At 44.1% G+C, this 57,671-nt stretch carries 42 protein-coding genes and 1 tRNA gene (1 of these 43 only partly in view); 16 read left to right on the top strand and 27 right to left on the bottom strand.

The genetic code is table 11. From position 1 onward, the window contains the following. Nucleotides 1-1,449, bottom strand: partial view of a TonB-dependent receptor gene (locus tag ACTQ53_RS00435; RefSeq protein WP_441931631.1) — the 5' end (the start) only. The gene continues 1,485 nt to the left of window position 1, outside the view; the window shows 1,449 of its 2,934 coding nt (coding positions 1-1,449); its start codon is at nt 1,447-1,449; the stop codon falls past the left edge of the window. A 293-nt stretch (nt 1,450-1,742) separates the two neighbouring features. Here ACTQ53_RS00435 and aroB point away from each other — a divergent pair, with 293 nt between their 5' ends. Next, nucleotides 1,743-2,789, top strand: coding sequence for a 3-dehydroquinate synthase (aroB, locus tag ACTQ53_RS00430; protein ID WP_441931630.1), 1,047 nt, complete (start codon nt 1,743-1,745; stop codon nt 2,787-2,789). 39 nt (nt 2,790-2,828) lie between these two features. On the opposite strand, the gene ACTQ53_RS00425 is transcribed toward aroB, so the two are convergent. The 8 genes from ACTQ53_RS00425 to rfbD form a co-directional block, all read right to left on the bottom strand. After that, entirely contained in the window at nt 2,829-3,851 is a 1,023-nt protein-coding gene (locus ACTQ53_RS00425; RefSeq protein WP_441931629.1) for an AMP-binding protein, read from the bottom strand. 19 nt (nt 3,852-3,870) lie between these two features. Further along, complete coding sequence (locus ACTQ53_RS00420; RefSeq protein WP_441931628.1) at nt 3,871-4,947, bottom strand: o-succinylbenzoate synthase; 1,077 nt, start codon at nt 4,945-4,947, stop codon at nt 3,871-3,873. Nucleotides 4,948-5,011: 64 nt separating this feature from the next. Next, on the bottom strand, nt 5,012-6,541 hold the full coding sequence (locus ACTQ53_RS00415; RefSeq protein WP_294971413.1) for a bifunctional GNAT family N-acetyltransferase/carbon-nitrogen hydrolase family protein: 1,530 nt from the start codon (nt 6,539-6,541) through the stop codon (nt 5,012-5,014). Nucleotides 6,542-6,685: 144 nt separating this feature from the next. Beyond that, nucleotides 6,686-8,410 (bottom strand): phosphoethanolamine transferase, encoded by a 1,725-nt coding sequence (locus tag ACTQ53_RS00410; RefSeq protein ID WP_295346152.1) that lies wholly within the window; start codon nt 8,408-8,410, stop codon nt 6,686-6,688. 12 nt (nt 8,411-8,422) lie between these two features. Next, a complete protein-coding gene (locus ACTQ53_RS00405) occupies nt 8,423-9,502 on the bottom strand; it encodes a BamA/TamA family outer membrane protein (RefSeq protein WP_294971421.1) in 1,080 nt (359 codons plus the stop codon). 125 nt (nt 9,503-9,627) lie between these two features. Then, on the bottom strand, nt 9,628-10,593 hold the full coding sequence (locus ACTQ53_RS00400) for a PCMD domain-containing protein (RefSeq protein WP_441931627.1): 966 nt from the start codon (nt 10,591-10,593) through the stop codon (nt 9,628-9,630). 241 nt (nt 10,594-10,834) lie between these two features. Then, nucleotides 10,835-11,968, bottom strand: coding sequence for a dTDP-glucose 4,6-dehydratase (locus tag ACTQ53_RS00395; protein ID WP_441931626.1), 1,134 nt, complete (start codon nt 11,966-11,968; stop codon nt 10,835-10,837). Between the two features lie 96 nt (nt 11,969-12,064). Beyond that, a complete protein-coding gene (gene rfbD / locus ACTQ53_RS00390) occupies nt 12,065-12,937 on the bottom strand; it encodes a dTDP-4-dehydrorhamnose reductase (RefSeq protein ID WP_153123201.1) in 873 nt (290 codons plus the stop codon). 565 nt (nt 12,938-13,502) lie between these two features. Between rfbD and ACTQ53_RS00385 the strand changes: the two genes are divergently transcribed. Beyond that, nucleotides 13,503-15,140 carry a DUF6377 domain-containing protein gene (locus ACTQ53_RS00385; protein ID WP_441931625.1) on the top strand — a complete coding sequence of 546 codons (1,638 nt, stop codon included), beginning with the start codon at nt 13,503-13,505 and terminating at the stop codon, nt 15,138-15,140. Nucleotides 15,141-15,235: 95 nt separating this feature from the next. On the opposite strand, the gene ACTQ53_RS00380 is transcribed toward ACTQ53_RS00385, so the two are convergent. Together ACTQ53_RS00380 and ACTQ53_RS00375 are read right to left on the bottom strand one after the other, a co-directional pair. Then, entirely contained in the window at nt 15,236-15,991 is a 756-nt protein-coding gene (locus ACTQ53_RS00380; protein ID WP_217761429.1) for an SDR family oxidoreductase, read from the bottom strand. 143 nt (nt 15,992-16,134) lie between these two features. Then, on the bottom strand, nt 16,135-16,692 hold the full coding sequence (locus tag ACTQ53_RS00375) for a histidine phosphatase family protein (protein WP_441931624.1): 558 nt from the start codon (nt 16,690-16,692) through the stop codon (nt 16,135-16,137). Nucleotides 16,693-16,849: 157 nt separating this feature from the next. Here ACTQ53_RS00375 and ACTQ53_RS00370 point away from each other — a divergent pair, with 157 nt between their 5' ends. Next, nucleotides 16,850-17,512, top strand: a complete 663-nt coding sequence (locus ACTQ53_RS00370) for a DUF308 domain-containing protein (RefSeq protein WP_294971695.1) — start codon at nt 16,850-16,852, stop codon at nt 17,510-17,512. A gap of 49 nt (nt 17,513-17,561) precedes the next feature. Here the strand turns inward: ACTQ53_RS00370 and udk are convergent, their stop codons facing one another. Genes udk through ACTQ53_RS00355 form a run of 3 tightly spaced genes read right to left on the bottom strand, consistent with a single transcriptional unit; the run spans nt 17,562 to nt 19,833 of the window. Then, on the bottom strand, nt 17,562-18,191 hold the full coding sequence (gene udk / locus ACTQ53_RS00365) for a uridine kinase (RefSeq protein ID WP_294971691.1): 630 nt from the start codon (nt 18,189-18,191) through the stop codon (nt 17,562-17,564). A gap of 3 nt (nt 18,192-18,194) precedes the next feature. Then, nucleotides 18,195-18,764 (bottom strand): uracil-DNA glycosylase family protein, encoded by a 570-nt coding sequence (locus ACTQ53_RS00360; protein WP_441931623.1) that lies wholly within the window; start codon nt 18,762-18,764, stop codon nt 18,195-18,197. A gap of 1 nt (nt 18,765) precedes the next feature. After that, the gene (locus ACTQ53_RS00355) at nt 18,766-19,833 is read right to left on the bottom strand and encodes an endonuclease/exonuclease/phosphatase family protein (protein ID WP_441931622.1); all 1,068 of its coding nucleotides are present in this window, start codon (nt 19,831-19,833) and stop codon (nt 18,766-18,768) included. Nucleotides 19,834-20,109: 276 nt separating this feature from the next. Between ACTQ53_RS00355 and ACTQ53_RS00350 the strand changes: the two genes are divergently transcribed. From ACTQ53_RS00350 to ACTQ53_RS00325, 6 genes are all read left to right on the top strand, one after another. After that, nucleotides 20,110-22,713: a TonB-dependent receptor gene (locus ACTQ53_RS00350; protein WP_441931621.1), complete on the top strand. Its 2,604-nt coding sequence runs from the start codon at nt 20,110-20,112 to the stop codon at nt 22,711-22,713. Between the two features lie 56 nt (nt 22,714-22,769). Beyond that, the gene (locus ACTQ53_RS00345) at nt 22,770-24,104 is read left to right on the top strand and encodes a DUF5689 domain-containing protein (protein ID WP_441931620.1); all 1,335 of its coding nucleotides are present in this window, start codon (nt 22,770-22,772) and stop codon (nt 24,102-24,104) included. A gap of 57 nt (nt 24,105-24,161) precedes the next feature. Next, nucleotides 24,162-25,556: a carbohydrate binding domain-containing protein gene (locus ACTQ53_RS00340; protein ID WP_441931619.1), complete on the top strand. Its 1,395-nt coding sequence runs from the start codon at nt 24,162-24,164 to the stop codon at nt 25,554-25,556. Between the two features lie 594 nt (nt 25,557-26,150). After that, a complete protein-coding gene (locus ACTQ53_RS00335) occupies nt 26,151-26,402 on the top strand; it encodes a type B 50S ribosomal protein L31 (protein ID WP_006847266.1) in 252 nt (83 codons plus the stop codon). Between the two features lie 196 nt (nt 26,403-26,598). Further along, complete coding sequence (locus ACTQ53_RS00330; RefSeq protein ID WP_441931618.1) at nt 26,599-27,627, top strand: DNA/RNA non-specific endonuclease; 1,029 nt, start codon at nt 26,599-26,601, stop codon at nt 27,625-27,627. A 645-nt stretch (nt 27,628-28,272) separates the two neighbouring features. After that, a complete protein-coding gene (locus ACTQ53_RS00325; protein WP_441931617.1) occupies nt 28,273-29,304 on the top strand; it encodes a hypothetical protein in 1,032 nt (343 codons plus the stop codon). A gap of 163 nt (nt 29,305-29,467) precedes the next feature. Here ACTQ53_RS00325 and ACTQ53_RS00320 read toward each other — a convergent pair whose 3' ends face one another. After that, the gene (locus ACTQ53_RS00320) at nt 29,468-30,187 is read right to left on the bottom strand and encodes a hypothetical protein (protein ID WP_441931616.1); all 720 of its coding nucleotides are present in this window, start codon (nt 30,185-30,187) and stop codon (nt 29,468-29,470) included. Between the two features lie 281 nt (nt 30,188-30,468). Between ACTQ53_RS00320 and ACTQ53_RS00315 the strand changes: the two genes are divergently transcribed. After that, the gene (locus ACTQ53_RS00315; protein WP_441931615.1) at nt 30,469-34,434 is read left to right on the top strand and encodes a response regulator; all 3,966 of its coding nucleotides are present in this window, start codon (nt 30,469-30,471) and stop codon (nt 34,432-34,434) included. Between the two features lie 447 nt (nt 34,435-34,881). Beyond that, complete coding sequence (locus tag ACTQ53_RS00310; protein ID WP_153123368.1) at nt 34,882-35,436, top strand: glutathione peroxidase; 555 nt, start codon at nt 34,882-34,884, stop codon at nt 35,434-35,436. Between the two features lie 197 nt (nt 35,437-35,633). On the opposite strand, the gene ACTQ53_RS00305 is transcribed toward ACTQ53_RS00310, so the two are convergent. The 10 genes from ACTQ53_RS00305 to ACTQ53_RS00260 form a co-directional block, all read right to left on the bottom strand. Further along, nucleotides 35,634-36,995 carry a TrpB-like pyridoxal phosphate-dependent enzyme gene (locus tag ACTQ53_RS00305; RefSeq protein ID WP_294971102.1) on the bottom strand — a complete coding sequence of 454 codons (1,362 nt, stop codon included), beginning with the start codon at nt 36,993-36,995 and terminating at the stop codon, nt 35,634-35,636. Between the two features lie 443 nt (nt 36,996-37,438). Beyond that, nucleotides 37,439-40,843, bottom strand: coding sequence for a transcription-repair coupling factor (mfd, locus tag ACTQ53_RS00300; protein WP_295346133.1), 3,405 nt, complete (start codon nt 40,841-40,843; stop codon nt 37,439-37,441). Further along, nucleotides 40,843-41,583: a polyprenol monophosphomannose synthase gene (locus ACTQ53_RS00295; protein ID WP_441931614.1), complete on the bottom strand. Its 741-nt coding sequence runs from the start codon at nt 41,581-41,583 to the stop codon at nt 40,843-40,845. The genes mfd and ACTQ53_RS00295 overlap by 1 nt, the downstream gene beginning before the upstream one ends. A 22-nt stretch (nt 41,584-41,605) precedes the next feature. After that, the gene (locus tag ACTQ53_RS00290; protein WP_294971094.1) at nt 41,606-42,364 is read right to left on the bottom strand and encodes a lysophospholipid acyltransferase family protein; all 759 of its coding nucleotides are present in this window, start codon (nt 42,362-42,364) and stop codon (nt 41,606-41,608) included. 79 nt (nt 42,365-42,443) lie between these two features. Continuing rightward, nucleotides 42,444-43,703, bottom strand: coding sequence for a metallophosphoesterase (locus tag ACTQ53_RS00285; protein WP_441931613.1), 1,260 nt, complete (start codon nt 43,701-43,703; stop codon nt 42,444-42,446). 109 nt (nt 43,704-43,812) lie between these two features. Then, entirely contained in the window at nt 43,813-44,718 is a 906-nt protein-coding gene (locus ACTQ53_RS00280) for a vitamin B12 dependent-methionine synthase activation domain-containing protein (RefSeq protein WP_441931611.1), read from the bottom strand. Then, nucleotides 44,719-46,050, bottom strand: a complete 1,332-nt coding sequence (locus tag ACTQ53_RS00275; RefSeq protein ID WP_295346128.1) for a dihydroorotase — start codon at nt 46,048-46,050, stop codon at nt 44,719-44,721. Further along, a complete protein-coding gene (locus ACTQ53_RS00270; RefSeq protein ID WP_295346126.1) occupies nt 46,050-46,880 on the bottom strand; it encodes a DUF4369 domain-containing protein in 831 nt (276 codons plus the stop codon). The genes ACTQ53_RS00275 and ACTQ53_RS00270 overlap by 1 nt, the downstream gene beginning before the upstream one ends. 129 nt (nt 46,881-47,009) lie before the next feature. After that, nucleotides 47,010-47,450, bottom strand: coding sequence for a hypothetical protein (locus ACTQ53_RS00265; RefSeq protein WP_294971081.1), 441 nt, complete (start codon nt 47,448-47,450; stop codon nt 47,010-47,012). A 95-nt stretch (nt 47,451-47,545) separates the two neighbouring features. After that, the gene (locus tag ACTQ53_RS00260) at nt 47,546-47,896 is read right to left on the bottom strand and encodes an FtsB family cell division protein (RefSeq protein WP_264949706.1); all 351 of its coding nucleotides are present in this window, start codon (nt 47,894-47,896) and stop codon (nt 47,546-47,548) included. A gap of 114 nt (nt 47,897-48,010) precedes the next feature. Between ACTQ53_RS00260 and ACTQ53_RS00255 the strand changes: the two genes are divergently transcribed. Continuing rightward, nucleotides 48,011-49,840 carry a DNA polymerase III subunit gamma/tau gene (locus tag ACTQ53_RS00255; RefSeq protein WP_441931610.1) on the top strand — a complete coding sequence of 610 codons (1,830 nt, stop codon included), beginning with the start codon at nt 48,011-48,013 and terminating at the stop codon, nt 49,838-49,840. Nucleotides 49,841-49,975: 135 nt separating this feature from the next. On the opposite strand, the gene asnA is transcribed toward ACTQ53_RS00255, so the two are convergent. Then, the gene (gene asnA, locus ACTQ53_RS00250) at nt 49,976-51,013 is read right to left on the bottom strand and encodes an aspartate--ammonia ligase (RefSeq protein ID WP_294971074.1); all 1,038 of its coding nucleotides are present in this window, start codon (nt 51,011-51,013) and stop codon (nt 49,976-49,978) included. Between the two features lie 242 nt (nt 51,014-51,255). On the opposite strand from asnA, the gene ACTQ53_RS00245 reads away from it, so the two are divergent. The 3 genes from ACTQ53_RS00245 (at nt 51,256) to ACTQ53_RS00235 (ending at nt 54,990) form a co-directional block, all read left to right on the top strand. Further along, nucleotides 51,256-51,329, top strand: a tRNA-Arg gene (locus ACTQ53_RS00245). Between the two features lie 90 nt (nt 51,330-51,419). Next, nucleotides 51,420-52,643, top strand: a complete 1,224-nt coding sequence (gene pepT / locus ACTQ53_RS00240) for a peptidase T (RefSeq protein ID WP_294968575.1) — start codon at nt 51,420-51,422, stop codon at nt 52,641-52,643. 91 nt (nt 52,644-52,734) lie between these two features. Continuing rightward, complete coding sequence (locus ACTQ53_RS00235; RefSeq protein ID WP_295346122.1) at nt 52,735-54,990, top strand: cation:proton antiporter; 2,256 nt, start codon at nt 52,735-52,737, stop codon at nt 54,988-54,990. Nucleotides 54,991-55,072: 82 nt separating this feature from the next. Here ACTQ53_RS00235 and ACTQ53_RS00230 read toward each other — a convergent pair whose 3' ends face one another. Continuing rightward, nucleotides 55,073-56,011 (bottom strand): DUF5715 family protein, encoded by a 939-nt coding sequence (locus tag ACTQ53_RS00230; protein ID WP_441931609.1) that lies wholly within the window; start codon nt 56,009-56,011, stop codon nt 55,073-55,075. A 633-nt stretch (nt 56,012-56,644) separates the two neighbouring features. On the opposite strand from ACTQ53_RS00230, the gene ACTQ53_RS00225 reads away from it, so the two are divergent. Next, complete coding sequence (locus ACTQ53_RS00225) at nt 56,645-57,610, top strand: IS110 family transposase (RefSeq protein ID WP_441931608.1); 966 nt, start codon at nt 56,645-56,647, stop codon at nt 57,608-57,610. The last annotated feature ends 61 nt before the right edge of the window (nt 57,611-57,671 follow it).

Raw genomic sequence — 57,671 nt, 5'->3', positions numbered from 1 at the left:
CTGCACAAGATAGAGTTTTGCATTGTTGAGCGAGATGCTTTTGCTGTCATTATCAGTATATTTGGCATCCACACGGAAGGTGATGTTACGTCCCTTGTTGCCCAACTTGCGGTTTATCTGCAGCATACCATTGATATTGTTATTATCAGAGTAGGTGATGCCGTTGGTCAACTGGCTGTTTACCATAGCCTCAGCCTTCTCCATCTCTTCGATACCTTCTTCAGAAAGAGGATCTTTGGTGGTGATGGTATACGGATCCTTGTTATAGGAAGCCGACTGGCTACCACTCAAGCCATCGCTGGAACTCCAGGAGATGGAAGGACGGAAGAGGATATTGGTCATGGAATCAGGCATCCACTCCAGACGGATGTTACCATTCCAGCTGTTGCTGCGGGAATAGCTCTGACTCAAGCTGTTACTGAAGGAACTGCTGGTACCCATAAAGTTCTCGCTGGAACGGCTGCTCCATACATCGCCATCGCTGTGGTTCCAGCGGAGAGAGGTATTGAACTTGAACTTGTCTTTCAACTCATAGTTGTAGTTGGCGCCTATCATCTTGCTGGCATTCAAACCGTTGGCACCGCCCCAGAATCCTCTGCCAGGACCACCGCCGAATCCACGGTCACTGGTATTATTGGCATTGGCAAAGAGCATAAATCGGTTGTTGTTGGCGAAATAGCCACCCATACCACGCATATTATAGCGGTTCTTGTTACCCACACCCAGGTCGATATTGGAAATCACACCCTTATTCATCCCCTTCTTCACACCGAAGTCGAGCACGGTCTGTTCCTCACCGTCATCAATACCAGTCACCTTGGAGAGATCACTCTTCTCGTCGTATGCCTTGATCTTATCAATGATGCTGGTAGGCAAGTTCTTCAGAGCAGTCTTGGTATCGCCCGTCATAAACTCCTTGCCGTCTACCAGGATTTTCTTCACTTCCTTACCGTTGATCTTGATGGTACCGTCATCGCTGACCTCTGCACCCGGCAGACGCTTCACGAGTTCCTCAACCACCGAACCTTCCGGTGTGCGGTAGGCTGCCGAATTATAGACGAAGGTATCCTCCTTCAGACTCACCTTCTGAGCCATGGCGGTTACCACGGCACCTTTCAGCATGATAGCATCAGCACCAATGACCACATTCCCCATTGCCAGATTCTTGTCTTCAGAAATCTGGATTCGCTTAACGGTAGGCTTGTAACCTACACTGGTAATCTTGAGGAGATACTTGCCATTAGCCGGGGCATTGACATGGAAGAGTCCCCGCTCATTAGAAATGGCACCCGACACGTATGTACTGTCGGTTTTGAGTAGTTGAATCGTTACTTGCTCAACAGGGTCCTTGGTATCGCGGTCTGTTATCTTACCGCTAATCAAGCGCTCTTGAGCTAAGGATGCTATTGCAACGAGCATCAACAGCATCGATAGAATTGATCTTTTCATTATTTGTTGAATGTTATTTATTATTTCTAAATTGTATATAGACTTGCTTTTATATGATTAGACCCGATTAGAGCGCAATTGTAAAAAACAGATGCACTTTTTGGGGCATTTTGCTTCATTTGACGAACGAAATGTATCAAGGTTTAAACTTTTATTGATAAAAAAGTGCTTATTTATTTTGTTTTGTCTTCATTTTAACGTACCTTTGCAGCCAAAATAGCCGTGGCGTTGTCCTTTCGGGACTTCCCAACGGCCCTATATAAATTCGTCTTTTTTAAAAACGTTAGTAAGTTATGAGTCAAAGAGTAATCATATCAACCCATCTGGAGAGCGAACTGGTAACCGCTCTCGCTGAGTGCGAGCACGACAAGCTGTTTGTGCTTACCGATACCACGACCCAAGAGCTGTGTCTGCCAGTCATCAAGAACTTCTATAGCCTGAAGCACATACAGGTAATCACTATTCCTGCAAGCGACAGCCATAAGGACATCGAAAGTCTGATGATGGTATGGAAGGGACTGCAGGAGGGTGGCGCTTCACGCCATTCATGCATGATTAACCTGGGAGGCGGTATGGTAACCGACCTGGGTGGTTTTGCGGCCAGCACCTTTAAGCGTGGCATCAACTTCATCAATATCCCTACTACCCTGCTTGCCATGGTAGATGCATCGGTAGGCGGAAAGACCGGTATCAACTTCGGTGGTTTGAAGAACGAAGTGGGCGTATTCAACGACTCTAAGTACGTGATTCTCGACACAGAATTTCTGAAGACTCTGGATGCCGAGAACATCTGTTCGGGCTATGCAGAAATGCTGAAGCACGGCTTGATTTCTACCGAGGCGATGTGGGAAGAACTGGTAAGCTTCGACCTTGACCAACCAGATTTGAAGCAGTTGCAGCGCATGGTGGGCGACAGCGTGAAGGTAAAGGAGCGCATCGTAGAGCTGGATCCTCATGAGAAGGGCATCCGCAAGGCTTTGAACCTGGGTCATACCTTCGGTCATGCCTTCGAGAGCTGGGCTTTGAAGCGCAAGCCTATCCTGCATGGCTATGCCGTAGCATTCGGTCTCATCCCTGAGCTTTATCTAAGCGTGGCTAAGACAGGATTCCCTACAGACAAGATGCGCCAGACCGTTACTTTCATCAAGGAAAACTATGGTACGCTGAATATCACCTGTGATGACTATGATGAGCTCATCGAGCTGATGCAGCACGACAAGAAGAATCAGAATGGCATCATCAACTTCACCATGCTTGGCGGTATAGGGGATATCCGTATCAACCAGACAGCTACTACAGAAGAAATCAAAGAAGCACTCGACTTCTTTAGAGAAGGATAATATAATATGGCGGGCTATCAACCCGCCATTATTGTATCCTTATGCCAAACAGCATCGCTTTGGCTTTCCGGTTTCGGTAAGCGGAACATGCTCTACATATCGGAATTCCCTTGGAATCCAATATTTATGACTTTTAGATTCAGATGATTTATTTGAATCATCTGAATTACCTGATAAGAGGCGGCGGACAGTCGCCTCTACTTTTTTTATATCCTCATCCTCTGTCAGGAGGACTGCGATTTCTCCAAACTTCCCGTCTTTCTTCTTGGCTATCATGAAAGGTTTTTCCAAATGAGGTTTCAGAAAAGCCTCCACTTCTTCTATCTGTATCTTGATGCCACCACTACAGATGACATTGTCTTTTCTGCCCTTGATGCGGAAACGGAGTTTTTCCACCTTATTATATATATAGGGTTCTATCTCCACGATATCATTCGTTACCAAGGTTTCAGCACAAACCTGAGGGGCATCAATGACAAGACAGCCTTCTTCGGTCTGACTGATATGAACGCTATCGAAAGGCTGATACCATTCGCTTGCCTCATCACCATTGATTCGCCTCAGAGCAATATGAGACAAGGTTTCGGTCATGCCGTAAGTGCTCCAGATGGCGATATTGCCGGGAAATGACTTCAGTTCCTTCTCTAAAGCTGCATCAATGGCACCACCACCGATAATCAGATGACGGATATGGCAGAGCCGTTCCCGCTCCTCAGGAACCTGCAGGGTATTATATACCTGCATCGGAACCATGGCTGCGAAAGTAATCTCTTCATTTACATCTTTCAAAGGATGCCCACTTGGAGAGACAGAAATAAGATGGAGATGGCGCTCAATGCTTCGTACCACCACCATCTTACCGGCAATATAATCAAGCGACATACAGAGCAGAGCGCTATCACCTGGCTTCAATCCAAGGAAATCACAAGTGATGCGGGCTGAGTTGAGCATTCGCTTCTTCTCTACCATCATCGGTTTGGGTTTTCCTGTGGAACCACTGGTATGTACAAGCACCCGGTCGCTATCGTTATTCCATTCGGAAAGGAAATCTTCTAATGTCATTTTCAGAATTCTTCCTAAGTTATTTTACGACAAATAATTGATCACCCCGAATCTCCAAAGGCATTGGGATGTTATCGGTAAAGAGCTGACCGGTGCCCAGACCTTGCGGCATCTGGACATTAGGACCATATACCTTGGCAGCATAATGGGCAATGGCATGGAGACCGATATTGCTCTCCAAAGCCGAGGTAATCCAACTGCCGATGCCACGCTGGTTAGCCAACTCAATCCACTCGTTACATCCATAGATTCCACCATGAAGCGAAGGCTTCAGGATGATATACTGAGGGCGGACGGTATCGAGCAAAGCCTGCTTCATACTACGGACATTCACACCAATCAGTTCCTCGTCCAGGGCGATAGGAAGCGGTGTTTCGCGACAGAGCTGAGCCATTTTAGACCACTGATGCTGCTTGATAGGCTGCTCTATGGAATGGATATCATACTTAGCCAAAGCCTCCAGCTGACTCATCGCATTCTCCGGCAGGAATCCACCATTGGCATCTACTCTGAGTTCTACCTGATCACGGGTATAGACATCACGAATACGCTTGATAAGATCGAGTTCCTTAAAGAAATCGATGGCACCAATCTTCAGTTTCACACAATGGAAACCTGCCTGGAGCTTCTCCTCCAACCGAGCCAGCATCTCCTCATAGGTGCCCATCCATACCAGTCCGTTGATGGTAATGCCCTCTTCTCCTCGTCCGAAAGGAGAGTCGAAGAGATTGGCCAGGTTCTCCATTCCAGCTGGAACAGAGACACTTACTCCCTGCTTCTTCGCTGCATCGAAGCACGAAGCAAAGGCTGTTTCCAGTCCGAAGGTGATGCTAGGATAGGCACGAATCATATCGTAAGGGATGCGTCCCATCTGTTCCACCATCTGGCACACCTGTCGAAGGGTAACAGCATATTCCGGTTTGGCATCGCAACTCAAATCAGGGAGCGTAGCACACTCTCCCACTCCTTCTATCCCCGGCATTTCATCCGAAGTAAGAGTCAGATAATAACTGTGTCTCGTGGTATAAACTCCACGAGACGTGCCTGCTGGCTGCTTAAAGTGGAGCGTGCGCTCCGAGATTTCTATCTTATACATTCTTTATATCTATATATCAATACAATTGAATTCTTCACTCTTCGTTCTTCACTCTTCACTTAACTTACTTCTTCTGCTTCAAGTCATACAGATCCTTGCGGCGATCACGAAGATTTCGAACGGCACCGTAGGTATGAAGCTCGTTCAAGAGGTTCAAATCTACATCTGATACGAGAATCATCTCAGTATTAGGTGTTGCCTCCGAACGCTTGCCATCGTTAGGGAAGGCGAAGTCGCAAGGGGTGAATACAGCACTCTGGGCATACTGGATATCCATGTTGTGAACACGGGGCAAGTTGCCCACACTACCTGCAATGGCTACATAGCACTCATTCTCGATGGCACGAGCCTGTGCACAGACTCTTACTCTAGAGTAAGCAGTCTGCGTATCGGTCATGAATGGAACGAAGAGAATCTGCATACCATCCTCTGCCATCAGACGGGAAAGTTCAGGGAACTCCACATCATAGCAGATGACGATACCAATCTTACCACAATCGGTATCGAAAGTCTGGATATGGCTACCGCCACTCAATCCCCAGCACTTCTGCTCATCTGGAGTTACGTGAATCTTCTCATACATATCCACGCTACCATCTCTACGGCAAAGGAAACCGACGTTATAGAGGGAATCGTCCTTGAGATAAGGCATACTACCGGTAATGATATTGATGTTGTAGCTGATGGCCAGTTCACGGAAACGGTCACGGATTTCTTCTGTATATTGAGCCATCTTGCGGATGCTCTGTGCCTCACCCAAATCATTGAAACGTGCCATCAACGGCGCATTGAAATACTCAGGGAAGAGAATGAAATCGCTCTTGTAGTCGCTTACGGAATCCACAAAGAACTCAACCTGTTCAAAGAGGTCATCTACCGAAGCGTATGGGCGCATCTGCCACTGTACCAATCCGATTCTTACGGTTGGCTTGCGGTCTACGTAGGAATCCGTAGGTGGCTGATAGTAGATATTATCCCACTGCAAGAGGGTTGCACAGTGTTCGCTCTCCTCATCACTAGGAAGATAGTTGCGAATCACACGGCGTACGTGGAAATCGTTGGAGAGTTGGAAAGTAAGAACCGGGTCGTAAATCTCACGGTTTCTTACGTGTTCGATATACTCCTTAGGGCGCATCTTGTCGGCATACTTATGATAGTTTGGAATACGACCACCAAACATGATAGCCTTCAAGTTGAGCTTCTCGCAGAGTTCCTTGCGATACTCATACATACGACGAGCCAATCGCAAGCCACGATAATCTGGGTGGATAAATACCTCAATACCATAAAGGATATTGCCGTTTGGCTGGTGGGTATTGAAGGTTTCATTGCCTGTCACCTGAGCATAGGTATGGTCGCCTTTCACCATATTATAGTTGACAATGATGGAGAGCGCACAGCCCACAATCTTATCGTCAACGATAATAACCACCTGTCCCTCAGGGAAGATTGTAATGAGTTTCTTAATTTGTTCTTTTGTCCAGAATACATCTGAGTCTGCGTAAATACGCTTAAATGACTTGGCAAGCTGGTCATAATCCTCCATGCGGAGATTGCGCATGCTCACCTTTTCGATTTTTCGAGTTGGTTCCATAACAACTGTATTTTTATTATTATCTAAATCCGGGTGCAAAGTTACAGCAATTTATAGATACGACAAAGAGTTTTCGTAAATAATTGATATTTACGAAAACTCTTTTCATATATTTTGCTGTAAGAAAGCCTTTTGGCTTAGAATTTAACGCAAAAACTTGGCATCTTCCTGCGGTATTGCCTCGTCATGATCATCGAGATAGAGCAACTTTACCGGATGATATTTATCACTTGCCACCGAGTATTCATCCTGACGATAATGGGTCTGAATGCCACCGATGCCCAACATGGTATGAAAAGCCGAAAGACTGCTCTGTACCTGTTTTGACCGATTTTCTCCCAATGCCTTCAATATATCCGGATATTGTTTACTGAATCCTTCAGAAGTCCAGATGATGAAAGGCACATGCAGTTCGTAATCCGAAGCCTTCGGGGCAGCATGAAGGAAGAGGTGGCGATCATCATCGAAGATATTCTCTCCATGATCGCTGGTATAGAGTATCGCTGATATAGGCTGACCATATACCCCATCCGTCTTAGTCTGTATCCCCTCCCATTTCTGCAGACGTTCAATGATACCATGCAGGATATAATCGGTATATCGGATGGTATTATCATAGGCATTCAAGAGGTCACGCCGATTCTCCGACTTTGCCTCACTTCTGCTATCGGGCTTGAAATAAGCGAAACTACGGGGATAACGCTCCTGATAATTGAAGTGAGAACCATAGGTATGAAGAACCACGAAGAGCTTGCGATAACGGTAATGGGCAGACGAGGAAGCATCAGCCTTGGGCAATATCTCATCCAGTTTCTGCAACAAATCCTCATCATAATGATTACCTTGCAAAGCATCCTCTTTCTTCAGAAAATAATGTTCATCAGCCTGTTCTCCCAAAAAATCGATAAACGAATGATTTGGCAACTGGTTGCTGATAAACACAGTATGGAATCCGGCTTCCTTAAAGGCCGCCAGGATGCCTTTCTCATGAAAAAGGCGCTCAAAATCCTCTGCCGATGCAGCAGACAGAAGCATCGGAACACTCTTATGAGTAGTATTGCTCTGAGTTGTCACATTCGGGAAAGCTTTGATACCCTGCGTTTTGGAGAGCAGTGGATTGGTATCACGAGGATACCCATAAAGACTGAAGTTATGGGCACGAGCCGTCTCTCCTACCACCATTACATACACCTCAGGTGCATAGAGCGAGCGCTCACTTTTAGCCTCAAACTTAAAATTACGGCTTGCCTCCTTATAATTCTCTGAAGCAGCATTGCGCTCAAAAGCCAGATAAAGGTTGTAACAGATATTGACGGGATAAAGCTGATTGCGCATACGGTAATCATCCACCATCAGATAGCTTGCCAGCAGACAGAACAGTCCTATAGCCCCAATCTGCATTGCCCAATGGCGGACTCTCTGCTGGAAAGAAACCGACAACCGGCTATCTCTTCTGATAATGACACCCCCCAGGATAAGCAAGGGCAAATAAACCACGAAGACACCAACCACGGCAGGAGCCAGATTATCGAGCAGCTCCATCGCCTCACCGGGATTGGTAGTTACGAGATTCAAAAACATATCTACCGCTATCACTCCCGTTCCGAAAAGATAAAGCAATACCAGCTGGAACGCAGCGAAAAAGACAAAGATAAATGCCCACCATATCATCTTACCAGGACGCTTAGCCGCAGAAAAGAACAACATATACAGCGACAAAGGCAGCAACACATTGACACCACATGCCCACGGAGTCAAACACTCGGTATAACACAAGGCTATATTAGGCAACAACAATGCCACCACGGCATAAGCATACAGAAATTGCCCCGATGACACCTTATTATATATATAGGATAAACGATTCATTCTTCTCTTGTATTAAAATGCCTCATTGATATTAAACAGAAAGCCAGACTGTCCCGACTTACCAAATCCATAATCCAAACGCACATTGACATTCTTCTTAAACTCCCATCGGTAACCCACACCAACATTAGGCAAAATCCGATTACTGCGCAATTCAGAGAATTTAGGAAAAACGGTTCCAGCTCCAGCCCAAACCACGATGCCATTCCGTTTCCAAACATGTTGGCGCAACTCCACCGTAGCCTCCAAGGAATGCTTGTCACGGTAACGACCCTCGTAATAACCACGCATAGAGCTGGTACCACCTAAATTGGCCATCATACCCCATGAAGGATTGCCGAAATTGAAATTTGCTCCTAAATCTTCGGCAAGAACCGTACCCTCTCCCAACTGCTGATAGCTGTCAAAGCGGAATTTTGTGGTACTGAAGGCATAATCATTTCCCATAAATCGAGGACGGAACATCTGCTTCAGATTGAGATAGATGCCCCGATGCGGATTGGTAAGATTATCACGATTATCATATACCAGCGATACACCGGCTCCCACATTCCATGTATGGTGATCCATTCCATTCAGTAACTCCGGACGCTCAATGTGCTTACCAATTACATAATCATAACTAGCCATCGGACCAACATAGAAATTGTCTGCCACCCGGAACAGGAAAGCAGCCTCAGCCTGTGCCTGCCATCGTTTCATGTCGCTCTTATTGTCATCGTTATCACCCATCTCATAACCTATTCCCCAGAAATCAGAAGGGAAAGAATAGAAATAAAGACGATAATCTATGCGATAACGACCACGAGGTGCTATATGATTTCCACGAACACCCAACATATAGAAACCTACCGTGCTCACATCACCGAAAAGCGAAACATTGGAAGGAGGAAGTAGGGTATCATTGGCGTCTGAACGATAAAGACCTGCCGCTACCATTCCTAAGCCAAACTTCGTATCAGAAGCATAGTGAGGACCTCCGATGATACTGAAGTCAAACCGCTTATGCTCCTTGTTTTTGTTGGCATCATTAAAATAGTCAAGAAATCGTGTCATCCATGATTTTCTGGCATGCCGGGTTGTATCCGCCATCTGCTGTGAGGGGATTGTATCTTGCGAAAATGGCTCAAAGGCATAACAGCCCAATGCCATCATCATGACTAGTATTGTCAGAATATGCTTCATAATGTCTATAATCTTGATTCTACATGTGATTTTTACTCGTAAACCAATGCCACATTATCTATCCACAATGTATTACCCGGTGTACCGATATAGGCTCCACCATGGGATGAAGAGAACTGCAGGATAAGATGCGTAGGCGTCTCATGATTGCCCGCCCATCCGGTTTCCCTTACCGGCACACTTTTTCCCTTGCTGTTGCGGGCATAGTCGGTAGAGCGAAGTCCCATCGTAGCAGCATCATAACCAGCCATGTGACGGATATCGCCATAATGAATGGTATAAGTAGCATCATTCACCCATCCGTTGGTACTTTTTCCATACTTTACTACCATCGTGCCCACTCGTTTGGCTGTGATGTTTCCCTGAGCATCTTCATGGCGCTTCTGCAAATAGAGTACGGCAATGGCATAGTCGCGACCTGCTACAGTGGATGCTCCACTGAATCCATTCTGCTTGATACGGTTAGCTGATTGAGGCATATATGTTTTATAGTCAAATTGTACAGCCTTAGGACGTGCAGTGAACGGAATACCCCAATTGATGGCTTTCGGACCATCTTTGGTACTCGTAATCGGTTCACGTACATCACCCAGGAAAAGGGAACCTGCTGCCAGAACCTTGATATTGATAAGTCCAAGCACCTTCACTTTCTCTATATGGGTTTCCAATCTAGCGCAATATCCATTGCCACGCTTGTCACGATAAACCGAGTTATTGGTTTTGTAGATACCCGAAACATGTGCCAGAACATTGGATGATCCCCAGGGGGAACCACCCTTGTTGGTATAAGGAGTATTACCATTGAGGGTCATATTAGGTCCTACGGCATAGATGGTTTTCTGATTTCCACCAATGATAGCCGACTCCTTGATGTTTCTAATCACCCAGTGATCCATGTTTCCATATTTTAATGGAACTACCTTTTTCTGTCCTTGTACAGGAAGGCTAGATAAGGATGCCAAAGCTATTGCCAAGCTAAATACTATTTTTTTTTCCATACCAGTTTATTTTATTTCATTTCTGTTTTATTCCTATTCAATCTAAGAGAAATTCACAAGACTTCAATGATAGGATTTGCAAAGATAGAAAAATATTCTGTACTTTTCAGTTTTCCGGAAAATAATGATTGAAAATTAAGAAATAATAATAGATTTAGTCGTTTTTTATCGTATAAAACAAAAAATCCTGCATTTGACTGAGTGGCAAATGCAGGACTTTATGTATAATAATATGTATCAATTATCGATTGGAATACATGTTGTCGTAGTACTTTTGGTAATCACCAGAGGTTACGTTGTCCATCCATTCCTGGTTATCAAGATACCATTTTACAGTTTCCTCGATACCCTCCTCAAACTGGAGAGATGGCTCCCAACCCAATTCCTTCTGCAACTTTCTAGAGTCGATGGCATAACGCATATCGTGACCCTTTCTGTCTGTTACGTAGGTGATGAGATCCATATCCTCGCCTTCCTTTCTACCGAGCAATCTATCAACGGTCTTGATAACCACCTTGATGATATCTATGTTCTTCCACTCGTTAAAACCGCCGATGTTGTAAGTCTCGGCAATCTTGCCCTTGTGGAAAATCATATCGATGGCACGGGCATGATCCACTACATACAACCAGTCGCGCACGTTCTCACCCTTACCATATACTGGCAATGGCTTGCGATGACGGATGTTGTTGATGAACAGCGGAATCAACTTCTCTGGGAACTGGTATGGACCGTAGTTGTTAGAGCAGTTGGTCACGATGGTAGGCATACCGTATGTATCGTGGAAAGCACGGACGAAGTGGTCTGAGCTTGCCTTAGATGCTGAGTATGGAGAGTGAGGATTGTACTTGGTAGTCTCCAGGAAGAACTCCTCGCCGTAAGCCTCGTGGTTCTTACCGCTGGATGCCTTGGTGGTGAAAGGAGCAGGAACGCCCTCAGGATGAGTCATCTGCAATGCACCGTAAACCTCATCGGTAGAGATGTGGTAGAAACGCTTGCCCTCGTAACCCTCTGGAAGGCTCTCCCAGTAAATCTTTGCCGCCTGGAGCAGAGACAGGGTACCCATCACGTTGGTCTGAGCGAAAGTGAATGGATCCTTGATACTTCTATCTACATGACTCTCGGCAGCGAGATGGATGATGCCATCCACCTTGTAGTCCTGCATCAGCTTCAACATCTGGTCGAAATCGCAGATATCGCCCTTAACGAAAGTATAGTTAGGCTTGTCCTCAATGTCTTTGAGGTTAGCCAGGTTACCTGCGTAAGTCAACTTGTCGAGGTTGATGATGTGATACTCAGGATATTTGTTCACGAAAAGTCTTACAACGTGTGAGCCGATGAAACCAGCACCGCCCGTGATAATGATATTCTTCATTTACTTTGAACTTTGAAAATTGAACTTTGAACTTTATGATTCGTTTTTTTGAGCAGAAGCTACAAAAGCTTCTAACTCAAATATTCTAACTCTTTATTATTTTGCTTCCGCCAATTCGGCGATACACTTCTTCAAACTGTCAGTCCAGTATGGCACCTTAAAACCGAAGGTCTGCTTCAGCTTGCTCTTGTCGAGCACAGAGAAGTGAGGACGCTTCACTGGGCTTGGGAACTCCTCGCTGTAGCATGGTTGAATATCGCAGGTGTTGCCGCTGAGTTCGCAGATAATCTTGGCAAAGTCAAACCAGGAGCATACACCCTCGTTAGAGAAGTGATAGATGCCGGTCTTGTCAAGTTGGTTGGTCTCGATGATGTGAGAGATGACAGCAGCAAGGTCACCGGCATAAGTAGGAGTACCCACCTGATCGAATACCACCTTCAGGGTGTCGTGGCTAGCCGTGAGACTCTGCATGGTCTTCACGAAATTCTTTCCCCACTGAGAGTAGAGCCAAGCAGTGCGAATAATGATATGCTTGCAGCCCGTAGCCTCGATACTCTTTTCACCCGCCAATTTGGTCTTACCATATACACCAAGCGGATTGGTTTCCCAATCTTCCTTACAAGGAATATTCTTATCGCCTTGGAACACATAGTCGGTACTAACATGAATGAGGGTACCATCTACTTCCTTCATTGCCTGAGCCAAATTGCCAGCCGCAGTATTATTAAGTAAATTGGCTAAATCAAAATCACTCTCAGCCTTATCCACGTTGGTATAAGCTGCACAATTAACGATAACCTGAATATCATTCTCCTTTACGCTGGCACGGATAGCGTCAAGATTAGTGATATCCAATTTCTCATAGCCTTCAGCCACATCGGTGAAGACAAACTTGTGATTGCTTCTTTTGGCGCAAATCTGCATTTCATGACCCAACTGGCCATTAGCGCCTGTTACTAAAATATTCATTGGTCGTTAAATATTACCTTTTAATAAAACTATGTGGCAAAAGTACAGATTATTTCTGAGATTCCCAAAAAATAGCAGAGGAATTTGTATTAATAATATATAAATAAGGTGTAAACCCTAAAAATGGAAAATGAAGAAGACAAAAAAACCGCCAGAATCTTTCACAAGAGCCTGACGGGTTTAACCTAATACACTAATTTTCTTTTCCCTTAGATAAACTAAAACCTGTTTTTTATTTAAATCAACATACTAAATCAACAAAAGGAATATGTACCTTAGAAGACTTGAAGTGGTAGTATAATAACTACTTTTTTCTTTTTTCGATTGCAAAGATACTACAAAAAATCTACAGTTGTATCCCTAAGTAGCAGAAAAGTAAATGGAAAGTAAAATTCCACCTTTCTAACTTGTTTTAAATCAAAAACTTACAAAATTAACCATTTTTATCAAAGTAAATACTATAATACCATTTTTTATTTGTATCTTTGCAACACAAAAACGACAAATAGACTAATTTTATCCTTTTCAGACTACAATTATGTCATTTACAAAACATAAACAGAAGATGAGACTATTACTAATACTTCTTATGCTTATGATGCCACTGCTCGCTCAAAGCAAAACCGACGAGAAAAAGCTCCTGGAGCGTATCGACTACATGATTGATAACGACAAGCATTATCAAGATATCAAGGAAAACGAGCTCAAACATCTGAAACAGGTAGCCTTTGATGCAGAAGATGACAAGACCCGACTCCTTTTCCTTGACAGCATATACCGTGCCTACAGCGCCTACCGCTACGACTCGGCATACGCTTACATGCAGCGTGGACTGGAGTTGGCACAGAAGATCAACGATACCTATTATATAACTCTCAACCAGATTAACCGGGCGTCAGTACTCTCGGTAAGGGGATTCTATGACAAAGCCGAAGCTCTGCTCGAATCACTCCATCCCGACACGATGCCCTACAAGCTGAAGTTATACTATTACTATACCTTCGCCTGGATCTATAATTACTGGGAATCATACGCCCAAAACTCTGATTACGCAAAAGAATTCCGCACCCAAAGGAAGCATTACATGAATCTCTTGCTCCAGAGTTTCAAAGAAGATAGCAGAAACACCGTCTACTACAATTATCTGCTAGGCGAAAACATCTATTTGAATGAGCCTACCAGCAAGCAGTCGCTCTACCATTTCATGAAGGCAGTGAAGATGTCTCCAGCCAAATCACGCATCCATGCCATGTCGGCATACGGTGTCGCCAGATATTACAAACTTACAGGTAACTTCGATCTCTACGAGAAATATCTCGTGGAAGCATCTGTGAGTGATGGCCTATGCCAGCTCAAGGAAACGGTAGCCCTGCAGAAACTTGCCTACTTTCTTTTTAAAAAGGATGCAAGCAACAGTAAGAGAGCAGCCAAATACATCCAGCACACGATGGAAGACGCCCAGTTCTTCAACAACCGACTGCGCATGATGGAAATTTCCAATATCCTCCCAGTCATCGCTTCTGCCAACCAGCAGGCTGCCGAGAAATCACGTACCCGTTTCCTCTTCGGCTTCATCGGCGTTAGCGTAGCACTCATCATCATCCTCATTCTCTCCTTCGTCAACAACCGACAGAAGAACAAGCTGAAGAAAAACAAGCAGGAAATAGAAGAGCAGAACGAGAAACAGAAAGAAATGAACGCACAGCTCACCCAGCTGAACCAGCAGCTGATAGAAACAAACATCAAGCGAGAGACCTACATGCGACTCTTCATGGACATCAGTGCGGCATATATCAGAAAATTGTCAGATTACCGCAAACTGGTGAACCGAAAGATCAAGGCTAACCAGACTGCCGACCTGCTGAAAACCCTCAACACCCACAAGATGGAAGAGGAGGAGTCACAGATGTTCTACAACCGCTTCGACAAGGCGTTCATGGAACTGTATCCCGGTTTCGTGACGGAGTTGAACAAGCTCCTGCTGCCAGAATGCCAGCTGGAACTTCCTACTGCCCACACCCTGACCACGGAAATCCGTATCTATACATTGATGCGACTAGGCATAACCGACAGTCAGGAGATAGCCACCCTGCTGCATTATTCCACCCAGACCATCTACAACTATAAATCGGGCATGAGAGCAAAGGCAAAGAATCGCGAGACTTTTGAGAGCGACATCAACCGTCTCTGCCATATTATATAATAAGAAGTTAAAGGAGTTAAGACAACAGTCTTTTTGGCGTAGATTTTAAGCAGCAAGACATACGTCTTAACTCCTTTAACTCCTATAATATGCGACTAATCGCGATGGATAACCGTTCCGTTTGCCTGATGCGTAGCAAGAACCAGCACCTCTGCTATCTGCACATGTTCAGGAGCAGAAGCTGCATAGTAAGCCACGTCAGCCACATCATCACCATTCAAAGGAGTGATACCACGATAAACCTGGTCAGCTCGCGCATTATCACCATGGAAACGGACATTAGAGAAATTGGTTTCTACCAATCCAGGTTTCACATTGGTTACACGCACCTTGGTATGTGCCACATCAATACGTAACCCATCAGAGATAGCTTTAACGGCAGCCTTGGTGGCACAATAAACATTGCCTCCGGCGTAAGCAGCATCTCCTGCCACACTACCAATATTGATAATATGACCATGATTACGTTTAATCATGCCAGGCACAATCAGGCGAGTCATGGTAAGAAGTCCCTTGATATTGGTATCAATCATCTGATCCCAATCCTCAAAATCACCTTCATACTCCGGTTCCAGACCACGAGCCAATCCGGCATTATTGATCAGCACATCAATATTGCGCCATGCATCAGGAATATAATCTACAGCCTTCTTTGCTGCCTCACGATTACGGACATCGAAAGCTAAAGCCAAGACTTCAGTGCCTTCTGCCTCTAATTCCTTTTTCAGGATTTCCAACTTGCCAGTATTTCTACCAGTGATAATAAGATTGTAACCACCTCTTGCAAAGCGGCGAGCGCAACCTTCGCCTATTCCGCTTGTTGCACCTGTGATAAGAGCTATTTTATTCATTTGCTTTGAACTTTGATTTTTAAACTTGTTACTTTGAACGTTGAGCTTTGAACTTTGAGCTTTATGATTAGTAAAGCATATGAATTGGCTTTCCCTTCGGCCGCCGAACGTTGTTTCTTCACTCTTCGTTCTTCATTCTTCACTTAAAGTATCAGAACCCTCACTTCTGCATTTGCCATTTTCTCTATCTGATTCATCGGGCGTTTGAAATAGACACTCTGAATCGCCTTATTGATGATGCCATGTCCCACTGCCAGAATAGTCTTATCGGGATAAGCAACCTTGAGCCAGGTAAGAAAATTCTGAGCTCTGGACTTCATCCTTTCCAAAGTTTCTATATTATCAGGCCAATCCTTTGGATCCTTAGGCAAGGAAGGAATGAACTTACCCGTAAAGTCACCCCAATCCCGCTCTCTCAGCAATGGAGTGGTAACGATATGAGCATCAAGCTCCTCATCTGTCAGATTACCAGTCAGAGAGAGAGCTTCTATATGAGGACGGGCAATAATCTTACAAGTCTGAATACTGCGATACAGATCACTGGAAACGAAGGCATCAATAGGTTCGTTTACCATCTTCCTGGCAACCTCCCCAGCTTGCTCAATACCTTTCGCATTCAGCTTGCCCGGTGTCTGCCCCTGCATGATCTGAGCAGCATTATCCACGGTCTCACCATGGCGCACAAGATATAACTTTGTCATAGCTTATAGTTTTTGCTTACAAAATTACTCATAATTGGCGAAAATAAGGAATAATTTGCGTTAAATAAATCATAAAAATCATGCTTTCTCAATTTTCTTTCGTATTTTTGCATAAAGATTAATATAACATTGCAAAATCGTTTTAAAAAAGATAAGTATGAAAGTAGTACATAGTTCTTTGTTTCGTGCCGTCTGCGCCATCATCATTGGTGTTTTACTCATCCAATACCGCGAACAGACAGTCACATGGATTACCATCGCTATCGGTGTGTTGTTTTTCCTTTCAGGAGCCATCTCCCTCATCTCCTACTTCAGCGCTAAGAGAACTGCAGAGAAGATGCAAGGCCAGATGCTTTCTGACGCCAACGGCAAACAGATTATCGGAATCAAGCCCAACTTCCCTATCGTTGGTTTGGGCAGTCTGATTCTCGGCATGATTCTGGCATTGATGCCAAATGTATTCATCGCATGGCTGATGTTTATCCTTTCGGCAATCCTGATCTTGGGTGCCATCACTCAAATGGCAAATCTGGTAACAGCTGCCAAGATGGGGCGTGTGGGCATCATCTACTGGCTTATGCCTTCAGCCCTTCTGCTCTTGGGTATACTGGCAGTCATCAAGCCTTCTGCCTTAGCCTCAGCCCCATTGCTCATCATCGGTTGGGCCATGTTGGTATACGGTGTAGTAGAATGCGCCAATGCCTTCAAGATTTCCAACAACCGACGTAACTGGCAGAGAAAGAACAACCAAAAGAACAACATCGTAGTAGACTCAGATTCTACCAGTACCCAAAACGAAGAAGTTACTTTTATTGAATAGAAAACAAAATAGCCTCACAAGTATCTTCAAACTTGCGAGGCTATTTTTATTATTTTTCTACGAGTCCCTCTACATAGCGACAAAGGATACTAATACCCTTTTCATTCTCACCTCCCTGCGGAATGATGATATCTGCATAACGCTTGGTTGGCTCGATAAACTGCTCGTGCATAGGCTTAAGAACCTTGAGATAACGGTCTACGACCATTGATACCGTTCTACCTCTGTCTATCGTATCACGCTGAATATTACGAATCAAGCGTTCATCAGCATCGGTATCTACAAATACCTTCAGGTCCATCAAGCTGCGCAATTTCTTATCCACCAAGGTCATGATACCCTCAATAATCACTACCGGCTTTGGCTCTACAAGAATCGTCTCCGGTTCACGATTGCATTTGAGATAACTGTAAGTAGGCTGCTCTATTGCCTTGCCTGCACGCAAATCAGCCAGCTGCTGATGCAAGAGTTTCCAGTCGAAAGCCGACGGATGGTCGAAATTAATTTGATGGCGTTCCTCTTCCGTCATATGCGAGGTGTCATTATAATAAGAGTCGAGCGGCACCACTGCTACATAATGCGGCGGCAGCACTTCTACGAGTTTCTTTACTACTGTTGTCTTGCCAGAACCAGTACCTCCAGCAATACCTATCACCGTTACCTTATCTATCTTTTCCATTTTCTATAAGATTTCTTCAAACATTTTGCGATAATACTCAGCCTTTTTCTCCACCGCCATCGGATAAGCCCTGGAACTGGACGGCATGCGGTAAAGCCTAAGCTGACGAGTTCCGACAGTAAACTCTACAAATTCTCCCATCTTGGGAAGCGAACGAATGCCAAAATGGTCAGAAAAGACCTTGGTGGCAAGCTGTCCTGCCGTAAGAACCGCCTTACATTCGGGTAATCTGGCAAGCATACCATCCAGATCAGAAGGCTGCACTATTTGCAAGTCTTTATCAGAAGCCGTATTCTTGGTTCGAATCACCTGTTGGGCGGTATCATAGATAGCAACTCCTTTTTCTTTCAGAAAATCCTTGATGGCATCCAGCCTATAAGTCTTATGTTCCACATCTACGAAATGGAATTTATCTCCGAAGTAAATCAGTCCGAATATTCTCCACATGTCGTTCTGGAAGTTAGGATAATACCAGGGCATGCACCATCGCTTCTCTGCGGGTGGAAAGGTACCGAGCATCAGCAACTTGGCATTGCCCGGTAACCATGGTTCAAAAGGATGTTCTTCAACCATTTTATTTTTTCTCCTTCACCAAATATAAAACTACAGGCAAGTGATCACTGTAACCGTTGAGCCATCTGCCACCCGCTTTGGTACGCAAAGGAGCTCCCTTGTACTGTCCTTCCTGCTGAATCAGATAATCTCTGCGGAATACGTGGTGCTTCCAATACTTCAAGCTGCTGTAATCCTTGTTCTTAGAATCCTTATTCAAAAGACTAGGCGAAAGCACAATCTGATCGAAAAGGTTCCAGGAGCCATTATAGAACAAAGTACCCTTACCCTCCTTAGCCAGGATATTATACCATGGATTATACATATCATCAGGACCAACCTCAGAGATTTCTGCCTTTGCTTTCAATACCTTGTGCATACTCTCATTGGTAGGATCATCATTCATATCACCCATCACAAAGACCTTCATCCCAGGATTTAGGCGGAGCAGAGAATCTTTCACAACTTTCGTTTGACGAGCACCACTCTCGCGATAGAACGGTCCAGAGAAACGGCTAGGCCAGTGACATACAATGACAGCCACATCATCACCTCCCATTTCACCACGTACGGTAAGGAATCCGCGAGTCATGAAAGCCGAATCCTTTTCCAATTCCTGGACGTAAGGAACCAACTTTACATTCTTGACAGTGAAAAGTGCTGGATTATAAAGTAAAGCACAGTCAATACCACGCTTATCAGGACCCTCAACATGACAGAATTGCATATTGCGAGCCTTCAAAGGAGGCTGAGCTGTAAGATCTTTCAAGACGTTGGCATTCTCCACCTCGGCAAGACCAATAAATGCACATCCCACGTTAGGCAGCACATCAGTACCCATATCAGCAAGGGCTCTGGACATATTTTTCAATTTGTTGGTATACTTCATACCATTCCATCCCTTGGCAGGCAAATATTCATAATCATTCTTACCCGCATCATGACAGGTATCAAAGAGATTCTCCTGATTGTAGAATCCAACAGCATATACCTGAAACTGTTTACCACTAGAAGCCTTTGATTTCTTCTGGGCAATAGCACCCAAACTTATAAAAAGCAAGGCTGCCAAAAAAAGCATTTGTTTTCTCATACCACCTATTTAATATTTAAGTTATATACTTTTTAGTATGCACACAGCACATAACTGTGCGATTTTGTTGGGCAAAGATAGTACAAAAACCGCAGATTTCCCCATAAAAATGAATATTTTTTCAGAATTCATTCATTTTTAACTAAAAAGACTTTCTTTTTCAAAAAATTATTTGTTACTTTGCAGCATTAAAAACAAATTTATAATTATCTTTAGGCAAGAACCTTATAAAGGTACCGTCTATAAGTAATTATTAATTCTTAATAACGATAAACTATGCAAAAGAAAGTAAACTTAGCAACGTTAGCACTCTTTTCCTGTACGCTTACTATGGCTCAAAATGAAAAAACAGAGCAAAACATAGCACAGGGTCTTGACGAGAATGCTTTTACCTTCTCAGAGGCACAGTTGGGTGAGGACGATGACATGTCTTCAAATGTCACCATCCTCAATTCAACCAGCAACGTTTACGCCAGCAAGGCAGGTTACCTGTTCTCGCCCGTCCGTTTCCGCTATCGTGCCTTCAACCAGAAGTACAATGATGTCTATATTAATGGAACAGCCATGAACGATATGGAGACGGGACAGTTCAGATTTTCCAACATCGGTGGTTTGAACCGTTTCTCCAGAAATGTAGACTTTTCTTTACCTTTTGAAGCCAACAATTACTCAATGACAGGTATGGCGGGTTCAAACAACTACGATTTCCGTGCAGGAAGCATGCAGGAAGGTCAGTATGCCAGCGTGGCTGCTGCCAACCGCAACTACACACTTCGTGGGTTATACACCTATGCCAGCGGTTTCAATGAGAAAGGTTGGGCTATCACTGCCGGATTGACCTATCGCTGGGCAAACCGTGGATATGTAGAGGGAACCTTCTACAATGCTCTCTCCTATTTCTTCGGAGTACAGAAGAAATGGATGAACGGTCACTCACTGAGCTTCTCTACCTGGGGTAACCCTACCGAAAGAAGTACTCAGGGAGCATCTACAGATGAGGCTTACTGGCTTGCCAACGACTACTATTACAACCCATACTGGGGTTATCAGAACGGGCACAAGAGAAACTCACGCGTAGTGAACGACTTTGCACCTTCTGCTATCGCTACATGGGATTGGGACATCAATGACAAGATGAAGCTCACTACCTCACTGTTTGGCAAATACTCGATGTACAAGAGCACCAAACTCAACTACAACAACGCCGAGAACCCTCAGCCAGACTATTGGAAGAACATGCCATCGGCTAACTTCTACGTATGGGGCGACTTCAAGAACGGTAACAATGCTTATAACTGGGACAGCTGGAACAACGCTGTAAACTACTGGACAGCAAGCAAGGCGAACAGACAGATTGATTGGGACCGTCTCTACTATTCTAACCAGCAGGCTGCTAAGAATGGTCAGGAAACCATGTACTATCTGCAGGCAAAACATAATGACAACCTCAATGTAAGTTTGTCATCAACCCTGAACACCAAGTTAACCAAGAAGTCTAGCCTGGCTACAGGTCTCATGCTTGGCACCAATAGCAATCGCCATTATCAGACCATGGAGGATATGCTCGGCGGAACCATATTCCACAACGTAAACTCTTATGCTATCGGTGATTATCCTATCACAGACCCACGTGTACAGTATGACCTTAACACAGCTGGTCCAAACAACACTGGTAAACTTGTCTATGAGGGTGACAAATTCGGTTACGACTATCGTATCGATGTAAACAAGGCGAACCTCTGGAGCACCTATACCAGCGAATTCTACCGCATGAAGGCAATGTTGAGTGGCCGTATCGGTTATACAGGCATGAAGCGTCATGGATATATGCGCAATGGTATGGCAGCCAACAACAGTTACGGCAACAGTGAGACTGCCAACTTCCTGGATGGAGGTATGAAGGGAAGCCTGAATGTAGACTTAGGCAGAGGTCATGCTTTCAGCATTGGCGCTGGCTACGAATGGCGTGCCCCTATGGCTAATACTGCATTTATTGCACCAGAAATCAACAATGATTTCGTAACCAATCTCAAGAACGAGCGTATCTTCAGCTCAGAATTCAGCTACCAGTATCGCAATGCATGGCTGCATGCCAACTTAAGCGGTTACTATAGCCGTCTGGAACATGTTACAGAGTGGCAGAACTTCTACAACGATGATGAAAACTCATTTACATACGTAAGTATGACCGGTCTGAAGAAGGAATACTATGGCTTGGAAGCTGGCTTGAAGTTCAAACTCACTTCATGGCTCGACCTCAAGACCTTGGGAGCTATCAGCGAGGCAAAGAACATCAACAATGTAACAGCCAACTATATGCTCTCTAAGAGTGCTGAGGTTTATACCGACAAGGCTTACGTTCTTGACATGCGAGAGAGCGGAACTCCACTCACTGTGGGAAGCATCGGTCTGAGCACACATCTGAACGGATGGTTCATCGATGTGAATGCCAACTACTATGACCGCATCTACCTCTCTTATTCTCCTAGCTACCGCTACGAGAAAGTGCTCAAGAACCGTCAGTCGGCTCACCAGAAGTATCCAGAGATATTCCCGGCAGTAGTTACAGAAGATGGCAACAGCTGGTTACCAGAAGCTGTAGCACAGGCTAAGGGGCATGGCGGTTGGATGGTAGATATGAGCATCGGCAAGAGCATCCGATTGAAGAAGGGCTCGCTCAACTTCAACCTCATGATTACCAACCTCTTCAACAACCAGAAGCTGGTAGCGAGCGGATATGAGCAGAACTCACGTTCGGGCTACACCCTCACCACAGGCGGCGAGGTGAACAACGTTCGCGTTTATCAGTTCTCAAAGAATCCAAAGAAGTATTACACACCCGGAACCAACGGCATGTTCCAGATTGGCTACCGATTCTAAAACGATGTATCATCGATTCTAGAATGACATAAAATAGATTCTAAAACGACACGACAATGAAAAAGATAAAATTCATAGCAATGGCCATGATGGCGATGGCGGGAATGATGCTGGCATCATGCATGGGCGACAGTTATGCCGACCCGGATATGGTAGAGACCATCCCTGCTCCTCCTTACGGCAACAACCTGCTCAAGGAAAAGAACGTGGTTACCATTGCACAGCTCAAGAGCGATTACAAGACCACCATCACTGGTGGCGGATACAAGCTCATCGACAAGCCGATGATGATCAAGGGTTACATCACGGGCAATGACATCAGCGGCAACCTCTATCAGCAGGTGGCGCTGCAGGATGCCACAGGTGCTATCCTCGTAGATATCAACGGCGGCGGACTCTATGGCTATCTGCCAGTGGGTCAGGAGATTCTCATCGACCTCAACGGCCTCTACATCGGCGGCTACGGCAAGCAGGCACAGATAGGCGGCATCTACACCAACCTGAAGACGGGGGCTACATCCGTAGGTAAGATGGACCGCCCTACCTGGCAGAAGCATTTCAAGCTTCTTGATGAAGCTGATGCCAGCAATGTAGAGGCAGAAGAGTTCGACCTTACGAAGGCAACAGATGCCACCTACCTGGAAGAGAATGCAGGCAAGCTGATGACCATCAGGAAAGTGAAGTTCAACAGCGCTAACGGCAAAAACGTATGGGCAGCCAACGATGAGACCACCAACCAGACACTCAAGGATGCCATTACCGGCCAATGGATTAGTTCCAATACCGTGGTAGTGAGAACATCGGGTTATGCCCGCTTCGCCAATGCCATCCTGCCAGACGGAGCCTACGACATCACGGGCATCTTTACAAGATATAATAATGTATGGCAGATTATCATCCGCAATACTGACGACCTCTCTCCTTCTGTGCTCTCAATCTTCAAGGAGGCTTTCGATGAAAGCCAGGGCGATTTCACTACAGAAAACATCAAACTTGCAGAAGGCGTAAGCTATGCCTGGAAATGGGCTTCGGCTGCATACGGCATGAAGGCTTCAGGCTATGTAAACGGTGCCAACGTTGAACTCCAGTCACGACTCAAGTCACCTACCATCAACCTCTCATCCGTAAAGAGCGCTACCCTCAAATTCGACCAGGCCATCAATTTCTCTTCCGACATGACCAAGGAATGCAAGGTTCAGGTTTCTACCAACGGAAAGACATGGACAGATTTGGACGTGAAAGGATATCCTACCAAGAACGGCTGGGACTTTGTTACCTCAACTGCAGATTTAACCAAGTATTGTGGCAAGACCATATACATAGGTTTCCTCTATAGCAGTTCCACATCGGCGGCTCCAACATGGGAAGTCAAGAATTTCATGGTAGATTAACAAAACTCACCTCTATACATTAATATATATAGTAACATCAATAAAAAAGACAACAATATGAAAAAGTATATATTTTCAGTTTTGATGGCGGCGATGGCTGCTTTCACATTCAGCAGCTGCGAGGATGTGCCAGAACCTTACACACTGCCTACTCAGCCTGAGACTCCAGGAGAGACAGATCCTAACCAAAAGGGTTCTGAAAGCAATCCATATACTGTAGCAGAAGCTATCGCCCTCATCAAGGCAGGTACAGCACCTTCTACAGCTGTATGCGTAAAGGGTAAGATTACAGCCGTAACTTTCTTCAACGAAACCTATAGCAGTTTGTCATATAACATCGCAGACGAGGGTTCTTCAGATGTTATCGAAGTATACTCTGGCAAAGGCAAGGATGGTGCAAACTTCTCTTCCAAGGATGACTTGAAAGTTGGTCAGATCGTAGTAGTAAAAGGAATCGTCAAGGCATTCACGAAGAATGATGGCACTATTGTCAATGAAATCGACAAGAACAGCACCATCATCTCTATCGAGAACGCAGGAACTACAACTCCTGATACTCCAGCAACTGGTAAGGGTTCTCTCAGTGACCCATACAACGTGGCAGAAGCTATCGCAGCCATCAAGGCTGGCACAGCGCCTACTACACAGGTTTACCTGACAGGTATCATCTCAGATGTTGCTTTCTATAATGAGAAATACAAGAGCATCACCTATTACATCTCAGACGATGGCAAGAGCAAGGACATGCAGGTTTACTCTGGTAAGGGACTGAACGGCGCAGACTTCGCTTCTAAGGAAGATTTGAAGGTGGGTCAGAAGGTTACTATCCTGGGTAAGATCATGAAGTTCGTTGATAAGAATAATAACGAAATCATGGAGGTTGACAAGACCAGCTCTATCGTTAAGATTGAAGGTGAAGGTACAGGCAGCGGTGAGGTTAAGCCAGACCCAGAACCAGATCCAAACCCAGGCGAAGTAGCAACAGGGGAGAATGGCGGCTTCGAGACTTGGGCAGATGGTAAGCCAACCAACTGGAAAACAGCTTCTACAGCAGGCAATGCTACCCTTTCTCAGAGCGAAGACGCTCATAGCGGCAAGTACTCTGTAAAAGTAGGCGGATCTGCTAGTGCGAACAAGCGCTTAGGTTATAAGGAGATGACTCTCAAGGCTGGCAAATACAAAGTTAAGTTCTATGTTAAAGCCGTAACAGAGAAAGGCGCTTCTGTCCGTCCAGGTATAGTTCCTGTTACAGATGGAAAAGTAGGCGATTATATATATGGTGAGTACGTTAACGAACTCAAGAATACAGAGTGGAAACTAGTAGAGCAAACACTCACTATTTCTGCTGACGGCACATACTGCTTCGTCATAATGAATGCAAAGAAGCCAGGCGGTGATGTTCTCATCGATGACTTCACTGTAACATTTGGCAGCACAGCGATTATCAAGTAATTCCCCTAGTAGATATTATGTATTAGAAAAAATACTGATCCCCATCGTCCTCTACACAAACAGAGGCGATGGGGATTTCTTTTTCTTATCCATCGAAAACATAGTTGGCAGGAGAAACGCAAGCCCGCCAGGCGACAAGAGGAAACGCAAGCCCGCTAGGCGACAAGAGGAAACGCAAGCCCGCTAGGCGACAAGAGGAAACGCAAGCCCGCTAGGCGTTCCTGCGGATTTGAAATCCGCAGACAAAAAAGGCTCGACCACTTTAATGCGGATTTGTAATCCGCTTCAAGCGAGAATGCAACATCAAGACCTGGGGATATGAAAAGCCTACGGCTGCGGATTGCAAATCCGCCGGAACGCCTAACAGACAACATCGCCTGGCATAACTTTAGAACCTACATATTATGCTCTTTTCCAAAATATTTCTTAAAAAGAAGAGGAAAAATTTGGTGGATTCAAGAAAAAAGTGTAATTTTGCATCCTGAAATTGTCAACAGGCTATAATGGGCATGCCCCGATGAGGGACACGAAATGATGCGAAAGCATCCCCATGACGTCTATTTTTAATAACCCAATAAAAATAAAAAAGAAAAAATGAAAAAAGGTATTCATCCAGAGAACTATCGTCCTGTAGTATTTAAGGATATGTCTAATGGCGATATGTTCCTCTCACAGTCTACATGCAAGACAAACGACACAGTAGAATTCGAGGGCGAAACTTATCCAGTTGTAAAGATTGAAATCTCTAGCACTTCTCACCCATTCTATACAGGTAAGAGCAAGCTCGTTGATACAGCTGGTCGCGTAGACCGCTTCATGAACCGTTACGGTAAGTTGAAGAAGTAATATATATACCTTTTTCATAAGGATATATTATTATCGAAAGATACAAAGTGCGTTCCAACGTAGTTGCATATACGTAGGAATGCACTTTTTCTCTTCTTATACATTTAGGAAATCACTTTTTAACTTCTTATTTACTAGAAAGTAATCTCCTACTATTATTCTGAAAGTAATCTATAACTTAAAACAATTACGAGAAATGAAACATACCAAGTTACTTATTCTCTCGCTTATCGCTGCAATGACATTCTCGGCATGCGGTACAGACGACTCCCTGCAGTTTAACTTCCCTGATAAAGAGAATAACGGTGGAGGAAATACTGGGGGTGATAATTCTGGCGGTTCTACAGACAAGAATAATGCCAACAAGAATGTGGCCACAATCAACATGCCTATCGTGGTGAAGAACGCCATCAACGGTCTGGAGTTCCCAAAACTCAAAAACAATGGCTCCAGCTATGCTATCGTGCACATGGATAATACCACAGGCATGCTCAACTATTCTACAGAATGGGACGATAACTTGAAAAGCCAAAGATGGAGCTGCTATACATTAAATACAACTAATAGCCAAAATATAGTTGGTAGGCCTAAAGATGATTATCCGTCAGATACAGATTTAAAGACTTTATATGGAGTTGTAGATTTCACATCTGATCCATACAAGAACAACGGAAGATACGATCACGGGCACATCTGTCCATCAGCTGATAGAAGATTAAATAGTACCCAGGAAAGACAGACTGACTTTCTGACAAACATGCATCCTCAGTATAGCGATTTCAACCAGAAGGGTACATGGTACAATATGGAGAAAGAACTCCAGAGACTGGCTCCAAAGATTGACAGCGATACACTTTTCATCGTTAAAGGAGGCACTGTCGATAATCCAGAGAATATCATAGAGTATATTTATAAGAATTTAACGGCCAACAACGCAACAAAAGGCTACATCCCAGTGCCAAAATATTTCTTCGTTGCAGTACTGAAAAAAGAATTCAATACAAAAACTCAGAGTTACGGCTATAGTGCCTTCGGTTATTGGTTTAAACATGAAAACAAGGCATTCGATTCCAAGAACGACAAGTTAGGCAATTATGTAGTCAACATCAAAACCCTGGAGAAGCAAACTGGCATCGATTTCTTCTGCAATTTGCCTGATGACATAGAGAAGCAGGTTGAAGAAATAGACGTACAAGCTATAAAGAATATCTGGGGATTTAAGTAAGGGCAAGAAAAGAGGCTCATTCCACTTTTTGCCTGACTATGGCACAATATTGCCCTCTACTGGGGCAACTTTTTGCCATTGCCGGGCGCAAAGTGATGCATCGGGAGAAAAATTTCGGGAGGTCTACCATCGCCATTCGGAATATGCTTTCCGGCTGCAGGAAGCGTGGTTTAGCTCGTGCAAAACCTTACTTTCGTTTTTACTCTTCACTCTTCACAGATTAGCCTGAAACCCCGATAAACACAGGGGTTGCGAGAGGTGAAGAGTGGTAGTCCACTCTTCACAACTCTTCACAACTCTTCACACGTACTCAAAATTTCCACCAGCATAAGATACTGTAGATGAGGGGTGAAAAGTGGTGAAGAGTGGTGAAGAGCAGGCTACCACTCTTCACACACCTAAACTACTGTACAATAGCCGTTTACAGTGTATTTGTGAAGAGTGAAGAGTGTTTTTGAAAGTAGCTTTCTATCCACCGCCGCCTGATTTTTCCATCTTTTTCTCGTTAAAATCTGCCAAAATAGCCACAAGCTCAACAATTTAACACTATCTTAACAAGACATCTAATTATTTTTTGTATCTTTGCAACATAATCATGGTAACATGAAAAAACTTATTATTAACAACTTAAATTATTTTTAGCTTATGAAAAAGTTACTACGCTATTCATTATCAGTAATCTTTGCTTTCGTAGCAAGCATTACATTTGCAGCAGAACCTTACAAAGTTTTGACTTTCCCAGATGAAGGTACAGCAGGTAAAGAGATTTCTGCATACACAAAAACTTGGGTTGCAACTATCGGGACAGATTCATGGACCATCGAGAATTTCAACACAAACAAATGGAACAACTGGAAGTATATTAGATGCGGAAGAAAGGGCAATGCCTCAGTAGCAGCCATTACATCTCCAGCTATTGACAAGCCTATCAGCAACGTTCTCATAACAATCGACAAATTAACAAAAGACAAAGTTAATTCCATTACACTAAAAGTAGCTACAGATGCTGAGTTTAAAAATGTCACAGAAGAAATCTCTGCTCCTGAATTGACAGATGGAGACATGATTTTCAAACCAACAAAGGCTTCAGCAAACAATTACTACAAGATAGTATTCGATTGCGCAAGCGGCTCTTCTAACGGTTTAGTACAGGTTTCCAAAGTTGAATATTACAAAGTTGGAGATGCTCCTACTATCGTAGACATCACAAATACTCCAGAAACCGCTTATACCGTTGCTAAGGCAAAGGAACTTATCGAAGCAGGTAAAGGCTTGAGTGAGAAGGTTTACGTAAAAGGTATCGTCAGCAAAGCAAGTGAAACTTTGAACGAAACTTACGGAAGTCTTTCATACTACATTTCAGATGATGGGAAGGAAGAAAATGAACTGATGGTATACGGAGGTCTTTCTTTCGAAGGTGCAAAGTTTGAATCTATCGACGATATCAAAGTGGGTGACGAAGTTGTTGTTTACGGTAAACTCAAATTGTTTAACACAACATATGAAGTTGATGCTAACAACATTCTTATCTCAAAGAAATCAAATCCTACCGGCATTTCTAACATCACAGTAACAACAGCGGACAATGCTCCGGCTTACAACCTTGCAGGTCAGAAGGTTAACGCAGCTTACAAGGGTATTGTAATCAAGAACGGCAAGAAGATGATTAAGAAGTAAAGAAGTATTAAAGGAAAAGATACCAGATGGGGCTTGTCCTTACATCCATAAACTAATAAAACCGCTCCTTCAGCGAGAATACTGAGGGAGCGGTTTCTTTTTAATAACGAATGAACTTTCAAGAGAAAGTTGTATATATAGCACTAAAAACAAGCTTCATTTTCTATCTCTTCGGCAACCCCTTGACAGTTCCCTTAATTGGAGTACGACCGGTTCCCTTACCAAATGAAGAACCTGTAGAAGTACTGCTTCTGGAAACCCTAGCACCATTCGAAGAGTTACGTTCCAAATCAATATATATGATATCGCCCTTCGCCATACCGGTACCTATCATATAACCAAAGAATGTATCATATCTCTTACCTTGCTCTGCTCCCAAATGGAAACCGTATTGGCTGGCGTTGGCATCCATGACATAAGTAGCACCAGAAGCATACTTGATGTAAATATCTCCATTATTATCAATATACCAAGAGAACTTCAAGGTCTGTTGGTCATTACTTCCGTCTGTAGCATAATCTATCTCTATGCCGCTTCCACTAAGCGAGTTGCGGTTATTCTTGTCCTGATAGAATATCATATTGGCTTCAAACTGGTAGTTATTTCGAGAATTACCATCGGATGCCAACTCCGAAAGCTGGACATTTCCATACCAATCACCTACCAAAGTATGAGCCTCCTTAAGCAAGTCTCTGTCTGACGACCCCTGCGAACCTTGGTTCCAGTCCTCCTGGTCCCATCCCCAGCCACCATGATTATAGTCATCATACCAGTAATAATCATCATGCCAAGAATCATCCCATGGATCATCGTCACAAGCAGTAAAAGTGAATGAAGTGACAGCTACTGCCATCAACATCAAAAGTTTCTTCATCTTTTTCATCGTCTTATATCCTTTCTTCTTTTAAAAATTCAACAAACAATTTTGCTACTAAGTATCAATCTATCAAAAAGACACCTTCTGTAGAACTTGGTGCAAAGATAAAGCATTTTTTACACCATTCAAAAGGAAAAAGGGAAGTTTTTAGGGGAATTTCCCTATGATAAAGGAAAATTTCCCTATCTCAACAAAAAATCCACCATTTTTCTTCCAATTTACAATTATTTTTGTTATCTTTGTGTCGAATTAATTAATAAAAATACATGCCAACAAGACAAATAATTATGATAAAAAAACATCTATATATAACACTCCTGGGACTGCTTTCGGCTGTCACAGCCATAGCTACCCCCTATTGTGACATCCGAAAGTTTTCCATAGCTGACGGACTTGCAGCAAATACTATTTCTGACATAAAACAAGGAAAAGACAAGCTGATGTGGTTTGCCACATGGAACGGCTTGTCTTATTATGACGGATATAGCTTCCATACTTTCCGCGATGAACCAGACGGTGTAAGCGTTCTGTCAACCAACCGCATATTGAACATACAGCCAACTGCAGCAAACAACGTATGGTGTATAACCCAAGACCACAAACTTTATCTCTATGACACCCATCTCTGCCAGTTTTTAAAAACCAGCAATCAGATTAATGAGAAATTCAAGGTTGATTTCAGGGCAGACAATATCTATGATATTAATGGAGGGAACACCTGGGTTACATCCGCCAATGCCGATTATCTGCTACGCACCAAAGATACAGATGTACTCGATTTTGAATTGATACATGTAGGTCAAAAAGGATTGAAAAGCGGTAAAGTTTATTTTATCTATGGCGACAAGAAACACAGAGAGTGGATCCTTACAGATAAGGGTACAACCATCTATGGCAAGAAATTCAGTACTAACGTACCTTATAAGTGGATTAGAGAAGTAGGAGAATATGTCTTCCTGGCTACAGAGAACGGAAAGGTTATCGTTGTAGATGAAAAAAATCGAGCTACCAATGTTCCCCTTCCTGAAGGTATAACCCACATCAACGAATTAAAGAATACGGGTTATCAGCTTCTTCTTGCCACCAATCTTGGCGTAGTCATCTATAATCCGAGAACTTTCAAATCAGAAATCATCAATATACAAAGTCCTTCACAGCCTCTAGCAGAAGTGAAGAAACTATATGTAGATGATTATGGAACGGTTTGGACGTTCACTAACGGCATGGGTGTAACTATTGTTAATCCTAAAACATCCGAGAAGCGATGGCTTTTCGCAGACCAACCGGATCCTGTAGACCGCACATCCAGCTCGAAACTCTTCATCACTCAGGATGAGAATCATACTGTATGGGTGGTACCTAACCAAGGTACCTTCAGTTATTACGACCGCAAGACAGGACAACTTGTGCCATACCTGCTGCGCAGTAACTCATCAGGCAATTACCGAATCCCTATGATTGAGAAATTCAGTATCACAGACCAGGCAGTACTTTGGATAACAGGAATTCATGACCTCACATTGATTGACTTCAAGAACCATCAATATACCCTCAACAAACTAAACAAAGGAGAGTCGGAGGTTCATGCCATTACAGCCTTAGCCAACGGTAACCAGCTATATGGTCACAAGAACGGCTGCATCATGGTGGCCGATGTACATCATAACAAATTAGGATATTTTACCCCAAGCGGCAACATTACTAGCGAGCAGGTTCCCTTCTCGCCTGCGGGTATCTATTGCCTGTTCACAGATAACAACAACCGTCTTTGGATTGGTACTCATGGCGATGGACTCTACCTGCTCACAGGAGGCAAATATTACCATTTCCTCAGCGATCCGAACAATCCGGCTTCACTTCCAAGCAATAATATCTACGATGTGAAGTCAGACCGTCAGGGCCGCATTTGGATAGCGACATACGGTGGTGGAATCGCTCTTGCAAACATTCAGGAAGACAACAGCATCCACTTTACAAGCTTCAAGAACGGTCTCGCTTGGGATAAGCATCTCTTCCATAAGACACGCCGTATCACCTGTACCAATGATGGTGTCATATTAGTAGGAACTACAGATGGTCTTGTTACCTTCAGCGACAACTTCAAGGACCCAAGAAAGATAAAATACTATAAGACGACTTTTATAGAAAACGATTCAACCAGCCTTGAGGCCAATGACGTAAACTTCATGTTAGAGCACTCTAGCGGAAAGATATTCATCTGTGAGCTTGGTGGTGCTTTCGAACAGATAAAAAGCACTAATCTGCTGCAAGACAACCTCAAGGTATCTTATATGAAGAATTATTCCCTCAACGAGGGACTGGTTCAAAGTATGATAGAAGATAACCAAGGCTATATTTGGGTAATAAGAGAATCCAGTATTGATAAGTTTGATGCAAAAACCGGGCAGATAGCTGCATTCGGTCCCAACGACTTCGACTACAATATGTCGTTTACCGAGGCACGCCCTTATCATGACCCTGCAACCAACAACATCACAGTAGGAACTCCAATGGGTGCACTTACCTTCAATCCAGGAACATTGAAGAAGAGCACCTATCAGCCACGTATCATCTTTACGACACTCCACTATAATGGAGAACCAGAACAGTATCCAATCCTGCACAGCGAAAAGGTAGTAATCCCAGCCAACAAGCGAAACCTGACTATCAGTTTTGCTTCATTAGACTATACCCGCAAATACCAGACCAAATATCTATATCGCCTGGATGGATTCACCCCAGAAGGCGAATGGATTAGCAATGGAAGCAGCAACATCATCGGTTTCAACCATATCAGACACGGCAAATACATCCTCAAGGTAAAGGCGACCAACTCGCATGGTATCTGGAGTAAATACATTGCAGAACTACCTATTGAGGTACGTCCTACTTTCTGGGAAAGTATCTGGGGAAGAATTGCACTTATGCTTATTCTCATGGCTATTGTCGGTGCTATTTTCTATACATACAACCAGCGTCAACGTGAGAATTTGAGCCATGACATCAGTGTGATGAAAAATGAATTTTTCAGCGATGCCTCTCACCGTCTCCGCACCCCTCTTACGCTCATCGGAGGCCCAGTATCTCAAGTACTTGCCAATGAGCCCGGTCTTACCAAGCAGAGCCGCGAACTGCTGCAGATAGTAGAACGCAATGCAAAGGAAATGCTGGAAATGATCAACAAGATGCTGAAATTTGACAACAACAGCAATTTCTACGTCAATGGCGGATTCGATGAGGTAAATCCTAACGATGAGCAGGAAAACGAATTGTTAGAAGGTCAGATTGATGACCAGAACGTACTGCGCTATCTTGAAGAAAAACAGAAAGAACAGCAGATAGAAGAAAATCGTATAGAAGAGCATCAGATAGAAAAAGGAGACATGCAGAAGGAAATAACCATCCTGGTGGTAGAAGACAACAATGACCTTCGCAAGTACCTTTATACAATATTGAACGATTCTTATAATGTATTACTTGCCGAAAATGGCAAGGCAGGTTTGGTAGTTGCACGAAAGAATACTCCAGACTTCATCCTGACCGACGTAACCATGCCAGTAATGGACGGTATCACGATGATACATCATCTGAAGCAAGACTTAGCACTCAAAAACATACCTATTGTGGTGCTATCAGCAAAAGCCAGTGCAGAAGACCAGCTGAAGGGATTTGAGGAAGGTATTGATGGTTATCTCACCAAACCATTCTCTGTCAATTATCTGCTAGGCCGCATTGAGGCGGTTCTCAACAAGCGTCGTGCCATCCAAACCGACATTTTGCAGAGACTGAAAGCCGCAGGCGACCAAGACGCTATTGCTGCCCTACGCATTCTTCCTACATCGGCAAACAAGGAACAGGCTACAGCTCCAGTCAATGCGGAAGAAGTAAAGGAAAGAGACAAGGCATTCATGTCGGTACAAATCAATGATGCACTGATTGAGAATATTCTAAACTATGTATTAGATAATATCAGTTCACCAGAAATGAAGATTGACGACATCGCAGATGCCATGGGCATGAGTCGCAGCGTTCTCTATAACCGCATCAAAACGTCTGTAGGCATGACTCCTGTAGACTTTGTGCGCCATATCCGCATTATGAAAGCATCAGAATTATTACGAGATACAGATGATACACTCACAGCCATAGCATTCAATCTGGGCTTCAGCGATCCAAAATACTTCTCGAAAGTATTCAAGAAAGAAATGGGCGTGGTTCCAACTGAATATCGGGAACGAACAAGAAAAGTATGAGGATACGTGTGAAAAGACAATAAAGAAGTACTGCGTAGGGTGTAAAAAGACAACAAAAACATACTTTTCTTCGATATTTTGCATTTTTTAAACTTATTAAAAGAAAAAAGTGAGAAAAAAATGATATAATTTCAAGAAAAAGTATTACCTTTGCAGCAAGTTCTTAGAAAAGTTAAATGATAGATTAATCAAAACTTTCTTCGACTACAAATTTTAGAGTGGAAGAAAGTTGGAAGTATTCCGGGGATTGTGAAATTCCCGGACTTTTTTTTCTCTTTTTCCAAGAGAATCTCTCTCTATTCAACAATCTTCCAGCATATTCCCCAACATTTTAGATAAATTATGTAAACTTATTATTCTGTCTAAAAGAAAAATAGTATCTTTGCACTCGTAACGTAAATACAAATCGTATTACAAGCAAATTTGATACATAAAATATAAAAAAAAATGAGAACTGTTTACGAATTCTCTGTCAAGGACAGAAAGGGAAAAGATGTTTCCCTCAAAGAGTACGCTAACGAGGTATTACTCATCGTCAACACAGCCACCAAGTGTGGGTTTACACCTCAGTATGAGGAATTAGAAAAGCTCTATGAAACATATCACTCACAAGGTTTCGAAATTCTCGATTTCCCTTGCAACCAGTTTGGTCAGCAAGCACCGGGAACCGATGAAAGCATCCATCAATTCTGTAAACTTACATACGGTACAGAATTTCAAAGATATAAGAAGATAAAAGTGAATGGTGATGATGCTGCTCCTCTCTTCAAATTCCTCAAGGAAGTAAAGGGTTTTGCTGGCTGGGATGAATCACATCCTCTTTATCCTGTACTCGACAAAATGTTAAGTGAAGCTGATCCTAACTACAAGGAGAGTGCCGACATCAAGTGGAACTTTACCAAGTTCCTTATCAACAAGAAGGGACAGGTAGTAGCACGTTTTGAACCTACAACAAGTTTTGACGTAATTGCCAAAGCTATTGAGGAATGGCTCAAAGCTTAAACAACAGTTGAGCACCGCATGCACAACAGCTGTTGTGCGGCTAGAGATACTAAATATCTCAAGGATGTATACTGTCGTTTCCAAAAACATATCAATAATATACCCAAAACAAGAGGGTGCATCATAAAATTATGTTGCACCCTCTTTGTTGTATTTATATGATGGAATCCATTAATTCCAAAATAACAATCCATTCATTAATCCACCTTTGGCACTGTAGAAAGGAACTTATTGATTTCCTCATCACTTACCCTATAATCCTGCAAATCACCATTGAGATAGCTCTCGTATGAAGGCATATCAATAAGACCATGACCAGAGAGACAGAAGAGAATAACCTTCTCCTTACCTTCTTCCTTTGCCTTCATGGCCTCACGTACAGTAGCTGCAATAGCATGACAACTTTCAGGAGCAGGGATAATACCCTCGGTACGTGCAAAGAGCATACCAGCCTTGAACGACTCCAACTGAGGGATATCTACACCGTGCATATAACCATCCTTGATAAGCTGTGAGATTATCATACCTGCACCATGATAACGAAGACCACCAGCATGGATATTGGCAGGCTTGAAGTCATGTCCCAAAGTGTACATTGGCAACAATGGAGTATAACCTGCCTCATCACCAAAGTCGTACTCAAACTTACCGCGGGTCAACTTAGGACAGCTATCTGGCTCTGCAGCGATAAACTCAGTATGCTTCTCACCGCTCAAGTTATGGCGCATGAATGGGAAGGCAAGACCACCAAAGTTGCTACCACCACCGAAACAAGCAATAATGGTATCAGGATACTCACCAGCCATCTGCATCTGCTTCTCTGCTTCAAGACCAATTACAGTCTGATGAAGAGCCACATGATTGAGTACAGAACCCAAAGTATACTTACATCCCGGAGTTGTTGTAGCCAACTCTACAGCCTCACTGATAGCAGTACCGAGAGAACCAGGATGATGAGGATCGCGAGTAATAATGTTCTTACCCGCACGAGTACTCATGGAAGGAGAACCCTCTACAGTGGCTCCGAAGGTACGCATGATGCTGGAGCGATAAGGCTTCTGCTGCATAGTAATCTTAACCTGATATACAGCAGCCTCCAGTCCGTATAATTTAGCAGCATACGAAAGAGCAGCGCCCCACTGACCAGCACCGGTCTCTGTGGTAACATTAGAATCACCCTCTTGCTTGCAATAATAGCACTGTGGTATGGCAGAATTGATTTTGTGAGAGCCCAATGGGTTAGTACTCTCGTTCTTGAAGTAGATGTGAGCCGGAGTACCCAAGGCCTCTTCAAGAGCATAAGCTCTCACCAAAGGAGTTGAGCGATAATAAGTATACTTCTCTCTTACGTCTTCTGGAATATCAATCCAAGCATGCTCTACATCTAGCTCCTGCTTAGAACACTCCTTATTAAAGATGTGAGACAAGTCGTCAGCATTGAGCGGCTTGTGAGTCTGTGGATTCAATGGTGGCAATGGCTTGTTAGGCATGTCTGCCTGAATGTTGTACCACTGAGTAGGAATATCCTGCTCTTGCAGTAAATACTTTTTCTGTCTCATAATATTATGTTTAAATTATTAGAAAATTCGCTTTCATTTTGTTTTTCCAGAAAAGATTTTGCTTTCCAAATGAAACATTATCTATTATTCCACGACAAAAGTACAAATAATATTTCAATTAAGAAAAAAATTACTCATCTTTTTCTCTTCTATTTCCTATTTTTATCTTAAAATGACGGCAATATATCAAGAAAAGCAATAAATTCTATTCAAAATATAACAATAAAACATTTTTTACTCCTATAAAATCAAATATTACCCCTATGTATTAAGATAAATTACTATCTTTGCAACAGTTAAAACAAACAGGCGTTGTGAAACGCCATTCATCATCTTTTACTTATACATAAAGAAAACAATGAAAGCAGATAGGGGTATCTAATCTTTCATTGTTTTTTCATTTTATATACCATCCAAGGTAACGAGGTATATGAGTTTTTTCCTTATTTCAATTCCAAGGATGATATTTTCCGCAATAGCTCTACAGCTTGTTCTACGCTTGTTACATCCTTAATGCGCAGATAACGCTTGTTATTTTTCTCCTTCAATGCGCACTCCCGAACATGGGTTGTAACATAATTAATCACACGAGAGAACATTTGGCTCTTATAAAAAGGACTGTTAACATTGCTCACAAATTGCATCTGCATACTTCCTGTCTTGAGCATTATCTTCTCTGCTCCCAAACGCTTTCCAAGACGACGAAGAGTTACAACATGCATCAATTCTTCGCCTTCTTTCGGAACCGGACCAAAGCGGTCTATCAAACGCTGTCGGTAAGCCTTCAACTCATCATCACTCTGCAGATGATCTAACTCACGATACAGAAGCATACGTTCGCTGCTGCCCGGTACATAGGTATCAGGGAAATAGGTCTCCAAATCACTTTCTATCGCACAGTCGTCTACAAAATCATCTCCAGTAAATTGCTCACCAGCCTCCATTTCCTGCTGATAGAGGTCAGAGAACTCTTCGTTCTTCAATTCTGTTACAGCCTGCGAAAGAATCTTCTGATAGGTTTCATAACCCAGATCTTCCATAAATCCACTCTGTTCCGAACCCAACAGATTACCTGCACCACGAATATCCAGATCCTGCATAGCCAGATTAAAACCACTTCCCAGCTCACTGAAAGTTTCCAGCGCCTCCAGTCTGCGACGTGCCTCTGGAGTAAGCGCACTCTTTGGAGGAGCAATAAGATAGCAAAATGCCTTTTTATTGCTACGTCCTACACGTCCACGCATCTGATGCAAATCACTCAGTCCGAACTTATGAGCATCTTCTATGATGATAGTATTGGCATTACCCACATCTATTCCGTTTTCTACAATAGTAGTAGAAAGCAATACGTCATAATCATAATTGATGAATCCCATTATAACTTTCTCCAATTGCTCTGGTGCCATCTGACCATGGCCGATGACCACACGACAATCTGGAATATGTTTCTCCAGGAAGAGTTTCAGTTCCTCCAACTTGAATATACGATTGCAAACGAAATATACCTGTCCATTACGGCTCATTTCAAAGTTGACTGCATCAATAATCGCCTCACGGTTAAAAGTAATCAACTCGGTATGGATAGGATAACGGTTAGGTGGCGGTGTACGCATGATACTCATATCACGCGCTCCCATCAGCGAGAACTGCAAGGTACGAGGTATTGGAGTAGCACTCATGGTCAACGTATCAACATTCACCTTGAGCTGACGCAGCTTTTCTTTGGTTGAAACACCAAACTTCTGCTCTTCGTCAATGATCAGCAGACCCAAGTCGTGCCATTTCACCGTTTTGGATATCAATTTATGGGTTCCTACAAGAATATCTATCTTGCCAGCCTTCAAATCTTCGATAATCAGTCTGGTATCCTTGGCAGAACGGGCACGAGAGAGGTAATCTACACGTACCGGAAGACCTTCCAATCGACTTTTAAAGGTTTGGTAATGCTGATAAGCCAACACGGTGGTAGGCACCAGTACAGCCACCTGCTTACTGTCGCAAGCCGCCTTAAAAGCTGCTCGTATGGCAACCTCCGTCTTTCCGAAGCCAACATCGCCACAAACCAGACGATCCATAGGTCTGCCACTCTCCATGTCTTTCTTCACCTCAGCTGTAGCCTTTCCCTGATCGGGGGTATCCTCATAAAGGAAAGACGCTTCCAATTCATGCTGTAGATAACTGTCGGCACTATAGGCAAAGCCCTTTTCTCTCCTGCGCTGCGCATAGAGCTTTATCAGATCTCGGGCTATATCCTTAATCTTCTTCTTTGCCTTTTCCTTCAGTCTGTCCCAGGCACCAGTACCCAGCGTAGACAGACGAGGCGGTTCACCCGTATCACTTCTACGATACTTGCTTATCTTATAAAGCGAATGGATTGAGACATCCACCTTATCATTATTCTTATAGATAATGCGGATTACTTCCTGATAACTATTGCCAGTAGGAACACGTACCAGTCCGCCAAACTTACCGATACCAAAGTCCACATGCACGATAAAATCCCCCGGTTCCATTTCCTGCAGTTCCTTCATGGTAAGTGCCATCTTTCCTGCCCTTGCCTTATCCGAACGGAGGTTATACTTATGGAATCGGTCGAAAATCTGATGATCGGTAAAGAAACAGCATTTCTTGTCATGATCGATAAACCCCTCGTGGATAGTCTTGTCCACAGATGTAAAACTGATGTTGTAACGCTTCAGTTCCTCACTGCTGAAGATATCCTTGAGTCGCTGTTGCTGTTTCTGGCTATCAGCTAATATAAATAAGGTGTACCCCTGAAGCTGATAATCCTCCAAAGTCTTGGTCAAAAGTTCAAAATTCTTATGAAAGAGCGGCTGTGGTGCAATCTGAAAGCTGATAGAAGAATCTGCACTACCGGATAACACTACTCTTTGGTGCTCAGCCACTCCTTTCTGGAATTCCAGAGAAGTTACGAGATTGAATTCCTTCTTCATCTCATGCATGATTTTCTCAGCTTCCATCTCGTTGGCTCCCTCTAGCCGTTCCTGCATGATTTGGGCTGAGAAGCCATCCTCATAGATCTTTTCGATACTGTCATGCACAAAAGTATAATCCTTCATCACCACAAGAGCATCAGAAGGAAGGAAACTGAGGAAAGACTGTTTCACAGACTGAACACTCGCCAACTCCGGCACAATCTCAATACGCTCCCGCTTGTCTTTAGACAACTGATTTTCAACATCGAACGTACGGATGGTGTCTATTTCATCTCCGAAGAAGTCTACACGGAATGGATATTCGCAACTGTACGAATAGACATCGAGGATACTACCACGAACGGCAAACTGACCCGGTTCATAGACATAATCGGTCTCTACGAGTTCGAAATCACGCAAGGTATGAACCACGTCTGTAAGCGAGACCTGCTGCCCTACCTGCAATCTAAGGATACGATCATCAAGCTGCTGCTTACCAACTACCATTTCCGCAAGTGCTGCAGGATAAGAAACGATATAAATACCGCCAGAAGCAGAAGATGATTCCGATGACAATCTGGCAAGTACTTCTGTTCGCAGGATTTCACTAGCTGCATCCCGCTGTCCATACTTGATGGCACGGCGATAGCTGGATGGAAAGAAGAACGCATTTTCCTGCCCCATCATCTGCGTAAGATCGTGATAAAAATATCCGGCTTCATCTGCATCATTGAGCACAAACAGTACGGTTCGATCCATCTTTTCCTGCAAAGGAGCAAAAAACATAGGGACCGACGAACCCAATAAGCCCTGGAGAAAAACCGAACGAACCGACTTTTCTTCCAATAAACTCAAAAAGGTATTCGCCTGTGGCGAACGCCCATATAATTGTTCTATTTCCTGAATAGTCATTACTTCTTTGGATATTTCTTGAACCAGCCATCCAGTCTGAGTCGCATCACTCCGAAGAAAGCCTCACCAAAGATACCGCCATTCATCTTGCTAACGCCCTCACGGCGATTGACGAAGATTACTGGCACTTCCTTTATTTTGAAGCCAATCTTATGAGAAGTAAACTTCATCTCTATCTGGAAAGCATAGCCCTTAAAACGGATTTTATCTAAATCTATCGTTTCCAACACCTTACGACGATAGCAAACGAATCCGGCTGTAGTATCATGTACTTTGAATCCTGTAACAATACGCACATACTTAGAAGCAAAATAGCTCATTAGAACACGCCCGATAGGCCAGTTTACTACATTCACACCCGATACATAGCGTGAACCCACAGCCACATCATATCCCTCATCGTGGGCTGCAGCATAAAGGCGAGGCAAGTCGTTAGGGTCGTGACTGAAATCAGCATCCATTTCGAAAATAAAGTCATAGCCCTGCTGCAACGACCATTTGAAGCCCATGATATAGGCTGTGCCCAATCCCAGCTTACCTGATCTTTCCAGGATATGTAAGCTATCCCCAAACTCATTTTCAATCAATGATTTAACGATAGCAGCAGTACCATCAGGACTTCCGTCATCTATCACCAGGATATCAAACTTCTTCTCCAAGCCGAATACGGCACGGATGATTTTCTCTATATTTTCCTTCTCATTATAGGTAGGAATAATTACAATACTATCACTTTTCATATCATGTTCATTGTTAGTTATCTTATTGGTCGGGATTCTCCACAAATCCCTGATATTCCTTTTCCAGTCCCGCCATGATGACATCATAGCTCTTGGTCATCTGGTTCTTGATATTCTCCGGGCCCTTACCGATAGGAGCGATAGGCTCATGAATGGTAAGACGGAGAGGATGCCAGAATACCCACGACATATCCTTCATTCGAGGCTTCACATCAAAACTACCATTAATAGTAAGTGGGCAAACAGGCAACTGCAACTCATCAGCAAGCATGAAGGCACCACGACGGAATACACCCATGTGACCGGTAAAGGTACGGGCACCCTCAGGAAATACCACCAGCGACATACCTTCCTTGAGCACCTCACGGGCACGATTGTAAGAAGCACGAATCTTGGATGGACCGCTCTTATCAACAAAGATATGGTGAGCATATTCACAAGCTACACCTACCAAAGGAATCTTACGGATGCCTTTCTTCATCATCCATTTGAAATTACGCCCCAAGAAACCATATATCAGGAATATGTCGAATGCACCCTGATGATTAGCTACAAACACATAACTCTGATTCTTCTTGAGATGCTCTTTACCCTCTACCTTTACCGGCAGAAGGAGAAGACGTATCCAGAGCTGCGACCAGATTTTTCCTGGATAATAGCCCCAGAAGTGTCCGTTGCCCAACATACAGCCTATCACGGTTGTCAAACTGGTTATAATACTGGCTACCACAAGTATCGGCAGACAGATGAGCAATTGATATAATCGATATATGTACTTCATTTTACTTTGAATTTTGAACTTTGAATTTTGAACTTTATGATTAGCAGATGCTGCTATTTATTCTACGGTAAGAAATCATTTATTTACAGCGCAGCGTGATGACTGCAATTTCAGCTGTAGCTCCCACTCGTATTGGAACAGTACCGCCTAAGCCCGATGTGGTATAGAGTTGGCAACCCTCACGCTCATACAGCCCATAATCAAATGGGGTAAACATTGAAGGGCGTAATCCCAAAACCGAAACCTGTCCAGCATGAGTATGACCGCTGAGCGTAAGTTGCGGAGCCACCTTCACCGAATCGTTTCCAGCAATGGCAGATGGCAAAGTCTTGCTCCACTGCTTCGGCATATGCTGCAACATCATGACAAACGATCCAGGCTTGATACCATAGAGTGCCTTTCCAATATCAGAGCGGTAAGGCTTTTCATAGTTCTCGGTACCAGCCACATAGATAGAGTCGTTGCCTCTGTGTATCACGATATGCTCATTATTAAGCAGTCGCCAGCCCATATTCTTTTCTGCCTGTCTTACTTCAGCCTCTATTTTTTCCATTTCAGCCTTGTCATCCTCATCGATGTTGAGATACCAGGTATAATCATGATTGCCCAATACGCTCAGAACACCATCTTTAGCCTTCAGACGCTGCATCAGTTTGATATAAGGCTTCAGTTCTGAAGGTTGCACATTCTGCAAATCGCCAGTAAAGCATATCAGGTCGGCATGTTGAGCATTGATGCTGTCTACATCCCGCTGAGGCAACCCCCGACGCCAGCCGTAGTACGAACCAAGATGAATATCACTGAAATGCACGATACGATACCCATCAAACTTCTTTGGCAAATCTGGTACATACACCGTAAGCTGCTTTACTTTCATCTTTGGAAAGCCCAAGGTAAAGCCGTAGATGAACGTGAAAAACGCACACACCGCCAGTACCAATCCTACGAGTTTCCCCCAGTTTCTGCCTTGATTGCCGGGACGGAATCCAAATCTGCCCAACTTACCACTTTTAGCGATACACATGCACAGCCAGCCGATAAAGCTGCAGAAGGCAAAGACAAATTGGGGCACAGCAAATATCGCCATCACTCCAAACCAGATATCAATCAGTACAGGGTTGTCGGGAAGGAAATTACGCTCCAAAGCGAGAAAACCGCTATACCCGATGACTCCCATTGCCGGCGACCACCACAAAAGACGTAACCACCGTCTGGATAAATGGCAAAAAGACTTGCCTAGACAGCCCTTCCTCCTATTCAAGAAGAGGTATTGCTTCCCTATCCACCAATATGGCAGAATGGTCAGGATGATAACGGGCACTAATATTCTAGCTACCATTTTTGTTTTCTTACTATATTTTGTGAGACATCTTTTTATCTATTATGCAGGAGAAGCCTGAAGATAGTTTAAAGACAAATATCCTATGAATCATATGCCCATAAAACTATCACTTCAGTAAACTCGACTGCAGAAATCTTCTCATCAACTCTACAGGTACACCTCTACGATGTGCATAGTCGCATAACTGGTCCTCTCCTATCTTACCCAATTCGAAGTATTGAGCCTTGGGATGTGCAAACATCAAGCCCGACACACTGGAATGGGGTGTCATCATACCCGTTTCCGTCAGTCGTATACCTACTTGCTTCATATCTAGCAGTTGGTCGATGATGAAATTGAAGCTCGTATCAGGTAGCGTTGGATAGCCGATAGCAGGACGGATGCCCTGATATTCTTCACGATGCAGTTGTTGGGGAGTCAGATGTTCATCAGGTGCATATCCCCAATAAGTCTTGCGTGTCTGCTCATGCAGCAGTTCTGCCGTAGCCTCAGCCAACCGGTCGCAAAGCAACTGTGCCATCATTCCCAGATATTCATGATTGCGATAAGCATCCAAGATAGAAGCATCTACCGTACAGCAGAACACCCCTAATCTTCTTGCGATGTCTTGCTGCAGCATCTTTTCCGTCTTCGTTTCAGCGCCCGAAACCTGCAGACTACGAGGGCGGATGAAATCAGCCAGGCAGAGATTAGGAGCTCCTGGAGCAGATGGATGCTGCTGCCGGAGCAACGGCAATCGGACCTGCTTCTTTTCTGCATCAGCACATCCATTCAACTCATCAGAATTCCCTGTCTCAACGATGATGTCGTCACCCTCGCTATAGGCATCCAGGACTTTCAAAAGTGCGTGGGTATGATATTTACCCTCCCACGAGCTGAGCATTTCCTCAGCCTCCTGACGCATTTTCTGTTTTACCTCTTCCTTCTTTCCGCTCAATCCCCAGGCATGATAGAAATACAGCCAGTTAATATACGGCACTACCTCTGAAATATCATAGCTAATCTTTTTCATCTACAATCTGAATGTAAGCTCTTCGCCACGACTATTTTCATCAAATACACCTTTATTATATATAAGATGTCCGTTACAGATTGTCTGTTCTACCCGCCACTGGTATTCATGGCCTTCCATCGGACTCCATTTACACTTGCTCTGAATTTCATCCTTGGTTACAGTCCATGGACTATGGGGACGTACGATGGCGATATCAGCCTTATATCCCTTGCGCAAGAAGCCACGCCCCTCGATTTCGAAGAGCTGGGCAGGCTGATGTGCCATCAGTTCTACCAGGCGCTCAATACTGAGCACACCTTCGTCTACCAGTTCCAGCATGGTAACCAGCGAGAACTGAACCATCGGCATTCCCGAAGCTGCCTTGGCACAGCCACCCTGCTTATCCTTCCATTCATGAGGAGCATGATCGGTACCAATAGTAGCAATCTTTCCATCATTCAATGCCTGTCGTAATGCAGCACGGTCCTGTGCGGTCTTGATAGCCGGATTGCACTTGATGAGTGTTCCCTTACTGGCATAATCAGCATCACAGAAGTAGAGATGAGCCACACATGCCTCTCCTGTTATATGCTCCTCAGGCTGAAGCAGTTCCAGTTCCTTAGCCGTTGTAAGATGAGCCACATGGAGATGTGCTCCACTCTCTTTTGCCAGTTTTACAGCCAAAGCCGTACTCTGGTAGCAAGCCTCCTCACTGCGTATCTCCGGATGATGTTCTACAGCTGGATCATCACCGTATTTGGCCTTGGCCTCAGCCATATTGCGATTGATGATATCCGTACCCTCGCAATGGGTCATCACCGGCAACCCCAATTCCTTTGCCTTCTTGAATACACTTACCAGCGACTCGTATTTATCTACGAGCATATTTCCGGTACTGGAACCCATAAAGAGTTTGATACCAGGCACATGATGCCGGTCCAGCCCACAGAAACTCTCCACATTGTCATTGGTAGCTCCATAGAAGAAGCTATAGTTAACGTGGCTTTTTTCTGCTCCCAGCTGACGTTTATCAGCCCATACCTGCAGGTCTGTAGTCTGCGGAACGGTATTCGGCATCTCCAGATAAGAAGTCACGCCACCGTATGCAGCAGCCTTCGATTCGCTCTCGATGTCAGCCTTACGTGTCAGTCCAGGCTCACGGAAATGGACATGGTCATCTATGACTCCTGGCAAAACAAAACACCCCGAAGCATCCACTACATGTTCGTAGGTGCCACGGGGTGCCTTTCCTTCAAATATCTCTGCAATAACGTCACCATCAACAATGAGACCGCCCTGAAAAGAGCGTCCCTCATTGACTATGGTACCGTTTTCTATTAATATCTTCATTACTTTTCTGTTTTTTCTGGAATTGTTGGTGTTGCCAACTCATTAGGAGTTGGAGCCGGAGCTGCGTCGGGATTAACCTGCGGAGCCTCCAGCTGCTGATTCATCTCAGAGATAGCCTGTGAAGGCGACATCTCGTGAGTACCGTTCATGATAGCCTGATTCTCCTGAGCCTTCTGATAGTAATCCCTTACATAAGGATCGTTCTTGAACCGTTCGGTAGCCTTGCTCATGATGTCTTCAATCCAAGGCGAAAGCATCGGATATTGATTTCCCATGGTAACAAGGAAGAAGACGCCAGCTCCAAGAACGTTGTCAAAGTTTTCCGTCACAAAATTTGTAATCAGCTTATCTTCCTGCTCCGAGAGCTGTATCGCTTCGGCATTGAGCTTTTGGGTTACCACATTCATATCGCTACCATTCATGATGGCTTGGTCGTGCTTGTGAACCAGTTCTCTTTGCTGATTCTGCAACTGCTGGTATTTTTTGAAAAATCCAAATAGCTTATCATTGAGTGGTGTACCGCTTACAATCTGCTGCGCGTCGTCCAGCTTCACAGTGATGTCTCCACTTTCTAAAACGAGTGGCAATACTGGCTCATCGTCCATAAAGATATTACCCATCTTTACCGAGTCCAGATTACCTTGGAAATGGAATTGTCCATGCAATACATCACATGAATCGATGCTTTTGAAATTGTTGTCTTTCAAGATTTTCAGGTACAACATACGTCCATCAAGAGTGCTTACATTGGAAGTACCCTTGATTTCGTAAGTATTGGCACATGATGTAAGCGCCAACAAGGCAATGATTGCTAAATATATCTTATTCATAAGCTCTGTTTATCACTTTTGGTGAACAAAAGTACAATCTTAAATCGAACTGAGGAAATAAATTTATGCTATTTAATTGAATATTATCAGTATTTATGTTTTATTTGCATATTTACCCATTCTTTCCCCTTATTCCGAAGCTCCTCTACCAGCATCTTCCTTCTTCAACTCGTAAGAGATACGATGAGTGGTGTAGAGTTCCAACAAAGCCGCAATAAGCAGGAATACCACCCATTTGTTATAGAAATAAGTGATATAGGTCTCGTAGTTGGTAAACCAGTGGCGAGCGAAAGCATACACTGTATCAACCATCGAGATTCCCGAGAGTACAAAGAAGATGTCTGCGATATACTGCATTCGCTTCAGACGATGGATGACGAGCGAAGGTCCTTCGTATATCTGCATTGCCTGCACTACACTGAAAAGCACATTACCCACCAGGAACAGCCAGCAGGTATAGAGTAGGATTTGCTTATTGATAAAACCAAATGCAAAGCTAGCAGCCCCTATAACCATCAGCACGCCACCCAGCAAAAATAAAGCACTCTGAAATTTACTTAATTGTTTCATTTATCTTTTTTCTTCTGTTTCTTATTTTGAATGTTCTCTACTACAGGAAAATCCTAGAAGAAAGTTCCCTTATATATATTAATGTGAAAATCACATTACTTGGCATTTCCGAAATCTTCCTCTTCTTCTGCAGGTTCATCAGGAATATCAGAACTGAGCACGAAGATATCCTCATCGTCAGTCTTCATGAAATACCGCTCACGGGCTATCTTGCCAAAGACTTTCGGTCCCTTGCGCATTTCCTTCAACATACGGTTATCTCTCTCCAGCTGAGCATTATATTTTTCGATTTCAGAACGCAAACCCGCAATCTGTATCTGATAACGGATATGCTGACGGATGCTATTGTCGTCGATAACGCCAACCACCAAAACGCCCACCACAATCACTATCAAATATTTGTAGTGAGCCAGATAATTCCATATAATTCCTAGACGTTTACTCATTTATTTCTTACTATATTATTCAAATTTATTCTCATGAAAATCCACATAATTGCGAATTTGTTTGCAAAGATAATATTTTTTTGTTATCTTTGCATCATCAATTAAGAAAAAATAATGGAAGAATATATAGTTTCTGCTAGAAAGTACCGTCCAATGACCTTTGACTCGGTAGTTGGACAGGCTGCTTTGACCACCACTTTGAAAAATGCAGTAAAGAGCGGCAAGTTGGCTCATGCCTATCTTTTCTGCGGTCCGAGAGGTGTGGGAAAGACTACTTGTGCCCGAATTTTTGCCAAGGCAATCAACTGCGAGCACCCTAACGAAGACGGTGAGGCATGCAACGAATGCGAGAGCTGTCGCGCTTTCAACGAACAGCGTTCCTTCAATATCTTTGAGTTGGATGCTGCCAGCAACAACGGTGTTGACCAAATCAAGACCTTGATGGAGCAAACCCGCATTCCGCCACAGGTAGGAAAATACAAAGTGTTTATCATCGACGAGGTCCACATGCTGAGTGCTGCAGCTTTCAACGCCTTCCTCAAAACGCTGGAAGAGCCACCTTCGCATGTAATCTTTATCCTTGCCACTACCGAAAAGCACAAGATTCTGCCTACCATTCTCAGCCGATGTCAGATTTACGACTTCGAGCGTATGACCGTGCCTAACACCATCAACCATCTGAAGATGGTAGCAGAAAAGGAAGGCATCAGGTATGAGGAGCAGGCACTTGCCGTCATTGCAGAAAAGGCTGACGGAGGTATGCGAGACGCTCTCTCCATCTTCGACCAGGCTGCCAGCTTCTGCCAGGGCGATATCACCTACAAGAAGGTGATAGAAGACCTCAACGTTCTGGATAGTGACAACTATTTCCAAATCGTAGATCTTGCCTTGGAAAACAAGGTGAGCGAGATGATGCTGGTTCTTGACGGAATATTGGGCAAAGGCTTTGATGGTGGAAACATGATTCAAGGCTTGGCGCAGCACGTACGCAATGTGATGATGGCAAAGGATCCTCAGACATTGCCACTGCTGGAAACCAGTGAAGAGCAGAAAGCCAAATATCAGACACAGGCACAGAAAGCCCCTACTGCTTTTTTATATAAGGCTCTCAAGATCATGAACAACTGCGATGTACAATATCGCCAGAGTTCAAACAAGCGATTGCTGGTAGAGCTTACCCTTATCCAGGTAGGCCAGATTACCCAGCCCGAAGATCAGGATGTGCCTAGTGCGGGGCGCACGCCCCACAGATTAAAATCCCTGTTTCAGAAAATTGTTGCCCAGCTTAAACCTGTTGCTCAGGGTGCAGGTGCGGGGCAAGATGGCAGCAGCAATACTCCTATTGCTGCCGCTAAGGTATCGCCTACCCCAAACTCTCAGACTTCTCAGAGCCAACAGTCGCAGGAACAGCCTGTCAAAGCAACGGCTACAAGTGTCAAGAATGTGAATTTCAAAGGTATAGGCATGACTTTCTCCAATCTTAAAAAGAACGAAGAGAGAGCGCATAGCACATTCAATCCGATAGACAAGCTGAAGGATGAACAACCGGCAGCCAACGAAGTCCAGGAGATGAACCATTCTTTCAACCAGGAGCAGGTAGAAGGCTTATGGATCAACATGTGTATGAGAATGCAGAATATCAAGGAACTTATCGGTCTTGCCAACCGCATGAAGGCAGTTACGCCGACAATTACCGAATTTCCGAATATAGAAGTAGTGGTAGACAACCAGCTCTTGCTGAATGACATTCTCGATATCAAGAACAGGATTCGCCCTACATTTGTACAGGGTTTACACAACGACCAGATCCAGATAGATTATCGTCTAGCCCAGTCCGATGAAATCAAAAAGATTCTTTCAAAGCGTGAAGTCTTCGACAACATCATGGATAGCAATCCTGCCTTCAAGAGAATGGTCAGTATCTTTAATCTGGCACTCACATAACAAGAAAACAAATATAAGAAAAAGAGGTTATGCCATCACCGACATAACCTCTTTCATTTTATGAAGCTATAAACTATTGATTTTCAATATTTAATCTTAAATAATAATCGAAAAACGAGACACGCAAAGGGGACATTAAATCAGTGGCATTCCTGCCTCATCACATTCCTTACGCATTTCATCTGGCCAGATACTAGCCTGAATCTCTCCGATATGAGCCTTATGAAGCATCACCATGCAGAGACGGCTCTGACCGATACCGCCACCGATGCTGAGAGGCAACTTATCACTTAACAGCTGCTGGTGGAAATAAAGCTTCTCTCTATCTTCCTTACCCTCAATCTTCAGCTGACGAAGCAGACTCTCCTTATCTACACGGATACCCATGGAACTGAGCTCGAAGCTGCGACCCAAAACAGGATACCAGATCAGAATATCACCATTCAATCCTGCCTTCCCATTTTCAGCAACAGAACTCCAGTCATCATAGTCAGGAGCTCTTCCATCATGCTTCTCGCCATTGCTCAACTCGCCGCCAATACCCTCAACAAATACAGCGCCGTATTTCTCACAGATAGCATCCTCGCGCTCCTTTGGAGTCATATCAGGATACATATCCAGCAAATCCTGTGCATGAATGAAATGAATCTCTCTTGGCAGGAATGGCTTGATTTCAGGATAATGCTCGCAAGTGAGATATTCCGTGCGGAGAATAGCTGCATAGATGCGGCGCACTATGTCTTCCAGAAAAGCGATAGTACGGTCTTTGCGGGTTATCACTGCTTCCCAGTCCCACTGGTCAACATAAAGCGAATGCAAATTGTCGAGTTCTTCATCGGCACGAATTGCATTCATATCAGTATACACGCCATAACCAGGCTCTATATTATATTCGGCAAGGGTAAGTCTCTTCCACTTGGCAAGAGAGTGCACCACCTCAGCCTGAGCTTCCCCCAAGTCCTTGATAGGAAAACTTACAGGGCGCTCCACGCCGTTCAAATCGTCATTGATTCCAAGTCCCTTCAGTACAAAGAGCGGAGCAGTAACGCGGCGAAGGCGAAGCTCTGTACTCAGATTCTGCTGAAAGAATTCCTTTATCAGTTTGATACCCATTTCGGTCTGGCGCATATCCAACAGCGCCTTGTACCCTTCAGGTTTTATCAATTTGCTCATTTTCGTATGGTTTTTATTTTGTATTATCGTTTATTCTCTATTGTTGGTTGCAAAGGTACAAATAAATTATTAATCTGCAAGCATTTTTCTCTATTATTTTGCAAAGTGATAACTATTTTTATACTTTTAGTGACATTTTGCCGAACATTTTATTCCTTTTTCCCTATATACATTATAATATATAGTAAAAAATCAAGCAAATATTTGGTTATTCCAAATAAAATCCGTAATTTTGCAGCATCGGTCCCGTAGCTTAGTTGAATAGAGCGTCAGATTCCGGTTCTGAAGGTCATGGGTTTGAATCCCATCGGGATCACTTTCAATACTATTTTCAAGGCTCCATGGAACGCCCCTACTTCTAAAGAGCACCCCCTTGGAGAATTGACTACTTTTAATAATTAAGAACATGGATTTAGTAGAACGTTTCATAAACTACACAAAATTCGACACACAGTCGAGCGAAGATTCTCAAAGTGTGCCTAGTACTGCAAAACAATTGGAATTTGCCAAGTATCTCAAGAAAGAACTTGAGGACGAAGGTTTGACCGATGTCGAAATGGACGACATGGGCTATGTCTACGCCACCCTCAAGGGAAATACCAAGAAAAAGACCCCTACCATCGGATTTATTTCACACATGGATACCAGTCCTGACGCCAGCGGAAAGGACATCAAGGCCCGCATCATCAAGAACTATGACGGCAAGGATATCGAACTGAGCCCTGGAATCATCAGCAGCGTCGAGAAATTCCCTGAGCTCAAGGCTCACAAGGGTGAGGACATCATCGTGACAGACGGTACTACCCTGCTCGGTGCAGATGACAAGGCAGGTATCGCTGAAATCGTACAGGCCATGTGCTACCTCCGCGACCATAAGGAAATCAAGCATGGCGACATCCGTGTGGGCTTCAATCCTGATGAGGAAATCGGTATGGGTGCCCATCACTTCGATGTAGAGAAGTTTGGTTGCGACTGGGCTTACACCGTTGACGGTGGCGACCTGGGCGACCTGGAATACGAGAACTTCAATGCCGCTGCTGCCAAGATTCATATCAAGGGAGTAAGCGTACATACTGGTTACGCCAAGGGCAAGATGGTGAATGCAAGCCGCCTGGCTGTAGAGTTCCAGAATATGATACCAGAGACCGAGACTCCTGAGCAGACAGAGGGTTACGAGGGATTCTATCACCTGCTCGGCATTGAGAGCCGTTGCGAGGAAGCCAAGCTCAGCTATATCATCCGCGACCACGACCGCGAAAAGTTTGAAGACCGCAAGGACTTCATCGAGAAGTGTGTGGAGAAGATGAACGAGAAGTATGGCGAAGGAACGGTTACTGCCGAAATCTTCGACCAGTATTACAACATGAAGGAGAAGATTGACCCCAACATGCATGTAATCGACATCGTACTCAAGGCGATGCAGGAGAGCGGCGTTCCTCCTCGCGTAGAGCCTATCCGTGGCGGTACCGATGGAGCACAGCTCAGTTTCAAGGGTCTTCCTTGCCCTAACATCTTTGCCGGTGGTGTCAACTTCCATGGTCCTCACGAGTTTGTGAGCATCCAGGTTATGCAGAAGGTGGTGGATACTATCGTGAAGATTGCAGAAATCACAGAAGAATACAACGACTAATACAAAAATGGGGAATTTAGGCACATCTAAATTCCCCATTTTCATAAATGAATACGAATATTTACAGAGAGATTATCATAAACTGAAAATTATGGCAGAAATTCCCTTTTTAGTAAAAGACCTCGCCCTCATCCTGATGGTAGCCGGCATCGTTACCCTCATCTTCAAGCGGCTCAAGCAACCGCTGGTGCTGGGATACATTGTGGCAGGCTTCCTCGTTTCGCCCCACATGCCCTACACTATGTCGGTAATGGACGAGACGGACATCAAGACCTGGGCAGACATCGGTGTCATCTTTACGCTCTTCTCACTGGGTCTCGACTTTTCTTTCAAGAAAATCGTGAAGATGGGAGCATCGCCTATCATTGCTACCGTGGTCATCGTCTTCTCAATGATGATGCTGGGCATCAGCGTGGGCCACAGTTTCGACTGGGGAAGGATGGACTGTATCTTCCTGGGCGGTATGCTTGCCATGAGTTCCACCACTATTATATATAAGGCGTTCGACGACATGCGGCTGCGCACCCAGAAGTTTGCCTCGATGGTGATGAGCGTACTGATTCTGGAAGACATCCTGGCCATCGTCATGATGGTGATGCTGTCAGCGATAGCGAGCGGCAGCAATCCCGATGGCGGTCAGATGTTTGCCTCCATCGTCAAGATAGGCTTCTTCCTTGGCGTCTGGTTCATCGTAGGCATCTTCGCCATCCCCTGGTTCCTCCGCTCGGTAAGAAAGCTCATCAATGGCGAAACCCTGCTTATCGTATCGCTGGGTTTATGCTGCGGCATGGCCGTACTGAGCAGCAAGGTAGGTTTCAGCAGTGCTTTCGGAGCCTTCGTCATGGGTAGTATCCTGGCAGAAACCATTGAAGCTGAGAAGATTATCAAGCTGGTCGAACCGGTCAAGAACCTTTTCGGAGCCATCTTCTTCGTATCAGTAGGTATGCTGGTAGACCCTAAGATTCTGATAGAATACGCCCTGCCTATCCTTGCCCTGGTGGGTACGATACTGATAGGTCAGGCCACGCTGGGCACCTTCGGCTTCATGCTCGGAGGCGAATCTTTGAAATCGGCCATGCGCTGCGGTTTCTCGATGGCTCAGATTGGCGAGTTCTCATTCATCATCGCCTCGCTGGGCTTGTCGCTTGGCGTTATCAGCAACTTCCTCTATCCGGTAGTCGTAGCGGTGAGTGTCATCACCACCTTCCTGACGCCTTACATGATCCGTCTGGCGCTGCCTACCTATCAGGTGATGGAGAAGCATCTGCCCGACAAGCTCATTCATGTGTTGAACCATTTTGCGATGAGCCATCCGCAGACCCAGCAGCAGAGCAAGTGGAAATCGCTGATTAAGCAGATGACCATCAACACCGTAGCCTATTCGATACTCGCAGCAGCTACCATTGCCCTGATGTTCACCTTCGTATTGCCTCTGATGCGCAATCTGTTGCCAGGCTGGCATCTTCATTGGTACGCCAACGCCATCACCGGCTTGCTTACGGTGCTGCTGATAGCTCCATTCCTGCGTGCCATCGTAATGAAGAAAAACCACAGTGCAGAGTGGAAACGCCTATGGGTAGAGAGCAGCATCAACCGTGTGCCTCTGCTGTTTACGGTATTTGTCCGCTTCGTCATAGCCCTGGCCTTCATCTTCTACATCATCAACTTCCTCTCCCGCTTCACCAATGCGCTGATGATCTGCATCGGAGTCATTGTGGTGATGCTGATGATCACCTCCCGCCGCATCAAGAAGCGCAGCATTGTGATGGAGCGCGTCTTCGTCCACAATCTCCGCTCACGAGATATTGCGGCTCAGGTGAATGGCGAAAAACGCCCACTCTACGAGGGCAGACTGCTGGATAGAGATATTCATATCAGTGAGTTCGAAGTACCGGAAGACAGTACGTGGACGGGCAAGTCACTCAGGGAGCTGCATCTTCGTGAACGTTTTGGTGTAGACATGAGTAGCGTTCGCCGTGGTTCCCATCGCCTCAATATCCCAAATGGAGATATGGTTATTTTTCCTGGAGACAAGTTGCAGGTGATTGGTAATGACGACCAGCTTCAGAAGTTCAACACAGCTCTTCAGAGCGATCTGATGCCGGAAGATTCCGAGATAGAGAAGCGCGAGATGAAGCTGAGCCAGCTCATCATCTCATCTTCCAGCGAATTTCTCGGCAAGACGCTCATCGAGAGTGGCATCCGCGACCATTACAACTGTATGGTCGTAGGATTGGAAGAAGGTCAGGAAAACCTCACCCGCATTTCACCATCCCGAAAATTCGAAAAGGGAGATATCATCTGGCTGGTAGGCGAACCTGACGATTTGAAAAGAATCAAAAACTAAATAAAAGATTAGGGCGTGCCATTCTATCAAGAACGACACGCCCAAATTTTATATAATATCAATTGAAATCACCATAAGCAATCTACTTCACGGTGATATGGAAGCATCCCTGTTTTACCTCATATTTTACAAGGCACCGGTTGCGGTCTCTCATATCTCTCAGCACTTCGCTGAGCACCCATTTCAGGGTGTCATTCTGTACCTGTCTTCGAGGCTGCTGACGAGTCTGAATCTGCTTATATCTGTTGTAGCAAACATCAAAGGTAGTACCGTAAAGATGGCATGAATTCTCGGTAGCATTGCCATTGCGGGTACGAAGCTTCGCCACATCATCCTTGGTACGGAGAATACTCGTAACGATAATCTTATGCAAAGGAATGCCCTTGATTTGCAAAGAATCGAAATAAGCCCGACCGATATCCTGCAGCAGCACCGAAGCCCTAGGTACCAGATAAGGTATACTGCTATTCAGTTTATCCACATAAAAGAAAGGATTGCTGCCCACATACACCAGCTTACCCTTACTATGCTCAGCCTCCTCACGGTTCTGTACCGGATTCACGCCATGCTTGTTGGCAGCCAGAATCTGCACATCCTGCTGATCAGGGAAAGTATTGCCGAAATGAGGCACCGAGAAGATACGATGCTTCACCTCCTTGCCATTCTTATCGAAGAAAATAGAAGGCGTATTGGAAGAATCTGCCGCAGCATCCGTCTCCGAACCTGTTCCGGCAGCTTCCTGGGTCAAATCATCAGATGTCTCAGCTATCTCATTTGCAGCCTTATTATCCTCTTCCTTGTCTTCTTCTGCCATCGCTAGCTGATCAACGGAATCCGTAGCCAGGCTATCCGCCACACTCAAATCAGCAACAGAAGTCCTTGGTTCAGCAACGCCCGGACTGATCAATCTCACCAAAGCCAGGACACACACAACAACGACAAAACCCAGCAAGAAACGGTTCTTGCCAGACATTGCCTGAACAACATTTACTATATGTAGGATAATATGTTTTAATTTCATTATCAAGAGTTATAATCAATTTTCTATAAAAAGTATGGCAAAAGTACATCATTAATTTCATAATACAAAACTTTTTAATGTCTTTTTAATAAGTTCTACTAGAAAAAAACGATATTCCCAACTTCCGAAGCTTTGTTCTTACCATCCAAACACTATCAATCCATCACCATCGCCAGGCATCATTTAAGCCTCGTGCCGGTCATCATTGATGACTCTTACCAGCCATCATATAAGGCACTTAGCTTACATAAGAGGAGGACTCGACAAGGAGAATTTTTCAGATGAGGGTTAACAGGTTAACAGTTAACAGCCCAAAAATGCATACTTCCCCCACTCATATACAAGAAATAAGTATATATATATATTTATATTTAATTAAGGAAAGGGGGAGGATGCAAAAAACGGCTGTTAACTGTTAACCTGTTAACTTCTTGTCCCTTTGTTAAAAATCCTAACATTACAACATCAGGGTGTGGAATAAGACCGACTACTCATTAGTCCCACAGATCGTAAACTATGTTCCGTCCCCACACCCTTACATCAGAATCTGGATAGTTCAAAGGGCATAGACCCCGTATTTGCAATGATAGCTCATGATGTATAGATGTTTGTTTAAATATAAATATTACGACTATGACTTACGTAGGAATTGACGTCAGCAAGGCAACTTTCGTTGTCGCTTACTCATCTGCCAAAGGCAGTGAAACCAAAACTTTCAAGAATACCGTCAAAGGTATTCGAGAGTTTATCCAGACCATATCTCCAAAAGAGAACCATTGTGTATTGGAAGCAACAGGCAACTACAGTATGTTACTTGTTTATTTGCTCTCCAAGGCAGGTTTTGTTGTCAGTATGGAGAATCCTCTGAAGATAAAGAACTTTGCACGTGTCATGCTCTCAGTTGTCAAGACTGATGAGATTGATGCTCGCCTCATAGCCTTATATGGTGAGAGAATGCAGCCTGCTCCATTCAAACTTCGCAATGACTCCATCTTGTTGCTTAAGCAGAAACGCACTGTATTGCGTCAACTAAAGAAGCAACTTACAGCCAACACAAACCTAGAAGGTTCGCTTAAAGTCCTGCCATTCATTGATTCTAAAAGCAAGAAGGTTCTTGAAAAGACCATCAAGTTTCTACAGAAACAAATCAAAGAAATGGAGGAAGAGTTAACCTCCTTGGCTGAGATTGAGTACAAGAAACAGATGGATTTGCTCACATCTATTAAGGGAATTGGAGCGACACTTGCAGCAGCACTCATAATTGCCACAGGTGGATTCACCTACTTTGATAACGCCAAGCAACTTACTCGATACTTGGGATTGTCGCCTACTTACCAACAGTCTGGTACGTCAGTCAATGTCAAAGGTCACATCAATCGCAATGGAGATGCTCACTTGCGAAGCCAGCTTTATATAGGAGCCATGGCTTCATTACGGTGCAACACCGAATGCAAGGCATGCTTTGACCGATTGCGATCTAACGGCAAGCCTGGGAAAGTTGCAATCATTGCCGTTGCAAACAAACTCATTAGGCAAGCCTTCGCTGTGATAACACAAGAGAAACCCTATGTTGATGGGTATAAGTCTGTAAAGCCATAAACCATCTCTCCTGCTGAGGGAACGCCTTGGCGGCTAGGGGCTGAGCAGTCAGCCCCGACGA

Source organism: Prevotella sp. Sow4_E9_plate (assembly GCF_052116205.1).
GTDB lineage: Bacteria > Bacteroidota > Bacteroidia > Bacteroidales > Bacteroidaceae > Prevotella.
This window is presented reverse-complemented; position numbering and strand designations above follow the sequence as displayed.

What these genes read in the sequence shown, in the direction of transcription:
- udk (WP_294971691.1), bottom strand. Translation starts at nt 18,191, where the DNA reads ATGGAAAAGATAGATAAGGTAACGGTGATAGGTATTGCTGGAGGTACT.
- ACTQ53_RS00345 (WP_441931620.1), top strand. Translation starts at nt 22,770, where the DNA reads ATGAAAAAGATAAAATTCATAGCAATGGCCATGATGGCGATGGCGGGA.
- ACTQ53_RS00290 (WP_294971094.1), bottom strand. Translation starts at nt 42,364, where the DNA reads ATGAAGTACATATATCGATTATATCAATTGCTCATCTGTCTGCCGATA.
- ACTQ53_RS00255 (WP_441931610.1), top strand. Translation starts at nt 48,011, where the DNA reads ATGGAAGAATATATAGTTTCTGCTAGAAAGTACCGTCCAATGACCTTT.
- ACTQ53_RS00320 (WP_441931616.1), bottom strand. Translation starts at nt 30,187, where the DNA reads ATGAAAAAGATGAAGAAACTTTTGATGTTGATGGCAGTAGCTGTCACT.
- ACTQ53_RS00285 (WP_441931613.1), bottom strand. Translation starts at nt 43,703, where the DNA reads ATGGTAGCTAGAATATTAGTGCCCGTTATCATCCTGACCATTCTGCCA.
- ACTQ53_RS00375 (WP_441931624.1), bottom strand. Translation starts at nt 16,692, where the DNA reads ATGACAAAGTTATATCTTGTGCGCCATGGTGAGACCGTGGATAATGCT.
- ACTQ53_RS00330 (WP_441931618.1), top strand. Translation starts at nt 26,599, where the DNA reads ATGAAACATACCAAGTTACTTATTCTCTCGCTTATCGCTGCAATGACA.
- ACTQ53_RS00425 (WP_441931629.1), bottom strand. Translation starts at nt 3,851, where the DNA reads ATGACATTAGAAGATTTCCTTTCCGAATGGAATAACGATAGCGACCGG.
- ACTQ53_RS00270 (WP_295346126.1), bottom strand. Translation starts at nt 46,880, where the DNA reads ATGAATAAGATATATTTAGCAATCATTGCCTTGTTGGCGCTTACATCA.
- ACTQ53_RS00265 (WP_294971081.1), bottom strand. Translation starts at nt 47,450, where the DNA reads ATGAAACAATTAAGTAAATTTCAGAGTGCTTTATTTTTGCTGGGTGGC.
- ACTQ53_RS00355 (WP_441931622.1), bottom strand. Translation starts at nt 19,833, where the DNA reads ATGAGAAAACAAATGCTTTTTTTGGCAGCCTTGCTTTTTATAAGTTTG.
- ACTQ53_RS00405 (WP_294971421.1), bottom strand. Translation starts at nt 9,502, where the DNA reads ATGGCGGATACAACCCGGCATGCCAGAAAATCATGGATGACACGATTT.
- ACTQ53_RS00380 (WP_217761429.1), bottom strand. Translation starts at nt 15,991, where the DNA reads ATGAATAAAATAGCTCTTATCACAGGTGCAACAAGCGGAATAGGCGAA.
- ACTQ53_RS00280 (WP_441931611.1), bottom strand. Translation starts at nt 44,718, where the DNA reads ATGAAAAAGATTAGCTATGATATTTCAGAGGTAGTGCCGTATATTAAC.
- ACTQ53_RS00335 (WP_006847266.1), top strand. Translation starts at nt 26,151, where the DNA reads ATGAAAAAAGGTATTCATCCAGAGAACTATCGTCCTGTAGTATTTAAG.
- ACTQ53_RS00260 (WP_264949706.1), bottom strand. Translation starts at nt 47,896, where the DNA reads ATGAGTAAACGTCTAGGAATTATATGGAATTATCTGGCTCACTACAAA.
- ACTQ53_RS00420 (WP_441931628.1), bottom strand. Translation starts at nt 4,947, where the DNA reads ATGTATAAGATAGAAATCTCGGAGCGCACGCTCCACTTTAAGCAGCCA.
- ACTQ53_RS00410 (WP_295346152.1), bottom strand. Translation starts at nt 8,410, where the DNA reads ATGAATCGTTTATCCTATATATATAATAAGGTGTCATCGGGGCAATTT.
- ACTQ53_RS00395 (WP_441931626.1), bottom strand. Translation starts at nt 11,968, where the DNA reads ATGAAGAATATCATTATCACGGGCGGTGCTGGTTTCATCGGCTCACAC.
- ACTQ53_RS00400 (WP_441931627.1), bottom strand. Translation starts at nt 10,593, where the DNA reads ATGGAAAAAAAAATAGTATTTAGCTTGGCAATAGCTTTGGCATCCTTA.
- ACTQ53_RS00360 (WP_441931623.1), bottom strand. Translation starts at nt 18,764, where the DNA reads ATGGTTGAAGAACATCCTTTTGAACCATGGTTACCGGGCAATGCCAAG.
- ACTQ53_RS00275 (WP_295346128.1), bottom strand. Translation starts at nt 46,050, where the DNA reads ATGAAGATATTAATAGAAAACGGTACCATAGTCAATGAGGGACGCTCT.
- mfd (WP_295346133.1), bottom strand. Translation starts at nt 40,843, where the DNA reads ATGACTATTCAGGAAATAGAACAATTATATGGGCGTTCGCCACAGGCG.
- ACTQ53_RS00370 (WP_294971695.1), top strand. Translation starts at nt 16,850, where the DNA reads ATGAAAGTAGTACATAGTTCTTTGTTTCGTGCCGTCTGCGCCATCATC.
- pepT (WP_294968575.1), top strand. Translation starts at nt 51,420, where the DNA reads ATGGATTTAGTAGAACGTTTCATAAACTACACAAAATTCGACACACAG.
- aroB (WP_441931630.1), top strand. Translation starts at nt 1,743, where the DNA reads ATGAGTCAAAGAGTAATCATATCAACCCATCTGGAGAGCGAACTGGTA.
- ACTQ53_RS00225 (WP_441931608.1), top strand. Translation starts at nt 56,645, where the DNA reads ATGACTTACGTAGGAATTGACGTCAGCAAGGCAACTTTCGTTGTCGCT.
- ACTQ53_RS00305 (WP_294971102.1), bottom strand. Translation starts at nt 36,995, where the DNA reads ATGAGACAGAAAAAGTATTTACTGCAAGAGCAGGATATTCCTACTCAG.
- ACTQ53_RS00310 (WP_153123368.1), top strand. Translation starts at nt 34,882, where the DNA reads ATGAGAACTGTTTACGAATTCTCTGTCAAGGACAGAAAGGGAAAAGAT.
- ACTQ53_RS00230 (WP_441931609.1), bottom strand. Translation starts at nt 56,011, where the DNA reads ATGAAATTAAAACATATTATCCTACATATAGTAAATGTTGTTCAGGCA.
- ACTQ53_RS00315 (WP_441931615.1), top strand. Translation starts at nt 30,469, where the DNA reads ATGATAAAAAAACATCTATATATAACACTCCTGGGACTGCTTTCGGCT.
- asnA (WP_294971074.1), bottom strand. Translation starts at nt 51,013, where the DNA reads ATGAGCAAATTGATAAAACCTGAAGGGTACAAGGCGCTGTTGGATATG.
- ACTQ53_RS00235 (WP_295346122.1), top strand. Translation starts at nt 52,735, where the DNA reads ATGGCAGAAATTCCCTTTTTAGTAAAAGACCTCGCCCTCATCCTGATG.
- ACTQ53_RS00415 (WP_294971413.1), bottom strand. Translation starts at nt 6,541, where the DNA reads ATGGAACCAACTCGAAAAATCGAAAAGGTGAGCATGCGCAATCTCCGC.
- ACTQ53_RS00325 (WP_441931617.1), top strand. Translation starts at nt 28,273, where the DNA reads ATGAAAAAGTTACTACGCTATTCATTATCAGTAATCTTTGCTTTCGTA.
- ACTQ53_RS00385 (WP_441931625.1), top strand. Translation starts at nt 13,503, where the DNA reads ATGAGACTATTACTAATACTTCTTATGCTTATGATGCCACTGCTCGCT.
- ACTQ53_RS00295 (WP_441931614.1), bottom strand. Translation starts at nt 41,583, where the DNA reads ATGAAAAGTGATAGTATTGTAATTATTCCTACCTATAATGAGAAGGAA.
- ACTQ53_RS00350 (WP_441931621.1), top strand. Translation starts at nt 20,110, where the DNA reads ATGCAAAAGAAAGTAAACTTAGCAACGTTAGCACTCTTTTCCTGTACG.
- ACTQ53_RS00340 (WP_441931619.1), top strand. Translation starts at nt 24,162, where the DNA reads ATGAAAAAGTATATATTTTCAGTTTTGATGGCGGCGATGGCTGCTTTC.
- rfbD (WP_153123201.1), bottom strand. Translation starts at nt 12,937, where the DNA reads ATGAATATTTTAGTAACAGGCGCTAATGGCCAGTTGGGTCATGAAATG.